The sequence below is a fragment of the Paractinoplanes polyasparticus genome, assembly GCF_019710575.1.
Lineage (GTDB): Bacteria > Actinomycetota > Actinomycetes > Mycobacteriales > Micromonosporaceae > Actinoplanes > Actinoplanes polyasparticus.
This window is the reverse complement of record NZ_JAHWFK010000035.1, coordinates 1-56533: the sequence shown is the minus strand read 5'-3', so window position 1 is coordinate 56533 and position 56533 is coordinate 1. Positions and strand designations below refer to the sequence as shown.

Sequence of the window (56533 nt, the reverse complement as noted above, 5' to 3'; positions counted from 1 at the left end):
CCCTCCAGCTCGTCCCACGCGCTGTTCGGCGGGCTGGTCGGCGCGACCGTCGCGGGCCTGGGCTGGGCCGGCGTGAACTGGAACGGCGACGGCTCCAAGCTCGACGGTGTGATCGGCAAGGTGATCCTGCCCGCGCTGATGTCCCCGGTCATCGCCGGTCTGGTGGCCGCGGTCGGCACCTGGCTGATCTACCGGATCACCGTCGGCGTGGCCGCGCGCTTCACCGACAACGGGTTCCGCTGGGGTCAGATCGGCAGCGCCTCACTGGTGTCGCTGGCCCACGGCACCAACGACGCGCAGAAGACCATGGGTGTCATCACCCTGGCGCTGATCGCGTCCGGCGAGTGGACCGACACGACGAACATCCCGTTCTGGGTGAAGGCCTCGTGCGCGCTCGCCATCGCCCTGGGCACCTACCTGGGCGGGTGGCGGATCATCCGTACGCTCGGCAAGGGTCTGGTCGAGATCGCGCCCCCGCAGGGCATGGCGGCGGAGTCGTCGTCGGCCGCGGTCATCCTGGTCTCCAGCCACCTCGGGTTCGCGCTCAGCACGACGCACGTCGCGACCGGTTCGATCCTCGGCTCGGGTGTGGGCAAGTCGGGCGCGCAGGTGCGCTGGCGGGTGGCCGGGCGCATGGTGGCGGCCTGGCTGATCACGCTGCCGTCCGCGGCGGTCGTCGGCGCGCTGATGTGGTTCATCGGCGACCTCATCGGTGGCCTCGGCGGCGCGCTCGTGATCTTCCTGATCCTGCTGGCGGCGGCCGGCTACATGTACTGGCGCTCGCGCAGGACGCCGGTCGACCACAGCAACGTCAACGACGAGTGGGACGAGCCGGCCGAGCGCCGCGAGCCCGCGGGAACGGCGGTCTGAGTGAGCAACCTGGGATTCGCTCTCGAAGGCGCGTGGAAGGTGCTGCTCGCCGGCCTGATCCTCGGCGCCGGTCTGCCCGCCGTGTTCGCGCTCGGCATCCGCTCGATGGCGTTCGGCGCCGGCGGTGACGCCGAGGTCGACCACGCCGCGCCGCACCCGGTGGGCCGGCTGGTGGCGTACGTTCTCTTCGCGGTCGTTGTGCTCGTCGCTCTGCTGGGTATCACTTACATCGTGGCCAGCGGCTTCGGCAAGACGATCAGCTTCGAGCACGTCTACCCGGCGATCGTCGACAAGTAGGAGAGGAACCGTGACCGACAACCGCTCGAACTTCCTCGTCCGCGCCGTCGACTGGTTGCGCGCCGGCTACCCGACCGGCGTGCCCCGGCAGGACTACGTGGCCCTGCTGGGCGTGCTGCGTCGCAAGCTCACCGAGGAGGAAGTCCGCAAGATCGCCAACGATCTGGCCGAGCAGTCCCTGGGCAGCCCCGACCCGATCAACGCGCAGGACATCGAAGCCATGATCAACGATGCCGTGCTGCAGCAGGCCGACGCCGAGGACGTGGTGCGCGTGTCGGCCCGCCTGGCCGCCGGTGGCTGGCCGCTGGCCGATCCGCCCAGCGACTGAGAGTGCGGACAGCAGCATGGGAACGTAGCCGTCAACTGAACATCTGGTGAACGGATCATGAGTACCTGGGTAACGGGCGCGAAATATCAAGTTCACGGAGTCTGAACTCTTCTTGTCCGATCTTCCACCAGCGACCCTGAGGTGTGACTGAAACATCGGTGATCCTGGCGCTCGTGGTGGTGACGGCCCTCGGGTTCGACTTCACCAACGGGTTCCACGACACGGCGAACGCGATGGCCACCTCCATCGCCACCCGCGCCCTGCGGCCCAAGACAGCCGTTGCGCTCTCCGGCATCCTCAACCTCATCGGCGCCTTCCTCTCGGTCGAGGTCGCCCTGACCGTCAGCAACGCCGTCGTGCGCATCCAGAACGCCGACGGCACGCCCAAGGAATCGCTCACCACCGACGGCGGCACGGCGCTGTTGCTGATCGTGCTGGCCGGCCTGATCGGCGGCATCGTCTGGAACCTGTTCACCTGGCTGCTGGGCCTGCCCTCCAGCTCGTCGCACGCGCTGTTCGGCGGGCTGGTCGGCGCCACCATCGCGGGCCTGGGCTGGGCCGGCGTGAACTGGAACGGCAACGGCACGAAGCTCGACGGGGTGGTCGGCAAGGTGATCCTGCCGGCCCTCATCTCACCCGTCATCGCGGGCGTGGTGGCGGCCGTGGGCACCTGGCTCATCTACAAGGCGACGGTCGGCGTGGCCGCGCGCTTCACCGAGAACGGGTTCCGCTGGGGTCAGATCGGCAGCGCCTCGCTGGTGTCGCTGGCCCACGGCACCAACGACGCGCAGAAGACCATGGGCGTGATCACGCTGGCGCTGATCGCGGCCGGCGACTGGACGGACACGAAGAACATCCCGTTCTGGGTGAAAGCGGCCTGCGCGGTGGCGATCGCGCTGGGCACCTACCTGGGCGGGTGGCGGATCATCCGTACGCTCGGCAAGGGTCTGGTCGAGATCGCGCCCCCGCAAGGCATGGCGGCGGAGTCGTCGTCGGCCGCGGTCATCCTGGCCTCCAGCCACCTCGGGTTCGCGTTGTCGACCACCCACGTGGCGACCGGTTCGATCCTCGGCTCCGGTGTGGGCAAGCCCGGCGCGCAGGTGCGCTGGCGCGTGGCCGGGCGCATGGTCGCCACCTGGCTGATCACGCTGCCCGCGGCCGCGGTCGTCGGCGCCCTGACGTGGTACCTGGGCAACTTCGTCGGCGGCGTCGCCGGCGCGATCGTCATCTTCGTTCTGCTGCTCGCCGCGGCGACCGGCATGTGGCTGCGGTCCCGGCACGCGCCGGTCGACCACAACAACGTCAACGACGAGTGGGAGCCGGTCCCGGCGTCCGCTCCGGCCCCGTCCGAGAAGGTGGCCCTGTGAGCAACTTCGGATTCGCGCTCGAGGGCGCCTGGAAGGTGCTGGCCGCCGGTCTCGTCCTCGGCGCCGGGCTGCCTGTGCTGTTCGCGCTGGGCATCCGGTCACTGGCCTGGGGCGCCGACGCTGCGGCGCCCCGCCCGGCCGGCAAGGCCTTGGCGTACGGGCTGTTCGCGGTCGTCATCCTCGGCGTGCTGCTCGGCCTGACCTACATCGTGGCGAGCGGCTTCGGCAAGACGATCAGCTTCGACCACTTCTGGCCGGCGATCGTCGACAAGTAGCCGGATCGGGCGGCTCGCCCGGGATTCTGTCCCGTGGAGTGTGCGGCCCGCATCGGCCAGGATGGGCGCATGACCAGTCTGACCGGACAGCAGATCGCCGGCGAGGGCCTCACCGGCTGGGCCTACTTCTACGACAGCCTGGAGACCCGGATCGCCACGCCGGACTTCGCGGCCGGGCTGGCGCTCGTCGCCGCCATCGGCGCCGCCGCCGAGCAGGCCGGCCACCACCCGGACGTCAACCTGCGTCATAGGCACGTCCACGTCCGGCTGACCAGCCACGACGAGCAGGGCGTGACCACCCGCGACGTGCAGCTGGCCCGCGCCATCAGCGGCCTGGCCGCGGACGCCGGCCTGCGCCCGGCGAGCGGACCGGTCTCGCGGCTCGACATCGCCCTGGACACGCCGGACCGCAAACAGGTGTTGCCGTTCTGGGAAGCGGTGTTCGGCCTGGTCCGGGACGGCAACGCCGACCCCGGCATCGACCTGACCGACCCAGCCGACAGGCTGCCGACCCTGTGGTTCCAGCAGTCCGGCGACGAGGAGCCCCGCCAGCGCTGGCACCACGACTTGTGGCTCGATCCGGCCGAGGTGCAGCCCCGCATCGACGCCGCGATCGCGGCGGGTGGCCGCCTGGTCAGCGACGAGCGGGCCCCGGCGTACTGGATCCTGGCCGACCCGGAGGGCAACAAGATCTGCCTGTGCACGTGGCAGACCCGCGACCAGGCGATCTGACCCATGATCCGCGGGGCGGAACCTAGGGCGCCCTAGGGTCTGTTTCGATCGAGCAGCGGGAAACGGACGCCGGTCAGTTCCTCCGAGACGGTCCAGAGGCGGCGGCCCAGCGCCGGGTCGGTGGCGTGCGGCGCCAGCGGCACCGGGCCCGGTGCGCCGCGCATCTGGGCCACGCCGGTCGGGCCGATGAACTGGCCGCCCTCGACGTCGGGGGCGGTCGCGGCGTGCACGACGGGGCGGGCGCCCTGGTCGGCGCTCACGGCGAGCAAAGGATTGCCGAGCCTGGTCAGCAACGTGCGATAGAGGCCCGGCTGCACGCCCGCCTGCAGGCCCGTCACGGCATACCCGGGGTGGGCCAGCAGGCTCCGGACGGGTGAGCCGGCCGCAGTCAGGCGGCGGTGCAACTCCAGGCCGAAGACGGCATTGGCCAGCTTCGAGTTGTTGTAGGCGGCGGTCGCGCTGTAGCCGCGCCCGGCCTGCAGGTCGTCGAAGTCGAGCCGGCCCTTCTTGTGCAGCACCGAGCTGACGGTCACGACGCGGGGGTCGGCCCCCGCCGACAGCCGGTCGAGCAGCAGCGCGGTCAGCGCGAAGTGAGCGAGGTGGTTGACCGCCAGCTGCACCTCGAAGCCCTGCTTGCTGAGCGTGCGCGGTGGCGCCATCACGCCGGCGTTGTTGATCAGCACGTCGACCCGGTCGAGGCCGGCGGCGAAGGCCCGTACCGCATCGAGGTCGGCCAGATCGACGCGGCGCACCTCGCTGGTGCCGCCGGTGAGGGCGGCCTGCGCCTCGCGGCCCTTCCGTTCGTCCCGTACGGCGAGGATCACGTGCGCCCCGGGCCGTGCGAGCGCCTTGGCGGCGGCCAGACCGAGCCCGCTGTTCGCCCCCGTGATCACAAAGGTGCGTTTCGTCATGCGCCTCATCGTGCCTCTCGTGGCACAGTGTGTCAACGGCGTCATGACGTACCATCGGGGCATGACGAACGACCGGCCGCCCAGCCTGGCCGAGCGCAAACGACGGCTGGTCAGCGAGGAGTTGCGCGAAACCGCGCTGCAGTTGCTGGCGGCCCGCGGCTACGACGAGACGACGGTCGACGACATCGTCGCCGCGGCCGGCATGTCCCGGCGCACGTTCCACCGCTACTACGCGTCCAAGGAGGACGTGGTCATCCAGCTCCTGGCCGACCTGGGCGACGAGATGCGCACCGAGCTCGAGTCCCGTCCCCCGGCCGAGCCACCCGCCGAGTCGCTGCGGCACGCGGTGACCGTCGCGATCAACTTCTGCGCCGGCCACCACGACGCGGCCAAGACGCTGGCGGTGGTGCGCCTGATCCACCGCACGCCGGTGCTGCACGCGCGTTCGCTGGAGCGGCAGGCGCGCTGGCAGGCCGAGCTCGCGCAGGTGCTGGCGCAGCGACTCGGCCAGGAACCCGACGCCCTCTATCCGCAGATGGCCACCCGGATGGCCTTCGCCGCGCTCGACGCGGCCCTGGAGCGCTGGGCCACCACCGACGGCGAGGCCGACCCGCTCGAGCTGACCGGCCGCGCGTTCGCCATGCTCGCGCCGGCCCTGTCGGCCGCCCAGGGCTGAACGGTGGCCGCGCCCAGGGACGCGGCCACCTCGGGAAGAATCAGTCCGCGAGCGTGCGGCTGAGCACGCCGATGTCGGGCTGGTCGGTGAACAGGCCGTCGATGCCGGTCCGCAGGTACGTGATCTGCTCGTCGATGGCCCGGCCGTAGGCGTTGGGGTCGGTCCCCACGCGGTAGTCGGCCGGCAGGAACTGGTTCTCGGCGCGGAACGTGTACGGAATGACCTTGAGCCCGGCCGTGTGGGCGTCCCGCACCAGCGCCGTCGGCGTGCCCAGCGTGGCGTCGGCGTTGCGCGGGATGACCTGGTTCTTGTCCGGTCCGATGCCGTCCACGTAGGACGAGAGCTCCTTCAGCCCGGCCGGGGTCAGATACTGCGCGTACGTCTTCGGGTCGTTGAACGGACCACCGGCGGCGCCGGTCAGGAAGACCAGGTTCACCTGCACCCGGTACTGCTGGTGCAGCACCTTCAGGTTGGCCGCCTCGAACGACTGGATCCACACCTTGGCGCCGCGCCGGTCGAGCCGGTGCTTCCGCAGGGTCCGTACGAGCGGGGTCTCGAGGTCGAGGCCGAGCCGCCGGAAGTACGTGGGGTGCTTGGTCTCCGGGATGACGCCGACGTCGCGGCCCAGTTCCTTCGACAGGCGGCCCCGCAGCTCGAGCACCTCCTCGAACGTGGGCACCGGGAACAGGCCGTCGTAGAGGGTGTTCTCCTGGCGGACGGCGGGGAGACGCTCGATCGCCCGCAGCGTCCTCAGCTCGGCCAGGGTGAAGTCCTCGGTGAACCATCCGGTGACGCTGACGCCGTCGAGCAGCACCGTCTTCCTGCGGCCGGCGAACTCGGGGTGCTGGGCCACGTCGGTGGTGCCGCCGATCTCGGGCTCGTGCCGGCACACCAGCACGTGGTCCTTGGTGGCGACCAGGTCGGGCTCGATGTAGTCGGCGCCCATGCGGGCCGCGAGCTCGTACGAGGCCAGCGTGTGCTCCGGCCGGTAGCCGGAGGCGCCGCGGTGCCCGAAGACTTCGGGCTCCTTGTGCTTGGGCCCGTGCGCGAGCGCCGGGGCGGCAACCGTTCCGGCGAGCGCGGGGGCGGCCGCGGCCACGGCTCCCATGCGCAGCACCTGACGTCGGTCGGCCACGTGATCCTCCACGGGATTCACCGCGGCGTCCGTCGCCGGGGTCCCGGCACGAGTCGAAGGGACAAACCCGACTACGAGGCATCGTCGGCGTAGCGATCACGGAAACGGATCGGGAAGGCTGCACGGGTTCACGCGCAGTTAACTCGATGTGCTTACAGTGACCCCCGAATCCCTGACCAGGAGTGACGCCATGCAGCCGAACGTCGTCCCGCGAAGCGACCTGACCCAGCTGCTCGGACAGAACCTGCTCGAAGGGCAGGCCCTGACCGTCAGCCGCGAGTACGGCCTGATGGCCACCCCGGGCGCCCGCACCTACGAGTCCCGCGAACACGGTGTGTCGGTCGGCGTCGACGAGTACGACCGCGTCACCCGGGTCGTGCTGCACTTCGACGACCGGACCGGCTTCCGTCCGTTCCGCGGCGTCATCCCCGGCCGCGGCGGCACGATCGGCCGCCGCACGAGCCTGTGGGCAGCGCTGGGCCGCCCCACCCAGAGCACCGACCCCGACCGCACCCAGCACGGCGGCGCCGCCGACGAGTGGGCCTTCCCCTGGTTCGTCATGCACGCCCAGTACGCCCCCGACGGCGAGCACCTGCTGCGCCTCGTCCTGGCCCGCTGACGCTCCGGGCCGTACTTAAGTACAGCCCCCAGCTCCGACTTCGGACCCGGTTCCTTCGGGCCTCCGGACCGACGACCCGACCCGTCCGACCGGCGACGATCAAGGAATGTCGAAGCTCGTCCCGGCCGGGTTGATCGCCCTGGCGCTGGTCCCCTCCATCGCCGGCGCGGCCCGTCTGGGCGCCCTGGCCTCCGGCGCCCCCGCGCCCGAACGTTTCACCGAGATGCCGGCCCCCGTGGTCGTGCACATCATCGCCGCGCTGATCTACAGCCTGGCCGGCGCCTTCCAGTTCGAGGACGCCTTCCGCCGCAACCACCGCGCCTGGCACCGCCGCGCCGGCCGGGTGCTGGTCGTGGCCGGTCTGGCAGTGGCCCTCAGCGGCGCCTGGCTCACCCTCTTCTCCGACCTGCCGCCCAACGACCACACCGTGGTCAACATCGCCCGCCTCCTGGTCTCGGCCGCGATGACGTACGGCCTGGTAACCGCCGTACACGCGATCCGCCGCCGCGACATCCGCCGTCACCGGGCCTGGATGATCCGGTCGTACGCGCTGGCCCTGGGAGCCGGAACCCAGGCCTTCACCCTCGCGCCCTACACCGTGGCAGCCGGCGAACCCGCGCCCAGCCCGCGAGCCGCCCTGATGATCCTCGGCTGGGCGATCAACCTCGCGGTCGCCGAATGGATCATCCGCCGCCCGGCCCGCCACCGCCGCGCCACCGCCGCACCGGTGACGCTCCGCGGCTGAACTCCCCGCCACAGAGTGCGGAGGGTGGGGGCTCGACGCCCGTATCGGGCGTGTCACTCGTGCCCACGGCGATGTCGAGTTCTGGGTTCCCCGCTCCGAGGAGTCCCGGTCGAAGACGATTCTGGTGGTTTCCCGACGCTGCCCAAACGGCCGGCCTTGGCGGGACAAGGACGTCGAAGACATCGCTGTCCTCCGGAGGCTTCTGGCCAATCCGGGTGAGGGCTGACCGGGCAGGGTCTAGAGGCGCAGCTCCGGCCAGTCGAGCAGGCCCTCGCCGAGGTCGCGGACGGTAGCCAGCAGGCCGAGGCGGGCGGCTCGCAACGCGGGCTCCTCGGCCATGACGAAGACCTCGTCGAAGAAGCGGGCCAGGGGCTCGACCAGCGGCTCGACTCCGGCGGTGAAGGCGACCAGGTCGGCGCCCCAGGTGGGCTTCACGCCGGCTACCGCCTCGTGCAGGGCCAGTTCGGCCGGCTCGGTGAGCACCGAGGGGTCGTAACCGGCCCTGGTGCCGGGGGGAAGGATGCGGCGGGCCCGCTGGATGGCGGCCGCGACCGCCACGAAGTCGGGGTTGCCGACGAGGGTGTCGAGCTGGGTCAGCAGTGTGTCGACGACCGATGGGCGGGCGTGGTGGGGGAGGGCGGCCCGGATGCGGTCGACCGGCTTGCCCTCCTCGGTCAGCGCCTGTTCGAGGCGGCGGGCCAGGAACTCGGCGGCGCTGTCGAGCACTGTGGCCGGGACGGGCACGGGCTGCTGGGCGGCGGCCGAGCGCAGTCCGTCGAGCAGGGACAGGCCGGAGAGGGCGGGGTGGGCGCGGTGCACGGCCAGCAGGCCCAGCACGGCCCGGCGTACGGCGAAGGGATCGCTGCTGCCGGTGGGCAGGCCGACCGTGGCGGCCAGGCCGGTTACCAGGTCGAGGCGGTCGGCCAGGGAGAGCAGGGCGCCCGGGATCGAGGCGGGCAGGTCGTCGCCGGTGTTGCGGGGCAGTTCGGCCTCGTAGACGGCCTGGGCCACGTCGCGCGGCTCGCCCGCGTGCAGGGCGTAGTCGCGGGCCATCACGCCGGCCAGGCTGGTCATCTCGGTGACCAGTTGCGAGCCGAGGTCGAACTTGACCAGGCGGGCCGCCCGGCCCAGCGTGGCCGACGACAGCCCGAGCGAGTCGGCCAGCGACGTGGCCAGGGCGGCGATCCGGCCCGAGCGGTCGGCCATCGAGCCCAGCTTGTCGGTGAAGGTCAGGCGGGACAGGCGCTCCCGCATGTCCGGCAGGGGCGTGTTGCGGTCGGCGCGGTAGAAGAACGCCGCGTCCTCGTAGCGGGCGCGCAGCACCGCCTCGTTGCCGGTGCGCACGAGCTCGACGTCGACCGGGCCGTTGGCGACGGTGACGAACATCGGCAGCAGCGCCCCCGAGGCGTCGCGGACCGGCAGGTAGCGCTGGTGCTTGCGCATCACGGTGGTCAGCACGGCGTCCGGCAGCGACAGGTAACTCTCGTCGAACGTGCCCAGCAGCGGGGTGGGCGCCTCGACCAGGTACGTGATCTGCTCGATCAGCGCGGACTCGCCGGCCACGTCGATGCGGCCCTCGGGGTAGACCTCGTCCTGCGCGCCGGTGACGATCAGGTCGTGCCTGTCCTCGGGGTCGGCGACGATGCCGGCCAGCGCCAGCGTCTCCATGAAGGTCTCGGCCGACGCGACCTGGACGATCGGTTCCGAGGCCGTACGCAGCAGCCGGGTCTGACGACCGGCGGCCAGGGTGCCCACCGCGACCGGCACCACGTCGTCGCCCCACAGCGCGGTCAGCCAGCGGATCGGCCGGCTGAACGAGAGCTGCGGGTCGTTCCAGCGCATGTTCTTGGCCCCGCGCAGACCGGTCACCACCTTCGCCAGCACGGGCGCGAGCACCTCGGCCGCGGCGCCGCCGGCCTCGTGCTTCCGGGCGACATGGTGCTCGGCCTCGGCGTAGAGCGCCGTCTCGAGTTGATCGACGGGAACGCCCTGGCCGCGCGCGAAACCCTCGACCGCCTTGGCCGGGGCGCCGACCTTCGGGCCCCGCACCTGGCGTAGGTGGTCGGGCTCCTGAGCCGCGACCGAGGCGACCAGCGCGACCAGCCGCCGGGGGGTGGCGAACACGCGTACCTCGTCGTGCTCGAGCCGGGTGCCGGACAGGCCCTCGGTCAGCGCGCGCTGCACGTAGTCGCGGGCCGATCTCGCCTCGGCCGGCGGCAGCTCCTCGGTGCCGATCTCGAAGATGAGCGCGCGGGGGCTGGTCTTCGCGGCCGGGGTGGCGGTCGCGGTGGCCGGCGGCAGCGCCTCGACCAGGCCCAGCGGGTGGCCCTGCTCGTCGCGGCGAGCCACCCACAGGCGGGCGACGTCGCCGGCGAGACGGCGCATGCGGGCGAACTCGGCGGCGCGGTCGGCGGTGGAGACGGCGCCGCGCGAATCGAGCACGTTGAACGCCTGGGAGCACTTCAGCACGTACGTGTGGGCCGGCACCGGCAGCCCGGCGTCGATCAGCCGTTGCGCCTCGGCCGCGTAGATCTCGAGCAACTGCCGGTTGGCGGCGACATCGGCATCGTCCAGGTAGTACCGCGACATCTCGTACTCGCCCTGGCCGAAGACCTCGCCGTACGAGATCCCCTTGGCTGCGACATTACCGATGCCTGGTCCTTCGGACGGCACGGAGATCCCGGGCGCGTAGATGATCTCTTTGAAGTGCGTCTTGTCCTGCAGCGCCATGATGATGCGCTCGATGCCGTACGTGATCTCGACCGAGACCGGCTCGAGGTTGAGGCCGCCGGCCTGCTGGAAGTACGTGAACTGGGTGATCTCGAGCCCGTCGAGCCAGACCTCCCAGCCCAGGCCCCACGCGCCCAGCGCCGGCGAGGCCCAGTTGTCCTCGACGAAGCGGACGTCGTGGGCCCGGATGTCGATGCCCAGCGCCTCGAGGCTGCCCAGGTAGAGCTCCTGCGGGTTGCCCGGGTCGGGCTTGAGGATCACCTGGAGCTGGGTGTGGGTCTGCAGCCGGTTCGGGTTCTCGCCGTAGCGCGAGTCGTCGGGCCGCACGGAGGGCTCGACGTAGACGACGCGCCACGGCTCCGGGCCCAGCACCCGCAGGAAGGTCGCCGGGTTCAGCGTCCCCGCACCGACCTCGGTGTTCATCGGCTGGACGGTCAGGCACCCCTGAGCCGTCCAGTACGCGGTCAACCGGGCCAGCGCGTCCTGCATGGTGAGCATGGGTTGGAAGTCTAGGGCGGGCCGCTCGCGGGTACGTAGGCAATATGCTCGCCGGAGACCTTTACGCCTTTCAGGACCTGCTTTCGGATGACGAGGCCGCCGTGGTGGAGCGGGTGCGCGCGTTCCTCGACGACGAGGTCGTGCCGATCGCCAACGACCACTGGCGGCGCGCCGACTTCCCGATGCACCTGATCAAGCGGTACGCCGGCCTCGGCATCGCCGGTCGCGAGGGCTCGTCGTCGCTGCTCAACGGGTGGCTCGCCCTCGAGATGGCCCGGGCCGACGCGTCGATGGCAACCTTCTACGGCGTGCACGCCGGGCTCGCCATGGGCAGCATCACCATGTGCGGCTCGCCCGAGCAGCAGGAGCGCTGGCTGCCCGCGATGACCGCCTTCGACCAGGTGGGCGCGTTCGCGTTGACCGAGCCGACGGGTGGCTCCGACGTCGCGGCCGGCCTGCGCACGACGGCCCGCCGCGAGGGCGACGAGTGGGTGCTCAACGGCGAGAAGCGCTGGATCGGCAACGCGACCTTCGCCGACCTGATCGTCGTCTGGGCCCGTGACGAGACCGACAACCAGGTCAAAGGCTTTGTTGTACGCGGTGACGCGCCGGGCTTCACGGCCACGAAGATCGAGAACAAGATCGCGCTGCGCACCGTGCAGAACGCGGACATCCGCCTGACCGACGTGCGCGTGCCCGAGGACGACCGGCTGGAGAACGCGAACTCCTTCAAGGACACGGCGAAGGTGCTGCGGCAGACCCGCAGCGGCGTGGCCTGGGAAGCCGTGGGCGTCATGCTGGCCGCGTACGAGATCGCCCTGAACTACTCGAAGGAGCGGGAGCAGTTCGGCCGGCCGATCGCCAAGTTCCAGCTCGTGCAGGATCTGCTGGTCCGCATGCTGGGCAACGTGACCGGCGCCCTCGGCATGTGTGTGCGGCTGGCCCAGTTGCAGGATGCGGGCCAATATCGCGACGAGCACTCGGCGCTGGCCAAGGCCTACTGCACCACCCGCATGCGCGAAGTTGTCGGCTGGGCCCGGGAACTGCTGGCCGGCAACGGCATCGTGCTCGAATACAACATCGGCCGGTTCGTGGCCGACGCCGAGGCGCTGTATTCGTACGAGGGCACCCGTGAGATCAACACCCTGATCGTGGGCCGCGCCATCACCGGAGAGAGCGCCTTCGTGTAAGACTGCGGCTTGTGTGGGGGTGGGTGCTCAAGCGGGATCCTCAGCTGCTCGTCGTGCGGCGGGCGGTCCGGGTCACGCTGGTCGCCTGCCTGGGCTTCTATCTCTGCCGCTATGTGATCGGCAGCGCCGACGCGGCGCCGTACGCGTTGTTCGGCACCATCGCGCTCGGGGCGCTGTCGCAGATCCCGGGGTCGCCCCGGCAGCGGGCGCGGACGCTCGTCGCGGTGCTGCCGGTGGTGTGGGGGCTGATCTCGCTCGGCACGCTGCTGTCGGTCAGCAACTGGGCGGCCGCGGCCGGCATGTTCGTGCTCGGCTTCACTGTCAGCTTCGTCGGGGTGGGCGGGCCCCGGCTCGTGGGGCTGGCCGCCGGCATGCAACTGCTCTACATCCTGCCGTGCTTCCCGCCGTACGACCCCGGGGCGTTGCCGGAGAGGCTGGCCGGCGTCACCCTCGCCGTGGCCCTGCTGGCCACCGCCGAGCTCTTCCTGTGGCCCGACCCGGCGCCGGTCCCGTACCGGCACCGCCTGGCCGACGCGGTCTCGGCCCTCGCCGCCTGCCTCGAGGCGCTGGCCGACGACTGGTCCGGCGACAGGACGGGCCGCGACCGGCTCGCCGCCCTGGTGCCCGAGGCGACCGAGGCCGCTGACGAGCTGCGCCCCTCGCGGCTGCCACCCATCGAGCGACCCGCTTCGGCCGGCCGCCACGACCGGGCGCTGTCGGCAGCGGCCGGCACGTCCCGGCTGCTGCTCGGCCGGGTCGTCGACCTGTACTTCTCGGCCGACCGTGAGGCGATCACCCGGTCGGCCGCCATCAAACTGCTCAGCGCCACGGCCGGCTGCGTCGGGGCCACCGGAGCCTGGCTGCGCGGCGACGGGCCGCTGCCCGACACCAACGTGGTCGCGGCGGCCGTCACCGATTTCCGGGCCGCGCGGATGAACACCGACCCGAACGGGTTGCCGCCGGAACGGCTGCGGCTCGGCGCGCTCGCCCTGTCGCTCGGGGAGTGGACCAAGAGCCTCGTCGTCGCCGTGCGGATCGCCGCCGGGGAGCCGCCCGGGCACCCCGACCCCACGCCGGAGACGGCTCGCCCGGGGCAGTTCTGGTATGCGTACCGTCGCACCCCGGCCCTCTACTGGCACCGCCTGCGGGAAAATCTGACCCCGCGCTCGGTCGCCTTCCAGGGCGCCCTGCGCCTGGCCGTGGCGCTGGCGGTGGCCCGGCTGATCGCCGGTGAGCTCGACCTGTCGCACGGCTTCTGGGTGCTGCTGACGATCCTGACCGTGCTGCGCGCGTCGGCCGCCGAGACCCGCTCGACGCTGCGGCCGGCGCTGGTCGGCACGGTTGCCGGCTCGGTCGTGGCCGCCCTGATCCTGCTGCCCGGCCTCGACCCGCTCGTGTTCGCCGTCGCCCTGCCGTTCGTGATGATCGCCGGTTTCGCGGCCGGCCCGCTGCTCGGCCTGGGCTGGTCGCAGGCGCTGTTCACGCTGGTCATCACGCTCGTCTTCGCGCAGGTCACCCCCGTCGACTGGCGGCTGGCCGAGCAGCGGGTGGCCGACGTGCTGATCGGCGCGGCCATCGGCGTGCTCATCGGCCTGTTCGCCTGGCCGCGGGGCGGGGCCGGGGAACTGCACCGCGCGACCGGCACGTTCCTGGCGTCGGCGGCCGAGGTCGTCCGCGAGACGATCGCCGTCATGGCCAACGGCGCCACGCCCGGCAACGCGCTGCCCAAGGCCCGTTTCGCGGGGCAGCTGGCCGAGGCGTCGTTCGCCCTGTACCAGAGCGAGCGGCACGCACCGGCCCGGCTCGACTGGCAGGCCACGCTGGTCGCGGGCCACCACGCCGTGCGCGGGGCGGAGGCCCTGGTCCGCTCGTGCCCGGCCGGCGGACTGCTGCCGTTCGTGAACCAGCTGACCGCGCTGGCCGACGACGTCGCCGCCTGTTACGACGCCGCGGCCGAGCGCCTGCTGCGCAACGAGACCCCGGGCCGCCCACCGGATCGCCCGGCGCCGCCACGGTGGCCCGACGACCTGGGCCAGGACCTCTACATCGTGGCCGACCTGCGGGCGTGGCTCGACGGGCTGCGCGAGGACCTGACGAACATGACCGGCCGCCCCGAGCCCGGCGACGAGATCCGGGTCCGCGTCTCCCGGGTAGCCGACGGCGCCACCTGATTTCGCGATAGTCCGGCATCGCGACGGAGTGTGAGCGAGGCTGTGACGGGTGAGCCAGAGCAGCCGGGCCGAGCTGACCCGCGGCGTCGAGCAGCGGCTGGAGGCGACGCTGCACGCCTTCCCGGGGCTGCGCCTCGACCCGATCCCGGCCGCCCTGCTCAAGTCGCCTCCGCCGGCCACCCGCATCCTGCGCGGCGGCCGCCTGCCCGGCCTGGGTGAGCACACCCCCGAGGTGTACGAGTCGACGCGTGACCTCTGGCAGCAGTCCGGCTGCCGCGTCGACGAGAGCGGCCCGGCCGACGGCCGTGTGCTGATCGTCCACGACCCGGCCGGCTATGTGCTCACCCTGACCCAGCACCCGGGCGACGACCCGGTCCTCACCGTGGCGTCGCCGCCGCAGCAGGCCCGCCTGGTCGACCCGCCGCTGCTGGCGGGCCTGCTGAGCGGTCTGGCGCTGGGCTGCGCCGGTCCGTGCGCCGCCGTGGGCCCGATGACGCTGTTCCCCTCGATGGCCGGGCTGGCCGCCCCGTTCTGGGCCTGGGTGCCGCTCTACCTGTTGATCGGCGTCGGGTCGGTCTGGCGGCCGGAGACCCGGCGTTTCGGCGCCGGCCTGCTGGTCAGCGGCGGCCTGGTCGGCGTCGTGGTGGCGTGGATCTTCTCATGAGGGCGGCGTGAACAGGTTGACCAGCGTGCCGTCGGGGTCGCGGAACAGCAGCGACCGGTTGCCCCAGGGCATGGTGGTGGGTTCCTGGACGAGGTCGCCGATGACCGTACGCAGGCGGGCGAATTCGGCGTCCACGTCGTCGACCCGGAACTCGACGATGGCGGTCCGGTTGGCCGCGGGCTCGGCCGAGCCTTCGCCGAACAGCTTGACGGTGGCGGTGCTGCCGATGGCCAGGGTCGCGCCGGGCAGCGCGATCTCGGCGAAGTCGGGCGTGTGCCGCCGCGCGGGCTGCCCGGTGACCTGCTCGTAGAAGTCGGTGAGCGGGCCGACGTGGTCGGTGATGAGACGTACCGAAGCGAAGTTCATGACGGCGACGCTAGGCCGGATACCGGACAGGTTCCGCCCGGTATCCCGGACCAAGATTCAGAAGGTGTCCCGCGCCCGCCGGTAACCGCCGCCGTGGCCTTTGGTGGCCCGCTTGGCCTCGTACATCGCGGCGTCCGCGCCCCGCATCAGGGCCTCGTAGTCGGTGGCGTCGTCGGGATAGAGCGCGATGCCCACGCTGCCGCCGATCGAGACCTCGGCGCCGTCGATGGCGAAGGGGCGGCGCAACCGGTCGCAGATGCGCCCGGCCACCACGCTGGCCACCTCCTCGTCGGCCTGCCGGGTGAGCATGATGGCGAACTCGTCGCCGCCCAGCCGCGAGACCACGTCGCCGTCGCGGACCGCGCCGAGCAGGCGCTTGGCCACCTGCTGCAGCAGCGCGTCGCCGGCCTGGTGACCCGCGGTGTCGTTGACCTGCTTGAAGCCGTTGAGGTCGAGCAGCATCAGGGCCACCCGGTCGCGAGTCTCCCCGGCCTCGCGGACGGCCCGCTCGGCCCGGTCGATCAGGTGGGTGCGGTTGGGCAGGCCGGTGAGCGAGTCGTGGAAAGCCTGGCGGCTGAGCTCGGCGACATGCGCCTGCGCGGCCTGCCGCATGCCGGCGCTGTCGATGATCAGGCCGCCCTCGACCGACAGCTGATCGGCGAGGATGCGGTCCCGCGCGGTCCACTCGCGGGGCGCGCGCGAGTCGCCGCACATGATCATGCCGACCGGGCCCTGGGCGGACATCAGCGGCATGGCGGCGAACGACTTGAGCTTCATGAGCAGGGCGAGGTCACAGGGGCGTACGACCGAGGTCACCGAGTCGTTGGCCAGCGCGACCTTTCCGTCCCGCACCGTCTGCCACACCGGCGACTCCTCGGCGGACCGGCCCAGCAGCTCGGCGATCGTCGCGTCGCCCTCGGGCAGTCCGACGCTGTGCGCCGAGAGGACCGTGCCGTCCGGGTCGACGAGGATGACGGCGGCGTGCTCGGTGCGGAACCCCTCGGCGGCCGAGGCGGCCAGCAGGCCGGCGGCGTCCTCGACGCCGTCGGCGGCCATGCCCTGCTCGAAGAGGCGGCGGATGGTGCTGGTGGTGTGCGAGACGAACTGGCGCTGCTTCTCGGCCGCCAGGCCCTGCAGCGTGGTCGCGAAGTGCAGGGCGAGCGGAGCCAGCACCTCGGGGCGCAGGGCGTCGAGGCCGGCTCCGGTGAGCAGCAGGACGCCGACGGTCTGCCCGCCGATGCGCAGCCGCACGGCCATCTGCTCGCCGCTGACCAACGGCTTGGCCCCGGCCGCCAGGCGGAAGACCTTGCCCGCGGTCAGCACATCGCGGCGGCCGGGCTCGCCGACGCGGGCGGTGACGGTCAGCAGGCCGGTCTCGGAGTCGAGCTCGAACACGGTGGCCGCGGTGAGACCGGCCGCCTCGCGCAGGTGCGGCACGCAGAGGTCCAGCACGTGCTGGACCGAGGGCGTGTCCTTGGTCATGAACGAGACGAGGTCGCCGAGCAGGGCGTCCTGGGGGTCGCCCCCGAGGACGGCGCCCGCCGTTCCCATGCCGCTGCTCATGCTCATGCCAGAAAGGTCGGCACCGGGGCGACGGGCTTGACGAGCAGGCGGTCGCAGTTCGGGTGCAGGTGGGACCGCCGCAGCCTGCCTGCCCGGGCCGCCCCCACCGGCAACCCGGTGATCGGCCGCGGCAAGTACAACGGCAATCCGGTCGACTGTCGGGACGGCACGGTCGACCGGGTGCACCTCTACGACCGCGCGCTGTCGGCCACGGAGATCAAGGACCTGTACGCCCCCCGGCCGCCGGCTCCTGCGCCGGCCGCCGGCTCCTGCGCCGGCCGCCGGCTCCTGCGCCGGCCGCCGGCTCCTGCGCCGGCCGCCGGCGGAAGCCGTGCCTACGAGATGGTCGATTCCGAGGTGGCCGTCCGGCGACGGGCCTCGGCGACGTCGGCCATCAGGTCGTCCCAGTCGGGGTCGGAGCGCAGCGGAGCGACGCCTGACGGGCCGCCGACGCGCGCGTTGGCGTACTCCCACCACGCGGCCACCCGGACGGGCCAGAGGCCGACCCGCATCGCGCCGGCGAGGAAGCAGCGGTGGGCCAGCAGGGTCGCGGCCAGGGTTTCGGGTTCCAGGTCGAGCGCCGGGTCGTCGATCGCCTTGCCGAGGGCGCGCACGTCGCGGTGCATCTCGGAGTATGAGATCAAGTTGGGCATGGCCGGCAGCTGCCGGTGGGCGCCGGGCTCGACGAGGTCGTCGGCGTAGGCGGGGTTGAACACCATGTCGTCGACGGTCACGATGAGCGGCAGCACGGCGCGGCCGTCGCGCACGTCGAGTTGCACCGCGGCCGCGCGGGTGGGCACGAAGACCGGCTCAGCAGCCAGGATCTCGTCCGGGTCCAGCCGCGCCGTGTCGCCCAGCGCGGGCACGTGGATCGCCAGGAGCCCCCGGCGCACGCTGACCTCGACCCCCGGAACCTCGGCCAGCGCCTCGGTGACCTCCCATACCTGCACGCGTCCGTTATACGCGATGCGCGCAAGATGAGCCCGTTGTTAACAGACGATTGCGGTGGGAGCGCTCCCATGTCATGCTGTCGAAACAGCCGGGGAGCGATGCCCCTCGATGTATCCCCGGCCTATCCCCGGGCGCTACGGGCGCCGCCGCATGTCTCGAGGAGCCACCACATGAGACCTGTCCTCATCCGCGGTCTGACCGCGGCTGCCGCTGTATCGCTCGTCTCTGGCCTCGGCGTCTTCGCCGCGACCAGCGCGAGCGCCGCGGCCGGCTGCCGGGTGGACTACACGGCCAACAGCTGGAGCAACGGCTTCACCGGGTCGGTCAGCGTGACCAACCTCGGTGACCCGATCTCCGGTGGCTGGCGCCTGACCTGGGCCTTCCCCGGCAACCAGCAGGTCACCCAGGGCTGGAGCGCCACCATCACCCAGTCCGGCCAGAACGTGACGGCGGCGAGCCCGTCCTGGGCGGGGTCGCTCCCGACCAACGGCAACGCCACCTTCGGCTTCAACGCCAGCTACTCGGGTACGAACACCGCGCCCGCCACGTTCTCGCTGAACGGCACGGCGTGCACCGGCGCCACCGGCCCGTCGACCCCGCCGACGACGCCGCCCACGACGCCTCCCACCACCCCGCCGACCACCCCGCCGACGACGCCGCCGCCGACCGGCAGCAAGGTCGACAACCCGTACGCCGGGGCGCGCGGCTACGTGAACCCGGAGTGGAAGGCCAAGGCGGAGGCCGAGCCCGGCGGCAACCGGGTCTCGAGCAACCCGACCGCGGTCTGGCTCGACCGGATCGCCGCGATCGAGGGCACCGACGACAGCAGCTCGAACGGCTCGATGGGCGTTCGTGACCACCTGGACGCGGCCCTCGCGCAGAACGCCGGCTACATCCAGTTCGTGATCTACAACCTGCCCGGCCGGGACTGCTCCGCGCTCGCCTCCAACGGTGAGCTCGGCCCGGACGAGCTGCCGCGCTACAAGGCCGAGTACATCGACCCGATCGCCGCGATCCAGTCCGACCCGAAGTACGCGGCCCTGCGGATCATCAACATCATCGAGATCGACTCGCTGCCGAACCTGGTCACGAACACCTCCGGCCAGGCCGGCGGCACGGCGACCTGCGACACGATGAAGGCCAACGGCGGTTACGTGCAGGGTGTCGGCTACGCCCTGAACAAGCTGGGCGCCCTGTCCAACGGCTACAACTACGTCGACGCGGCGCACCACGGCTGGATCGGCTGGGACTCGAACATGGGCCCGTCCGCCGACATCATGCTGGAGGCCGCCCGAGCCTCGGGCAGCGTCAACAACGTGCACGGCTTCATCACCAACACGGCGAACTACTCCGCGCTGCGTGAGCCCTTCGTCCAGCCGACCACCACGGTCGGGGGCCAGAGCGTGCGGCAGTCGAAGTGGATCGACTGGAACCAGTACACCGATGAGCTGACCTTCGCCCAGGCATTCCGCCAGAAGCTGGTCTCGATCGGCTTCAACGCCAACATCGGCATGCTGATCGACACCAGCCGCAACGGCTGGGGTGGCTCGGCCCGCCCGACCGCGGCCAGCACCTCCACGGTCATCGACACCTTCGTCAACGAGTCGCGCATCGACCGCCGGATCCACGCCGGCAACTGGTGCAACCAGTCCGGCGCCGGCCTCGGCGAGCGCCCGACCGCGGCCCCGGCCAGCGGCATCGACGCCTACGTCTGGGTCAAGCCCCCGGGTGAGTCGGACGGCTCCTCCAAGCTGATCCCGAACGACGAGGGCAAGGGCTTCGACCGGATGTGCGACCCGACCTACACCGGCAACGCCCGCAACGGCAACAGCCTGAGTGGCGCCCTGCCGGACGCGCCGATCTCCGGCGCCTGGTTCTCGGCTCAGTTCCGCCAGCTGATGGCCAACGCTTACCCGCCGCTCTCCTGACGGGTAATTAGGACCGCCGGGCCCCGCTCTAACCCACGAGGAGCGGGGCCCGGTGTTATAAAACCAGGTAAAAAGGACAGGTGGACATCAGCAAGGTCGCCTGGACAACTGCCGGTCGTCGCCTCACCGCGGCGGCCGGCAGCGTCGTGGGGGAGCGGTACCAGGACAACTACGACGTCGTGCACCTGGAGCCGGGCGGTCCGCTGGCGGTGGTGGCCGACGGCCTCGGCTCGGGGCCGGGCAGCACGGTCGCCGGGGCCACGGCGGTCGAGGTCTTCGTGCGCGAGGTGCTGGTGGGCGACTCGCCGGGCGCGCTGCGCGGCGCCGTCTCGCAGGCCCAGGATGCCGTACGCCGGGCCGGCAGCAACCTGGACGAGCTGACCGGCAGCACGCTGACCGCCTTCGTGGCCGCCGGCGACGACCCGGCGGCCTGGATCGTCCACCTCGGCGACTCCCGCGTCTACCGCCTGCGCGACGGCCTGCTCGACCTGCTGACCGTCGACCACACGATCAACTGGCTCGGCGTGCTGCACGGCTGGTTCGCGGCCGACTCGGACGAGGCCAAGGCGGCCCGCTACCGGCTGACCCGCTACGTCGGCCACCCCGACGCCTCCGAGCCCGACCTGCTCAACGTCACTCTGCGGCCCGGCGACGTCTACCTGCTCTGCACCGACGGCGTCTCCGACCAGCTCACGTACGAGCGCCTGACCCGCATCCTGGCCACCGACGACCCCGCCGCGGCCGCACACACCCTGCTCGACGACACGCTGACCGCCGGCGGCGCCGACAACGCCACCGCCGTGGTCATCCGCGTCGAGCGCTCGGTGGACTGACGCCGGCGCCGGCCAGCGCTACCGGCGGCGCCGGTCCGGCATGTTGTAGAAGCCGGTGGGCATGGCGGGCGCCTCGGCTTGCAACACCTGACGGCGATTACGCGTACGCAGGCGCAGCAGCATGCCGACGCCGAGGAACACCATCAGCGCGCCGACGATCAGGCCGATGCCGAGCACGTTCGAGCTGCTCGAGGCCGGGTTGAGCGCGGCTGCCCCGGCCGAGGTCGCTTCCGCTGCCGGCTCGTCGGCCGCAGCCTGCTCCTCCCGCTCCTCGGGGGCCGGCTCGGTCTCTTCCGGAGTGGGGGAGGGAGTCGGGCTCTTGGTCGGCCTGGCCGCGACCGGGCTGACCACCTGGGCCTGGGAGCCGGTCGAGCTGAGCAGCCGGCCGACGCCGTCGAAGGCCTGCGCCAGGAAGGTCACCTCGCCGTTGTCGGGGCCGGTGAAGGCGACGCTCCACTGGGCGGTGACCGTGCGGTCGCGGCACAGCTGGCCGGGGTCGAGGCGCTCGTCGACCACGGTGGCCGCCTCGTCCTGGACTTCGGCCCGTACGGGGAAAGCCTGGCCGTTCTCGACCCGGGTGACCCGCACCTGGTCGAGGCTGACGCCCTCGGTCTCGACGGTCAGCGCCCAGCGCACCTTGAGGCAGCGGCGGCCGCGGTCGGTGGAGGCGACCGCGGTGTAGGTCTTGGCGTCCTTGCCGATCGTGAATGTCGACGGGGCCTGGCCGACCTTCACCTCGAAGCCGGGCACGTCGGCTGACGCCGGTGCCCCCCATGCCGCCAGCGTCACCACAAGGACCAGGACGAAGACAGCGCTGATCCGGCCCGTGCTCATCCGAGTAGACGCCCGGGTCAGGTGTCGCATGCCGATCATCTCCTTCTCGCCCGGCAGTCGATACGCCTGCACAGCAGATGGTTCGCAGATGCGGGCCGAAAGGTTCACCGGGTGCGATGAGTCACTGAGCGGTGACGGCCCGGTTGTCACTCGGCCAATAGTTTCTTTGACGTGTCTTCCCAGCTCAGCGACGGTTTGACGGGTCCCGCTGGAAAGAAGCCGACAAAAGTCGACCCCGGCGTTCATCCGATCCCGCTCGCGGCACGTAGTTGGGGGATGGGCAGAGACCGGCCGAACGCCGACCGCTGCCCGGCAACAACCTGAAGCAGGGGGCATTCCCCACGGATGCCGGCGTCCCACCGCCCACGGGACGTCACCGCTGCGGAGAACGAGGAGTCAATGGCCAGGACGAAGAACAACGAGCGATCCGCCAATCGTGTGGCCGTCGATGTCGGAGCTACCGGGAAAGGCGCGCCCTCCCGGGGCGCAGTGGCGGTTCTTGCCGTGAGCGTGATCGCGGCCCTCTGGGCGGTCGCGATGCTGACCAGGCCGGGCCGGGTCGGCTACGTCTACGTTTTCTATTACGCCGAGTACTACATGGGCGTGATCACGCTCGTGTCGCTCTCCACCACGATCATGATCGGCCTGATCTCCACCGACCGGCTGGTCCTCTCGATCCGGCAGCGGGTGCTCCTGCAGTCGGCGCACCGCACCACCGGTGTGATCGCCGTGACCGCCCTGTTCCTGCACGTCTGGATGAAGGTCGTCGAGAAGCACGCCTCGGTCATCGACGTGTTCATCCCGTTCCTCCACGAGGGCCAGAACAAGGTGTGGGTCGGCTTCGGCACGATCTCGGGCTGGGTCATGGTGCTGGTCATGTGGACCGGCATCGCGCGCTCCCGGTTCGTCGGCCGCGGCAGCCCCTGGATGTGGCGTGGCATCCACGCCATCTCGTACCTGATCTGGCCGATCGCCCTGATGCACGGCCTCAGCGCCGGCCGGCCCGCCGCGACCTGGGTCGTCGTCAGCTACATCGTCTGCGTGCTCGGTGTGCTCGTCGGTCTGGCCGTGCGCCTGTCGGTCTCGCTCAACCGCCGCAAGGACTTCTCCTCGACCGCCGCGTCGGGTGGCCTGAAGCCGGTCGGCTCGCTGGTGCCCACCACCTCGCCGGCGTTGAAGCGCCCGAGCCGCCGCGACCGGCCGGCCCCGGTCGAGCCCCAGACGCTCGGCCCGGTCGCCGTCGTCGACAGCTTCCGCCCGGCCGTCAACCCGGTCACGGCCCCGCCCCTGGCCCCGCCGCCGATGGACGAGGACCTGGTCGCGCCCCGCCAGCGCCGAGCCCGCGCCGACGAGATGTACGACGAGCCCACCGGCATGATGCCGCAGTACGACGAGGACCGTCCGCGCCGCGGCCGCCGGGTCGAGGAAGAGATCGAGTACGACGAGCCGCGCGGCCGCCGCTACCCGGGCGAGGACACGAGCGCCCGCATGCGCCGCCTCGAGCTGGAAGACACCGGCGCCCGCCTGCGCCGCCCCGAGCTGGAGGACACCGGCGCCCGCCTGCGCCGCCCCGAGCTGGAGGACACCGGCGCCCGGATGCGCCGCCCCGGTCCCGACGAGACGGGTACGCGCATGCGCCTCGACGACACCGGCACGCGCATGCGCGTGGACGACACCGGCACGCGCATGCGCCGCCCCGGCCCCGACGAGACCGGCACCCGGATGCGTCGCGACGAGCTCGAGAACACCGGAACCCGGATGCGCCGTGACGACTACGAGGAGCCGGCCCCGCGCCGCCGCCGCTACGCCGAGGAGGAGGAACCCGCGCCGCGCTCGCGCCGCCGGGGCGACATGCCGCTCTCCGAGGAGCCGCCCCGCAGCGGCCGTGACGAGTACGACGAGGTGCCCCGCCAGCGCGGCGGCCGGTACGCCGACGCCCGCTACTCCGACGACTACGAGGTCGCCCCGCCCGGCCGCCGGGGTGACGACTCGGGACGGCACAGCCGGGCCGGATTCGTCGACGGCGACGGTTACGTCGAGGCCGACGATTCGCCGACCCTGGTCGACATGGCCCCGCGCCGGCGCGGCCGGGACGAGCCCTCCCGCGTCGACGCCGGCCGGGCGGGCCGCCGCGGTGGACGCGGGCGGGACGACGACGCGACCGAGGACGGTTACTGGTCGCAGCTGCGAGGGGAAGCGAATTGAGCGCGTCGCAGGTTCCCCCGGTCACCTCGATCGGCACTCCGCGGATCACGGCGGGCTTCGACGAGTACGGCCGTCTCGACCTGATCGCCCACCAGGAGGTGCACGGCGGCTTCGCGGCCCTGTCCTCCGGCGAGCTGATCGGCCTGGCCGACCGCATCGAACTGCGCGGCCGCGGCGGCGCGGGCTTCCCGTTCGCCCGCAAGGTGCGCGCCGTGCTCGACTCGTGTCGCCGGCAGGAGCTCCCGCCGGTCATCGTGGTCAACGCGACCGAGGGTGAGCCCCCGTCCTGGAAGGACAAGGCGGTGCTCACCCGGGCCCCCCACCTGATCCTCGACGGCGCCGCGCTGGCCGCGGCCGCGCTCGACGCCGAGGAGATCGTCATCGGCATCGCCGACGACGGCATCGGTCAGAGCTCGATCACCGCGGCCCTGGCCGAGCGGCGCATGCCGTGCCCGACCCGGATCGTCACCGTGCCCCACCGGTTCATCAGCGGCGAGGGCGGTGCCCTGGTCCGGGGCATCAACGGCGAGGCGCACATCCCGCCCGGCCGCAAGGTGCGTTCCAGCGACAACGGCGTGATGGGGCTGCCCACCCTGCTCTCCAACGCCGAGACGTACTCGCAGCTGGCGATCGCGGCCCGGCTCGGCCCGTGGGAGTACAACGCGGTCGGCATCCCCGAGGAGCCGGGCACGGTCATGCTGACCGTGGGCGGCTCGGCCAGCAACCCGGCCGTGGTCGAGGCGCCGACCGGCACCCCGCTCATGGATGTGCTGAACATGTGCGGCGCCGACATCGGCCCCGGCCTGCTGGTCGGCGGCTACCACGGCAAGTGGATCACCGCTGAGGCCGCGCAGACCGTCACCATCTCGCGCAAGGGCTTCGCCGCGGTCGGCGGCACGCTCGGCGCCGGCATGCTGATCCCGATCGGCTCGAAGACCTGCGCGCTGGGCGAGGTCTCCCAGGTCGTGCAGTACCTGGCGGGCGAGTCGGCCGGCCAGTGCGGCCCGTGCCGGCTCGGCCTGCCCGACCTGGCCCGGGCGGTCACCCTGGTCTCGCTCGGCGGCAACGCGGTCGAGAACGTGCGCCAGGCGGCCGGTGTGGTCAAGGGCCGTGGCGCGTGCAGCCACCCCGACGGCACGGCCCGGTTCGCCCTGTCGGCGCTCGAGGTCTTCGCCCGGGAGGTCGAGGCCCACACCAACGGCGAGGGCTGCGGCAAGAGCGTCAAGGGCATCCTCCCGCTGCCGTACACGGCCGAACAGGGCGCGCGGCGGCTCGCGGTCGACTGGTCGCGCTGCGACGGGCACGGCCTGTGCTCGGCGGTCGCCCCCGAAATCATCCGGCTCGACGCGAACGGCTTCCCGGCGTTCCCGCAGACGCCGCTGCCGCCGTGGCTCGAGAACGGCGCCCGCAAGGCCGTCAACGTCTGCCCGGCGCTGGCCCTGCGACTGACCGAAGAGGTCACCAAGTGAGGCGGCGGGCGCTGCTGGCCGCGACGGCGGGTGTGCTGCTCACCGCCGCCTGCGGCAGTGAACCGGAGGAGGCGGCCTTCGTCGAGCCGCCTCCCTCGACCGCGGCCGCGCCCGCTCCATCCGTCTCTGCTTCGTCCGGCGCTACGCAGGCGCCGCCCGTCACCGTCCCCGCCACGCTGAAGTTCAGCGGCAAGACGCTGGACGGCAAGCCCTTCGACGCCACGACCCTGGCCGGCAAGCCCACCATCCTGTGGTTCTGGGCTCCCTGGTGCGCCACCTGCGCCAGTGAGGCGCAGAGCGTCCGCGACCTGCAGGACGAGTTCGGCAGCCGGCTCAACTTCCTGGGCATCGCCGGCATGGGCGGCAACCGGGACATGCACCAGTTCGTCAAGGATCTCGAGGTCGGCAACGTGACGCACCTCGACGACCAGGCCGGCCGGATCTGGAAGAAATTCAAGATCACCGAGCAGAGCCTGTACGTCGTTCTGGACCGCGCCGGCACGGTCGTGACCACGGGCTACCTCGACGACCTGCAGCTCACCTCGCAGGTGAAGTCGCTGGTCGCCTGACGTGGGTGGCGAGCTGCTGCTGGCGCTGACCGCCGGCATGCTCGGCGCGGTCAACCCGTGCGGCTTCGCCCTGCTCCCGGCCTACCTGTCGGTGCTGGTCGCGGCGGAACCGGGCCGCACGGGCGCCGCCGTCCGGCGCGCGCTCCGGGCCGGTGTGCTCCTGGCTTTCGGGTACGCCCTGGTCTTCGGTGCATTCGGACTCGTGCTCACCCCGATAGCCGGCGCGTTGCAGCCCCGTCTGCCCTGGCTGACCGTCGTGCTCGGGGTGGGACTGGCCGCGCTGGGTGTCTGGCTCCTCGCCGGGCGGTCGCTGCCGTCTCCGACCGTACGGGCGCCTGTTCTGACCGGGTCCACCGGTTCGACGGTGCTCTTCGGGATGGCCTACGCCGTGGCGTCGCTCGGCTGCGCGGTCGGCCCGTTCCTCGCCCTCGTGGTGTCGAGCCTGCGGGCCGGGTCGATCGGCTCGGGGGTCGCGCTCTTCCTCGCGTACGCCGGGGGAATGGCCCTGGTCGTCAGCGCGACCGCCGTGGCCGTGGCCCTCGTGCGCGTGTCGGTGATCGGCCGGATGCGCCGGCTGATCACCGTGGTGCCGCGCCTCGGTGGAGCCGTGCTCGTGGTCAGCGGCCTCTACGTGGCCTACTACGGCTGGTACGAGCTGCGCCTGGCCGGCAACCTGCGCCTGGCCGGCACCGACCCGGTGATCAACGCGGCCGCCGAGGTGCAACGCCGGCTGAGCTCCACGGTCTCGGCCGCAGGCGCCTGGCCGTTCCTGGCTGTCGTGGCCGCAGCGGTGTTGCTGGTCCTGCTCACGAAGAGGCGGCCGCTCGCCACCGAACAAGTTGAGGTCCCGACCGGCGCGAAACGATGAAGCACCTGCGAGTAGGCCCATTTGCAAATGTGCCGCCCGGCGCTCAGGCACAAGCGATCAGCTGCCCGCGGAGTGGGCGTCGGCAAGGGCCTCGCCGAAGAGCCGTCCGGCGAGTTCCACGCAGCGCATCCGGGCAGGCGAGAAATCGTAAGGCATCTTGGTGATCGCTGTGGCGGCGCTCATCTCTCTGCCCTCCTCCCTCAGGCCGGCGTCGTAGATCTCGAAGATCCTCTCCTCGGCCGCGTCGAGACCAGCCGCCTCGATGGCCTGATTCAGGGCCATCTGGTGAGCGCATCGCTGTACGGCGAGCTCTTCGACGCGCGGGTCGTCGGGTTCGACGCCGTCGTCGAGGGCGGCCTCGGCCGCCTCGAGACGGTCCTCCTCGGCCCGCAGGTCGGGGTGGGTGGCCAGCACGATGAACGTGCCGGCCTGGATGGCGGCGCCCAGCGGCCCGAAGATCCGTTCCGTGACCAGCAGGGCGTCCAGATCGGAGGGGCGCAACGCGCCCGGGGGCAGGTGGCTGAGCCGGTCCGTGACCAGTTCGGAGAGCAGCCCCAGCGGGCTGCCCACCGCCTGCAGGCGCTGGACAGCGGCGCGCCGACGTTTGATGGCGGCCTCCTGCACGGCCAAGGTTTCCTCCAGCCTGCTCAGGACCGACTCGATGTCCGGGGCTTGGTCCAGGGCTTCGTCTCCAGCTTCGTCCCGGTCCTCGCCGAAGGCGGCCCGCATGTCGTCCAGGCTGATACCGGCATCAGCCATCTTGCGGATCCACAGGAGGCGGGTCATGTCGTCATAGCCGTAGCGGCGGCGGCCGTCCCCGCCGCGCTCGGGCTCCGGCAGCAGACCGATCTCGTGGTAGTGGCGGATGGCGCGTGGGGTGATCCCGGCGAACGCAGCGGCATCACCGATCTTGACCTGCCGGGGAGGTCTGAGGGAGGGGTACATCGCAGACTGAGCCTTTCGTGCTGTGGTGCCTCGACCCCACCACATGCCGCTACGGCATGTGCAACAAACCCATCCAGGCGCCACCGCAGCCAGGTTCGGTGGTGTCTGCAGGGGATCCTGTTCGTGCTGCACACCGGGACTTCAAGCCACCGGAACACGAAGAAGCGGCCCGCGTCATGCGGGCCGCTTCCTCTGCGAAAGGGTCAGGTTCTCGGGCTCCGAGCCGGCGGTGGGCGACCTGCCGGCTCGGAACGACCGGGCGTCAGACGGCCGGCGGGTACGGGGAAGTGGCGAAGGCGTGCTTCTCCGAGGGCATCAGGATCCAGAGGATCGGGTAGACGAGGATCTGGCTGCCCGGGATGGCCAGCAGGACCACGACGAAGAGCAGGCGGGCCAGCCACGGGTCGATCCCGAAGCGGCGGGCCAGTCCTGCGACGACACCGGCGATGAGCCGGCCCTCGCGCGGCCGGGTGAGGCCCTGGCGGGACATGCTGTCGTGCACGGTGTTCATGGCGTCTCTCTCATTCCTTCTGGCTCGTTCGGCCTGATGTATCCATGGTCGTCCGCGCGGCCGCCTCGCGGCATCGGGATCTGCCCTGGCCCGACCCTGATCCGCCGACCCTGAGAAAAAACTTGCTAGAGAGTTCTTTCTAAAGCATTCTCTAGGAATGACCGACCCGCAGAAGTTGAAGGTCACCGACCCCCGCACCTTGCGGGCGTACGCGCACCCGCTGCGCGTCCGGCTGATCGGGCTGTTGCGCTCCGAGGGTCCGATGACAGCCACCCAGGCGGCGGCCGCCCTCGACGACAACGTGCCCAACTGCTCGTTCCACCTGCGCCAGCTGGCCAAGTACGGCTTCGTCGAGCGGGTGCCGGGCGCCGACGCCCGCGAGCGGCCCTGGTCGGCGACGGCTCGCACCACCGCGTGGGACGACGACAGCGACGACCCAGCCATGCGCGCCGCCGCCGACCAGCTCAACAGCGTGCTGCTCGGACTGTTCACCCAGCGCGCCCAGGATTACCTCGCGGTGCGGGCCGACGAGCCCACCGAGTGGCGGGCGGTGGCGGGGTTCGGTGACGCGCTGGTCCACGTGACCCCGGCCGAGCTGCTCGAGCTCCTCGAGCACATGGACGCGCTGACCGCCCGGTTCAGCGAGCGGGCCACCGACCCCACCACCCGGCCCCCGGGCTCGCGCCCGGTCGAGCTCATCCAGATGGCGATTCCGCGCGGCCCGGCGCCGGCCACCGACACCGCCGTCCCACCGGGCTCAGCGTCGCCCGAGGGTGGTGCGCAGCGATGAGCGCGCCGGTGACGGCGGACCCGGCGGCGGGCCGGTCCGGGCCGGTTCGGCTGCTGCGCGAGGTGGCGTTCCGGCGGTACTGGTCGGCGCAGACGGTGTCGCTGCTCGGCGATCAGATCACGCTCATCGCCCTGCCGCTGCTCGCCGTGGTCGCCCTCGGCGCCGGACCGGCCCAGATGGGCTACCTGACCGCCGCGGCTCTGCTGCCGAACCTGTTCCTGTCGTTGCCGGCCGGGGGCTGGGCCGACCGGCAGCCCGAGAAGCGCCGGATCATGATCGGCGCGGATCTGAGCCGGGCCGTGCTGCTGCTGGCCGTCCCCGCGCTCTGGTGGGCCGATGTGCTCACCCTGCCGGTGCTCTACCTGATCGCGTTCCTGGTCGGCACGTTTTCGCTGCTGTTCGAGGTGGCGCACGCCAGCCTGTTCGCCTCGCTGGTCCGGTGGGCCGACTACGTCGACGCCAACACCCTGCTCAACGGCAGCCGCGCCGCCTCGTTCGTGGCCGGGCCGAGCCTCGGCGGCCTGCTCGTGCAGTGGCTGTCGGCGGCGTTCGCACTGGTCGCCGACGCTTTCACCTATCTGGCGTCGGCACTGTTCCTGGCCCGGGTGCGCGTCCCGGAGGCCCCGGTCGAGACCGGCGACGAGCTCAGAGGCATGACGGCGGGCATACGGTACGTCGCCGGTTCCGCCGTCCTGCGGGCCGTGCTGCTCGGCGCCACCACGCTCAACCTGTTCAACTACATCTTCGCCGCGCTGTTCGTGCTCTATGCCACCACCGGCCTGCACCTCTCGGCCGGCACCCTCGGCCTGATCATCGGCCTGGGCTCGATCGGCGGCCTGCTCGGGGCGGCGCTGGCGGGCCCGCTGAGCCGCCGCATCGGGATCGGTCCCTCGGTGATCCTGGGCTTCCTGCTCTTCCCGGCCCCGTTGATCCTGATCCCGTGGGTGTCCGGCCCGCACTGGCTGATCTTCCTGGCCCTGGTGACCGCGGAATTCCTGGCCGCCATGGGCGTGATGATCCTCGACATCACCGTCGGCTCCGCCCAGACCGCTGCCACGCCGCCCTCGATGCTGGCCGTGGTGTCCGGCCTCCAACGCACCGTCAACTACGGCATCCGCCCGATCGGCGCCCTGCTCGGCGGCGCGCTGGGCGCCACCATCGGCGTACGCCCCTCGCTGTGGATCGCGACCGTCGGCGCCTTGCTCGGCGCGCTCTGGATCTGGTTCTCGCCGTTGCGCACCATGCACGACCTGCCCGAGATCAGCCCTCGGTGATGTCGGCGACGATGACCGTCACGTTGTCGGGGGCGCCGTTCTCGAGCGTGCGGTGCACCAGTTCGGCCGCGGCCGTCTTGCGGTCGGCGTTGGTCAGCAGGGTCTCGGCGATCACGCTGTCTTCCACGTAGTCGGAGAGGCCGTCGCTGCACAACAGGAAGCGGTCGCCGGGGCGGACCGGGATCATGCGGCCCGCGGGGCGGAACGGGCCGCCCTGCACGGCCTGGGTGACCAGGGCGCGTTGCGGGTGCCGGCGGGCGTCGGCCGCGCTCAGGACGCCCTGGTCGACCAGCGCCTGCACGTAGGTGTCGTCCCGGGTCAGCTGGGTCAGCTCGCCGTCGCGTACGAGATAGCAGCGCGAGTCGCCCACGTTGAGCGCCGCCACCCGGTCGTCGGCGAGCAGGATCGCCGTGACCGTCGTGCCCATGCCGTCACGGGCGTCGTCGTCGGCCACCGCCGCCTCGATCCGGCCGTTCGCGGTCTCGAGCGCGGCGATCAGGTCTTGCAGGGGCTCGCCGGTGTCGGGCATCGAGTCGACGACGCTCAGCGACTGCACGAGGATGTCGCTGGCCAGCTCGCCGGCGGGCAGGCCGCCCATGCCGTCCGCCACCACCAGCAGCCTGTTTCCGACGAAGACCGCGTCCTCGTTGTTGGACCGCACGAGGCCCTGATCGGTGGCGGCGACCGCCCGGACAACAAGCGTCATGTGACAAGACTGCCAAAGCCTCGATCAGATGTCTCTAGTACCTCCTGCGTAGTGCGTACGGGAGTTTGTGTTAGTGCGGCGCCCGGCGCTGTGAACTGGGCAAACGCGAAGGGCCGAAAAACCGGTCGCCACACCTGCGAGCTACAGAAGGGGCCCGTCGGGACACGGAGTGCCGCCGTCGGTGACAATCGTCGTCGTGACGACAGCCATTCATCAGCGCATCGCGTCCGAACTCGGCGTCCGGGACGGCCAGGTCACCGCCGCGGTCGATCTGCTCGACGGCGGGGCCACGGTGCCGTTCATCGCTCGTTACCGCAAGGAGGTGACCGGCGCCCTCGACGACACCCAGTTGCGCACGCTCGAGGAGCGGCTGGGTTACCTGCGGGAGCTCGAGGACAGACGCGCCGCCGTGCTGGAGTCGATCCGCTCGCAGGGCAAGCTCGACGACGCGCTGGAACAGGCGATCCTGGCCGCCGACTCCAAGGCCCGCCTGGAGGACATCTACCTTCCGTACAAGCCCAAGCGGCGTACGCGGGCCCAGATCGCCCGTGAGGCCGGCCTCGAGCCCCTGGCCGACCAGTTGCTCAACGACCCCACGCTCGACCCGAAGGCGACGGCCGCCGCGTTCACCACCGAAGAGGTGGCCGACGTGCAGGCTGCCCTCGACGGCGCCCGGGCGATCCTGATCGAGCGCTTCGCCGAGGACGCCGACCTGATCGGCGAGCTGCGCGAACGCATGTGGACCAGGGGCCGGCTGGTGGCCAAGGTGCGCGAGGGGAAGGAGACCGAGGGCGCGAAGTTCGCCGACTACTTCGACTTCGCCGAGCCGTACGCAAAGCTGCCCTCGCACCGCATCCTGGCCATGTTCAGGGGCGAGAAGGAGGACGTGCTCGACCTGACGATGGAGCCCGAGCCCGAGGACGAGTCCACCTTCGAGCCGCGCATCGCCGCCCGCAACAACATCGCCGACCACGGCCGGGCGGGCGACCGCTGGCTGCTCGACACGGTGCGCTGGGCCTGGCGGACCAGGGTCCTCATCCACCTCGGGGCCGACCTTCGCGTACGGCTGTGGCAGGCGGCCGAGGACGAAGCGGTCCGGGTCTTCGCGGCCAACCTGCGCGACCTTCTGCTCGCCGCGCCCGCGGGAACCCGGGCCACCATGGGCCTCGACCCCGGATTCCGTACGGGCGTGAAGGTGGCCGTGGTCGACGCGACCGGCAAGGTCGTCGCGACCGACGTGATCTACCCGCATGTCCCGCAGAACAAGTGGGACGAATCGATCCACCGGCTCGCGGCCCTGGCCAGCAAGCACAACGTCGACCTGATCGCGATCGGCAACGGCACCGCCTCGCGCGAGACCGACAAGCTCGCCGGCGACCTGATCAAGCGCCACCCCGAGGCCAAGCTGACCAAGGTGATGGTCTCGGAGGCCGGGGCGTCGGTGTACTCCGCTTCCGCGTACGCGGCCCAGGAGCTGCCCGGCATGGACGTGTCGCTGCGCGGGGCCGTCTCGATCGCCCGCCGCCTGCAGGACCCCCTCGCGGAGCTGGTGAAGATCGACCCGCGCTCGATCGGCGTCGGCCAGTACCAGCACGACCTGTCCGAGTCCAAGCTGTCCAAGTCGCTCGACGCCGTCGTGGAAGACTGTGTGAACGCGGTCGGCGTGGACGTCAACACCGCGTCGGCGCCGCTGCTCTCCCGGGTCTCCGGCATCGGCGCGGGCCTGGCCGAGAACATCGTGCTGCACCGCGACTCGAACGGGCCGTTCAAGAACCGCAGCGAGATCAAGAAGGTCGCCCGGCTCGGCCCCAAGGCGTTCGAGCAGTGCGCCGGCTTCCTCCGCATCCCGGACGGCGACGACCCGCTCGACTCGTCCGCGGTGCACCCGGAGTCGTATCCGGTGGTCCGCACGATCCTGGCTTCGGCGGGAACCGACATCAAGTCGCTGATCGGCAACAGCCCGCTGCTGAAGGCGCTGCGGCCCGAGCAGTTCGTCAGCGACACGGTCGGCGTCCTCACCGTCACCGACATCCTGCGTGAGCTGGACAAGCCGGGCCGCGACCCGCGCCCCGGCTTCACCACGGCCACCTTCGCCGAGGGAGTCGAGAAGATCGGCCACCTCAAGCCGGGCATGGTGCTCGAGGGCGTGGTCACCAACGTGGCCGCGTTCGGCGCGTTCGTCGACATCGGCGTCCACCAGGACGGGCTCGTGCACGTGTCGGCGCTGTCGAACACCTTCGTCAAGGACCCGCGCGAGGTCGTGAAGTCGGGCGACGTGGTCAAGGTGCGCGTGGTCGAGGTCGACGAGGCGCGCAAGCGGATCTCGCTGACCATGCGGCTGACCGACGAGCCGTCCCGCAAGCCGCGCGACGACCGCCCCAAGCAGGGCGGCGGCCAGGGCGGCCAGGGTCAGGGGCGCCCCCGGCAGCAGGGCGGCCAGCCGCGTCAGGGCGGGCAACCCCGTCAGGGCGGCGGTCAGCGGCAGCAGAAGCAGCAGTCGCCGGCCAGCTTCAACGGCGGGGCGATGGCCGACGCGCTGCGCCGCGCGGGCCTGTCGAAGGACTGATCGGGATCAGCGGGGGCCGGGCCGGCCCGGTTCCCGCACCTCGATGTGGTCGAAGGCGACCTCGGCCGACCCGGAGTCGGGTGTGTCGCGGTCGAGGAAGACGCCCAGCAGCACCCGGTTGCCGGTGATCTCGGCGTCGCCCAGCGGCGCCTCGCCCAGCGCCACCCCGTCGCGGGACACAGTCACCACGTCGCCGGCCACGTGCAGGCCGATGCGCACCGGCGGGCCACCCACCTGGATCGGGTTGTCGAGCGGCAGCGTACGGGTCACGCTGACCTCGGCGCTCTGGTGCGTGCCGACGAAGATGTTGTCCTGGCAGATGCGGACGAGGTGACCGCCGCGGGGCAGCTTGAAGTGGTACCAGATCGCCGCGCACGCCCCGTCGCTGACCAGCCGGACGCCGACGTCGATGCTGAGGTCGTCGGGCAGCGTGTCCTGCGGGCCGCGGCACTTGTAGAGCGGCTTCCCGTCGATCCGGACGTGCAGCTCGCCGCCGGTGAACACGCACGACGACTTGCCGTCGGGCTCGGTCTTGGCGAGCCACAACCGGTTCCGGTCGAGATCGTCGGCGAGCAGCAACGGGCCCGCGGGCGGCGCCGACGGCAGCGGCGACGCGGTCGACGGGACGGGCTCGCCCGGGCCGGCCACCTGGTCGGCGGGCGAGCCGAAGACCAGCATCATCGTGCCCGCGATCACGGCCATCACCAGCAGCGCGATCGCGGCCGGCAGGAACCAGCGGCGGCCACGGCTCTCCTGATCCGGCTCGACCATGCCCGGCACGGCCGACACCGGCACGGTCGGCCCCTCGGGCGTGGGCGGCTCGCCGGAGGCGGGCGGCTCGCCGGGCGCAGGCGCCGTCAGCAGGCCGGTCACCGACTGGGCCTGATTGGCGGCGGCGCGCAGGTCGGGCTGACCGGCCAGGGCGGCGGCGGTGGCAGCGGGCCGGGACGGGCCGGCCACCAGCATGTCGAGCAGTTCGCGGGCGGAGGGCCGGTCGGCCGGGTCCTTGCTCAGGGCGGACGAGACCAGCTCGCGCAACGGACCACCCAGGCCGGACAGATCCGGCTGCTGCGTGAGGATGCGCCCGGCCGTGGCCAGCGGCGAGTCGCCCCCGAACGGGGTGCGCCCGGTGCCGGCGTACATGACCACGCCGCCCCACGCGAAGATGTCGGCCGCGGCGGTCAGCGGCACGTCGGCGTCCCCGAACCGCTCGGGCGCCATGTAGGCCACGGTGCCCATCATGAACTCGGGCGCGGTGTTGCCGGTGGCGGTGCCCCCGACGGCCCGCGCAATGCCGAAATCGATCACCTTGGGCGTGCCCGGCGCGAGCAACACGTTGCGCGGCTTGAGATCGCGGTGGATCACACCGGCGCCGTGGATCGCGGTGAGCGCGGTCGCCACGCCGATCGCGACACTGTGGAGGTTGGCCGCGGTGAGCGGGCCGCGCTCGTCGACCACCTGCGCCAGCGTCGGCCCGTCGACGTACTCGACGACGAGGTAGGGGTGTTCCGCGTCGGGGTCGGCGTCCAGCACCTCGGCCGTGCAGAACGGGGGCACCTGCCGGGCGCGCGCCACCTCGCTGCGGAACCGCCGGCGGAACTCGTCGTCCGGCGACAGGTCGGCCCGCACCACCTTGACCGCGACCTGCGCCCCCGCAGCCGTCCTCGCCAGGTAGACGGTGCCCATGCCGCCCTCGCCGAGCCGGCCGACAAGCTCGTACGAGCCCAGCCGGGCCGGATCGTGCGGACGCAGTGGCTCCGGACGCATGACCGCCCCCAGTCCCGGAGAAATCAGAAGCCGTCACTGTATCGGGTGGTGTCTCGGCTCCTGCCTGCACTGTCGGGGTTTATCCTCGGCGAATGTTGATCGCGACCGAGAGGCTGGTGCTGCGGCGCTTCCGCCCGGCGGACGCCGCCGTCCTCGCCGCCTACCGGTCGGAGCCGGAGGTCGCGCGTTACCAGTCGTGGGACGCGCCGTTCCCGTTGTTGCGGGCCGAGACGGCGGTGGCCAACTTCATCGCCTCCGACCCCGACAAGCCGGGCTGGTTCCAGTACGCGATCGAGCGCACCGCCGACCACGTGCTCGTCGGCGACGTGGCGGTCCACCTGCACGACAACCTGAAGCAGGCCGAGATCGGCTTCACCCTGGCCAAGCAGCACCAGAAGCAGGGGCACGCCTTCGAGGCGGTCACGGCCGTGCTCGACCGGCTCTTCCGGGTGCAGGGCCTGCACAAGGTGGCCGGCGAGTGCGACGCCCGCAACCTGGCCTCGGCCGGGCTGCTGGAACGGCTCGGCTTCACCCTCGAGGGCAAGCTGCGCCAGCAGACCTACATCAAGGGCGAGTGGACCGACGACCTGATCTACGGCCTCCTGTCGAACGAGTGGCTGATCCCCTCGCCCTGAGAAGCTCGCCCGGAAACTGTCGTACCCCTGTGGTTGGGTGCTCGCATGGCCCATCGCAGTCGTCTGTCCACGATCCTGATCGACGTGCCGAAAGAGGAAACCGGCAGCGCCGCCGCGTTCTGGTCGGCCGCGCTGGGGGTGACGCCCACGTCGCCGCCGGGCGAGCCGCAGTTCCTGTCGTTGCCCGGCGTGCTGCCGGGGCTGACGCTGGCGATCCAGTCGATCGACGGCACCGCTCGCTACCATCTCGACTTCGAGACCGACGACGTCGAGGCCGAGACGGCCCGCCTGATCGCGCTGGGCGCCGAGCAGATCGACCAGTGGCTCGACTGTCACATCCTGCGGATACCCGGCGGCCAGCTGGCCTGCGTGATTCCCCGGCACAGCGACGACGCGACGTTCGACCGTCTCGCGACGCGCTGGACCTGAGACGTGCGGTCGTCTCGTGACGCGCTGGACCTGAGACGTGCGGTCGTCTCGTGACGCGCTGGGGTTGGGACGTGCGGTCGTCTCGTGACGCGCTGGGGTTGGGACGTGCGGTCGGCGAGCTTCGCCGGCTGCTCATCAGCCGGTTGGCGTGCGGCGCAGCAGGTGGTAGACGATGCCCTCGTGGTCCGGCTCAGGATCGTCGGGGCGGAAGCCCACGGCGGCGAGGCAGCGGGCGCTCGCCACGTTCTCGGGCTCGATGCCGGCGGTGAAGAACGCGACGTCGGCCACGTCCGGGTGGGCGACCATGGCCCGCAGCGTCGCCGCGCCGTAGCCCTGCCGCCACCGCGCCGGATCGACGACGTAGGCGAATCCCAGTTCAGGGCCGGGGTCGTAGACGTCCCCGCCGGTCAGGGCGACGGGAACCTCGTGGTCGTCGAGCGCCACCCACGTGTGATCGCGCAGCACCCGCCGCCCCCGGAAGATCTCACCGACGCCATGTCCGCGTAGCCGCAGGGACCGCGCCGGCCAGTCCGGCCCGCCCAGCCACCGTTGCACCTCGGCGTCGGTGAACCACACCTGCACGACGGGCAGAAACGCCTCGGTGAACGGCACGAGCGTGACGCTTGGCAGTCGGCTCATCCCCCCATGGTCGCCCACCGCGCCCGGTGGGCGCGGCCCCTTCGCTCGGCGGCAGGCGGATCGAGCCCAGTTGCGCGGCCGTGTGCTTGTCGTCGCCTGATGGCAACCGGCGCCCCGCAGCGGCCGCCCCGCACCGCGCTCGTAGCGGTCGCCTTGGCACGGCGCTCGTAGCGGTCGCCTTGGCACGGCGCTCGTAGCGGTCGCTTGGCACGGCGCTCGCAGCGGTCGCCCCGCACGGCGCCCGCGCTGGAGTTCCCCTGGCAGCGGCCTGCTCCGACCGCACTTCGACACCGACGTCAAGAACTGTCGGGCGCGAGCCGCGATTGCTGGTCCGCGGTCAGGCGCAGACGGCCGGCGGCCAGGTTCTCCTCCAGGTGGGCGACGGACGACGTGCCCGGAATGGGAAGCATGACGGGGGAGCGGGTCAACAGCCAGGCGAGGACGACCTGGGCGGCGGTCGCGGACAGCTCGGCGGCCACCGCATCGACTTCGCCGCCCTCGTGCGCGAGCGGCCGCCACGGCAGGAACGTGATGCCCAGGCGGGTGCACGCCCGCAGGACCGGTTCGTGGGTGCGGTCGGCGAAGTTGTAGCGATTCTGGACGGTGGCTATCTCCGTGATCCTGCGGGCCTGCTCCAGCTCGTCGACCGAGACCTCGGAGAGGCCGATCCGGGCCGCCTTGCCCTCGGCGGCCAGCTCGGCCAGAGTGCCGACCTGGTCGGCCAGCGGCACCGACGGGTCGACGCGGTGCAGTTGCAACAGCTCGATCCGTTCCAGCCGCAACCGTTGCAGGCAGCCGTCCACCTGGCGGCGCAGTGAATCGGGGCGGCCGTCGAGCCGCCAGTCGCTGAGCGGACCCGAACCGGAGACGCCCACCTTCGTCGTGATGAGGACATCGGCGGGGTACGGGTGCAGGGCCTCGGCGATGAGCTCTTCGTTGGCTCCGCCGCCGTAGAGGTACGCCGTGTCGATGAGCGGGACGCCCAGTTCGACGGCCCTCCGCAGCAGCAACACCGACGATTCACGCGCTTCCGGCGACGTGGGTAGTTGCATGGCCCCGAAACCGATCCGTCCACCGCTCAGATACGGCATGCCGTCGCCTCCTCGAGTCGGGAACGGACGCTACCGGCCGGGCGGCGACCTGGGGAGCCTGTGCCGCACGTGAGCTAGCGACGCTAGAAATCCGAGCGTTCGAATGCTAGCGTTGCCCCGGACGCTATCAATGCTAGAAATCAGGAGGAGCATCATGCTCGACTCACTTCAGGTGATCACCACGGTGGTCGTCGGCGTCATGGTGGGGGTGGAGTTCGCTGTCGCCTTCGTGCTCAACCGGATTCTCGATGCCCTCCCGGGCGACAGCGGTCAGAGCGGCCGTGCCCACGGCGGCCGGATGCTCGGCGCCGTGATGCCGGTCTGGTACATCGCCTCGCTCGTCCTCGTCGCCGTCTGGGCCGTCGCCGGATGGGATCACGACGGCATCGGTCTCGTCATCACCGCCGGCGCGCTGCTGATCCTCAGCGTGGTCATGTCGGTCCTCCTGCTCGTCCCGATCAACAACCGGAGCAAGACGTGGACCCCCGACAACCGGCCCGCGGACTGGAAGCAGCAGATGAACCGCTGGGACCGTTTCCACTACGTCCGCGTCGCCGTCATCATCGCCGCGTTCGCCCTGCTGGTCGCCGCCCTCACCTGATCCCGCGGCCGAGCGGTCCTCGTACGTGTTACCGCGCCTCCGGTCTTTGGCCTTTCTTTGGCGGTGGCCTCCACGCTGTTCGCACAGGCCAGACAAGGAGTGACACCATGCTCAGCGCTCGACGGACCGCCTCGACCCTGACGACCATCATCGTGCTCTCGACCCTCGCCGCGTGTGGCATCGCTGAGGCGGACCCCGGCCCGGTCCTGGACACCGGCCCTCCCGGCAGCGAGATCTCCGACGAGGTGGAAGCCGCCCTCGGCCCCGAGGTCACCGTCAGGGTCGACATCACCGGCGCCGTCACCGTCAAGGGCGTGACGACCGCGACCGCACCGTCCGGCGGCCTGCATTCCCTGAAGACCTGCGCGGAGTACGCGAAGGGCACCGCCGCGAAGCAGTACCTGGCGCCCGGCGAGCTCGACGGCCCGACGGGCGATCACTCCGTCAGCCTGGAGGTGCGGATCGCCGACTATGCCGGGCCCGGCACGTACCCGAAGGATCAGCTTGTCGCGACCGACGCGCGCCCGTTCATCGCGATCGACAGCTCCATCTACAGCGTCTGGTCGGACAGCACCATGAGCGAGGCGACCACCGACGGCAAGGGCGGCGGCTCGTGGACGTTCACGGCCGTGGCGAACAGGCGTGAGGGCAGCCGGCCCGACGACACCATCAGCGGACTTGTGTCCTGGACATGCCGGAAGCGGTAGAGCGGCTCGCAGGTCAGGACAGAGTTGCCGGCTGGGGAGCGGGTCGCAGGAACCGGGTGCACAGGAGGGCGGCGGCGAGCATGGCGATCAGCAGGATCTGGGCGGTCGTCCCGGGGCTGGTGGCGGCCAGCAGATAGCCGCCGGCGAGGGCGCCGATCGGGACGGCGCCGTCGGTGATGACGGCGGCGGCGCTGACGATGCGTCCCAGCATGCCGTCGGGGACAGCGCGGGCCCGGGTGACGGTCAGTGTGATGGCGACGACCGTGCCGACCGCGCCCACGCCGCCCCAGGCGATCGCCAGCGCCAGGGGATGGGTGCTCAGCGCGATCATCGCCAGCAGCAGCGTCCACACCCAGACGCAGGCCAGGAAGAGGGTGCGGGCCGGGAAGGCGCGTTCCAGGCGCGGGGTGACCAGCGACGCCAGCAGGCCACCGACCCCGGCTGCGGCCAGGATGACGCCCACCGTCCAGGCCGGACGGTCGTCGCGGGTGGCGACCACCAGCACGAGCATGATGACGCACTGGAAGACCATGTTGGTGAAGCCGGTGACCAGGCTGGTGACGCGCAGGAACGGGATGCGCCACAGCCAGACGAGGCCCTCCGCCAGGCTCGGCCAGAAGCGGGCTCGGGAACCGGAAGCGCGGGGTGCGAACAGGCGCTTGGGCATGGCCGCCAGGGTGAGCAGGCAGAAGACGTACGAGAAGGCGTTGAGACCGAACGGCGCCCAGCGGGAGAGGTCGAAGAGGGCGCCGCCGACCGCGCGGCCGGCGAGGTTGCCGATGGGCTGCTCGGCCTCGAGCCACGAGAAGGCGACCGTACGCTGCTGCTCGTCGACGACGTCGCGCACCGCGCCCACCTCGGCGATGGTGAAGAAGACGAACGCCGAGCCTTCGATCACGGCCGCCACCACCAGCACGATTGCCGTCGCGCGCAGGTCGGCTGCCGCCGCCAGCAGCACCGCGGCCGTGGCGACCAGCCCGGCTGCCTGGGTCACCAGCATGAGCGTGCGCCGGTTGACCGTGTCGGCGAGCAGGCCCGCCGGCACCTGGAGCAGCAGGTTGGGCACGGTGGCGGCGAAGGCGACCCAGCCGGCCAGCGCCGGCGAGTCGAACAGGGCCAGCGCCAGCAATGGATAGGCGATGCGGACGCCGGCCGTGCCGATCAGCGACAGGGCGTTGCCGCTCCACAGGGCCAGGAAGCGCCGGTTGCGCAGGATCAAGAGGAGAGCCACATGGTCAGCTGGACGACGTCGGCCCGCGTGGCTCGCCACAGGGCGGCCACCACCTCGGGCCGCTGGAACAGCGCCGATACCGACTGCTCGTCGGAGAGTTGCCGTAGGCAGAGTGCCAGTCCCGCCCACGACTCCGGCGTGTCGGGGGTCTCGGCCTGATAGAGCGCCAGCGCCCGTTCGTAGTCGCCGTCGGTGTAGGCGAGGTCGGCGGGCGGGGTGTCCGGGCCCGGTTCGACGCCCGCGGCCCGGTTCATCTTGACGTACCCGACCGGCAGCCGGCTGCGCAGCGGGACGTCGCCCGGGACCACCCGCGCCTCGGGCAGGTCGCCCGCGTCGAGCCCTCGCGTCCAGCGATCGCGCAGGTCGTCGACGTTCACGGTCATGTTGCGGATCCGCCACGCCACCAGGTGGCCGGCCGACGACTCCCGCGCCAGCGTCTCGAGCCGGGCGGGCACGGTCTCGTGCGACCAGTGCCGGATCGCCGCGCCCATGGCCTCGACGAAGGCTGTGCCGGCCTCGGTCAGCAGCGGCGACGCGGCCGCGACGAGCAGCGCCTGCCGCACCTGGGTGCGCCAGCGGGCGAACTCGACGTCGGCCATCGTGGACTTCGGGCCGGCCTCGCGCCGGTAGACCCGCCAGAAGTCGGTGACGCCGATGTGCGCGTAGATGCCCTGCAGCAGGCCGGTCAGCGGACGCGGGTCGTCCCGCCACGGCGCGTACAAATCCCTGACCGTCGAGGGCTTCTGCAGTTCGGCCTGGTCGCTGAGCGCGGTGAGCTTGGCGTGCTGGCATTCGTGGATGAGCGTCAGCGCGAACTGCTGCGGACCGCCCGCGGCGCTCATGTTCACCCCGCCGTACGCGTGCAGTGAGGTGTTGCTGACCCCGTTGGCCACCGGTTCCGCGGTCAGCGGCACCACCGTGCGCAGCACCTCGTCGATGCCGGTCGAGTAGCCCTCGTGCTGCCGCCGGAGGATCTCGAGCGCGCCCGCGAAGGCTCGTGACCACTGTGCCGCCTGGGCCGCGGTCAGGCGCGGCGGCGGGGCCGTCAATTGCGCTTCTGTGTACGGATCGGAGAAGTCCCGGAACGGGTCGAGATCATCCAGGTGGACCGTCCGCAAGGTCGAGTACGTCGAGCCCAGCTTGCGCAGCGGCAGCCACCGCTCGTCGCCCTCGCCACCGGCGTCGCGCACCACCAGCCGGGTGTCGCCCATCGTGAACTCGAACGACCCGGTCAGCGTCGCGTGGCCGTACGTCCCGGGCGGTCCGAGCCGGGCCAGCCCCAGACCGGGCAGCATGACCACGCCGTCCCGCACGACGACCTCGACGCTGCCGGCCTGACGTGCGGTGACGAACGCAGCCGCCCGCAGCCAGCCCAGATAGCCGAGGTCGGCCCAGAGCGGCACGTCCTCGCGGCTGTCGGGGTGGGCGATCCGCCGGATGCAGCGCACGAGCCAGACGCCGACGTTCGGGTAGTCGAGCATCTCGCCGGTGATGTGCGGCGCCGCCTCGGCCAGGCCGGAGCCCTCGACGCCGGCGGCGTCGCTGAGCAGCATGCGCAGCAGCACCTGGCGCTTCTGACGCTGACCGGCGGCCAGCAGGGCCAGGTTCCCGGGCGTTCCGAATCCCGTGCCGAGGTCGCGCACCAGCGTGCCGGCCCTAGTCTCCACCCGTCGGCCTCCTTGTGCGGATCTTCGCGAGCTCGCCGGACACGCGGGCCCGGATGTGGCCGATGAGGAACGTCAGGTCGGAGCAGTAGACCGACGGGTTGAGGAAGCCGTTCCCGGCGTGGAAGCGGTGGGTGTAGTTGCCGCCGCCGCAGATCTCGTGGATCTCGCAGTCGCGGCAGGTCCGGCACAGCGCCTCCGCTCCCAGCTGCCGCGCGACGATCTGCGGTTGCCGCAGAGCCTGATCGAGCGGGTTGCCACCGGCCGCGGCGTGCACCCGGGTGGCGCCGGCGAAGGCGGTCTTCAGCGTGTCGACCTGCTCGACCGCGCCGTCGGTCTCGATCACTGCGACCCGGATCGGTTGCAGGCCCACCGATTCCGACGTGCCCGTGCCGCCGAGCGTCAGGGCCAGGATGTCGTCGAAGAGCCGCACGCCGGACTCCCGGACCGGCGCGTCGAACCAGCGGTCGAAGATCTGGGACAACCATTGCCCGTACGCGGCCCGCGCGCCGACCGGGGGAGTGGTCCAGTTCGCGTGCGGCAGCAGGAAGTCCACCGTCGGCGGCTCGAACTCCAGCAGCGCCTCGTAGGTCGTCACCGGGTCGTTGGCCAGGTCAACCGTGCACAGCAGGCCGGCGTACAGGTGCCGGTGCTGCTGCAGCAGTCGCAGACCCCGGGCGACCCCGGCGTGGCTGCCGCTGCCGTCGCGAAACTTGCGGTGGCGGTCGTGGCCGGCCTCGTCGCCGTCCAGGCTCACCGCCACCCGGATGCCCCAGCGGTCGCAGACCTCGATCATCCGGGGATCCAGGAGCAACCCGTTGGTCTGCAGTCCGAGCCGCAACCGCCGGCCCGGGCTCAGAATCGAGGTCGCGGCTGCGGCCAGCCGGTCAAGATGCGCGGCCCCGGCCAGCAGCGGCTCGCCGCCGTGGAAGACCAGGCTCACCGTCGCCCCGGCGTGCTCGTCGATCTGCCGGCAGGCCTCGGTGAGGACCGCCTCGGTCATGATCTTGGGCTGGTCGCGCCAGCTCTGGTCGGCCGACTCGTAGACGTAGCAGTATCCGCAGGCCAGGTTGCAGCGGCTGTGGATCTTGACGACGAACTGGTTGAAGCGTTTCGGCCGCCACCCCTGCGCCGTCAGCGCGGTCACGTCGAGGTCGTCGGGCCAGCGGCCGTCCATCGGCGGGCGAACTAGAGATCGGCGTCCACGAACGAGTTGAAGCCGCCGGCGCCGCCGTGGTCGTCGGGGGCGTAGACCCGCTCCACGGCCGCGCGCAGGGCGGGGCTGAGCTCGGCCAGCAGGTCGTCGTCGGCCGTCTCGAGGTCGGTGGTGTCCAGCGCCTGACTTTCCATGTCGCACCCTCCGTCAGGTTGTGGCCCGCCGGGGAGCACCCCGGCGGGCTTTGCTCGAACCTATTGACGAACGTCGAAGGGTTGAAGGCGCCTGTCAACTTCGTGACAGAGGACCGTGGTGAATCTACGGGCGGACGATAATGCGCGCCCGGTCGGTGGCCGGGCGCGACTCCGTCGTCACGGCTCCAGGCGAAGCCAGACCGCGCCCAGCGGGGGCACCCGCAGCGACACCGAGTGGTCGAAGCCGTGCCACGGCATGTCGTCGGTCTGCACTTCGCCCAGGTTGCCGACGCCGGAACCGCCGTACAGGTCGCTGTCGGTGTTGATCACCTCGGCCCACCGGCCGGGCCGGGGCAGGCCGATGCGGTAGCCCTCGTGCGGGACTGCCGCGAAGTTGACGACGCAGGCCACCGGGTCGCCGTTGGGCGGGAACCGGACGAACGAGAACGTGTTGTGTTGCGAGTCCTCGCTGGTGATCCAGCGGAAGCCGCTGGCCGACGTGTCCTGGGTCCACAGCGCGGGCGACTCCTTGTAGACCCGGTTCAGGTCTTTCACCAGAGCCTGCACACCGCCGAACTGCGGGTCGTCCGGCAACTCCCAGTCGAGCCCCCGCTCCTCGCTCCACTCGCGCAGGTCGCCCATCTCGCTGCCCATGAACAGCAGCTGCTTGCCGGTGAAGGCCCACATGAAGCCCAGCAGCGCGCGCGTGTTGGCCAGCTTCTGCCACAGGTCGCCGGGCATCTTGCCGGCCAGCGAGCCCTTCCCGTGCACGACCTCGTCGTGGCTGATCGGCAGGATGTAGTTCTCGCTCCAGGCGTACACCGTCGCGAAGGTCATCTGGTGGTGGTGCCACTGGCGGTAGATGGGCTCCTTCTCGATGTACGACAGGGTGTCGTTCATCCAGCCCATGTTCCACTTGAAACCGAACCCGAGGCCGCCCAGGTGGGTGGGGCGGGTGACGCCCGGCCACGCCGTCGACTCCTCGGCGATGGTGATCGCGCCCGGGTAGTTCTTGTAGACGGTCGCGTTCATCTCCTGCAGGAAGCTGATCGCGTCCAGGTTCTCGCGGCCGCCGTACTGGTTGGGGGTCCACTCGCCGTCCTTGCGCGAGTAGTCGAGGTAGAGCATCGAAGCCACGGCGTCGACCCGCAGGCCGTCGGCGTGGAACTCCTCGCACCAGTAGAGCGCGTTGGCCACCAGGAAGTTACGGACCTCCTTGCGGCCGAAGTCGAAGACGTACGTGCCCCAGTCGGGGTGCTCGCCGCGACGCCAGTCACCGTGCTCGTACAGGGGAGTACCGTCGAAGCGGGCCAGCGCCCACTCGTCCTTCGGGAAGTGCGCGGGCACCCAGTCCAGGATCACGCCGATGCCGGCCTGGTGCAGCTTGTCGACCAGGTGGCGGAACTCGTCGGGGGTGCCGAAGCGCGACGTCGGCGCGTAGTAGCCGGTGACCTGGTAGCCCCACGAGCCGCCGAACGGGTGCTCCATCACGGGCATCAGCTCGACGTGCGTGAAGCCGGTCTCGAGGACGTACTCGACCAGCTGGTCGGCCAGCTCGGTGTAGGTCAGGCCGGGACGCCACGAGCCCAGGTGCACCTCGTAGGCGCTCATCGGCTCCTGGTGCCACTGCTTGGTGGCGCGCTCGGCCATCCACGTCTCGTCCGACCACTCGTACGACGAGTCGTAGACGACCGACGCGGTGGCCGGCGGCACCTCGGTGTGCTGGGCGAGCGGGTCGGCGTGCTCGCGCCACACCCCGTCCCGTCCGAGGATCTTGAACTTGTACTTGCTGCCGACCTTGGCGTCGGGCAGGTAGATCTCCCAGACGCCGCTGGAGCCGAGCGAGCGCATCGGCCAGCCGTCGTACGGGCCCCAGCCCGTGAAGTCGCCGATCACCTGCACGCCGCGGGCGCCCGGGGCCCAGACGGCGAACCCGACGCCGCTCTCGCGGGGTTGCGCGCCGAGCACCTTCCACAGCTTCTCGTGCCGGCCCTCGCCGATCAGGTGCAGGTCGAGCTCGCCCAGCGTCGGCAGGTGCCGGTACGGGTCGTCGACGACCTCGCCGTCGACGTCGAGGCGGTAGTCGAGCACCAGACCCGGCACCTCGGCGGCGAACACGCCGTCGGCGTGCACCCGGGTCATCTCGGTGCGTTCGCCCTCGTGCACGAGGATCACCGCCTTGGCCCCCTTGCGCAGGGTGCGGATCACCGTGTTGCCGCCGCCGGGATGGGCGCCGAGGATGCCGTGCGGATCGTGGGTGTCGCCGGCCACCACGCTGTTCATGGCGCGCTGGTCGGCGGCGAGCGAGTTGGCGGAGTGGCCGATCACGAGGGGAATCTCCTTTTACCTGGGCGTCAGCCGACGAGGCGCGCGATGGAGCGCAAGGGGATGCGCAGCCAACCGGGCCGGTGCCGGGCTTCGTACGCGGCCTCGTAGACCGCCTTGTCGAGTTCGTAGGCCGCCAGCAGCGGGCCCTGCTCACGAGGGTCCGCCCCGGCCACGTTCGCGTAGCCGTCGCAGAACGCGGCCCGGTTCCGGTCGACCCACTCGCGGGCGCGCGCCGCGAGGTGCTCGTCGTCGGACTGGTCGACGAGCAGCTGGTAAGCCGCGTATTCGTAGGAGCGCAGCACCCCGGCCACGTCGCGCAGCGGCGAGTCGGGCATGCGGCGCTGGTCGAGCGGCTGGCCGGGCTCACCCTCGAAGTCGATGAGCAACCAGCCCTCGGGCACCCGCAGCACCTGGCCCAGGTGCAGGTCGCCGTGGACGCGCTGCACCTCGACGGGCCGGGTGTCGAGCTCGCGGAACTGTGCCTCGATCGACGGCACGTACTGCTGGATCTCGGCCACCGCCTGGGCCGCGATGCGCAGCCGGGCCAGCATGGCGTCGACCGGGAAGACCGACGGGCCCGAGCCGAGCGCCGCGGCCAGGTCGGCGTGCACCGCCGCGACGGCCTCGCCCAGCCGGTAGGACTCGCCCTGGAAGTCGCCGCCCACCTCGTCGGCGCCCATCTCGGCGTCGGCGAACAGGTCGCGCGCCGACGCTGTGGCCATGGCCCAGCCCTCGGCCGAGTTGCCCGCGTACGCCGTGACCATGCCCAAGGGGCACGGCTCGCCGCCCTCGGTGGTCTGGAACGAGCCGAGCAGCCGGGCCACGTGCGGGTTGCCCCGGCGGCCGAGCACGCGGTTGAGCTCCACGTCGGGGTTGATGCCGGGCGACACCCGGCGGAACACCTTCAGGATCGCGTCCTGTTCGAAGATGACGCTGGTGTTGCTCTGCTCGGCGTCGAAGACGCGCGGCCAGGCCTCGATCGGGAACGTCGCCTCCGGCTCGGGCTCGAAGATGACGTCACCGCGGGTGCCGCCCGCCGCGACCAGGGCCAGCAGCTTGCGGGCGGCGCCGGTGTCGTAGAGCGCGTCGTAGCCCGTCCGGTCGCCGTCGGTGCCGATCGTCGCCACTTCGCTGTACTCGACGATCGGGCCGGACTCCCAGGCCACCACCACCTGGTACCGCTCGGAACTGCCGTCGGTGTACTCGACGTCGATCAGCACCAGGTCGAGGGCGTCGTCGAGCGCCGTGCTCGACGCCTCCTTGACCGACGACAGGGTGCGGGATCGGCCTGCGTACCACCGTTGGAGGGGCAGCCATTCGGCGAAAGGCAACGTCATTGCTTCTCCTCGGACCCGCACAGCTGGAACCAGTAGAAGCCGTGCCCGGGGAGCGTGAGCAGGTAGGGCAGCTGGCCGATACGCGGGAAGTTCACATGACCGGTCAGCTCGACCGGGGTGTACCCGTTCCAGTGCTGCAGGTTCAGCTCGATCGGTTGCGGGAAGCGCGACAGGTTGTTCACGCAGAGCACGACGTCGTCGCCGTCCTCGCGCAGGTACGCCAGCACCGACGGGTTGGATCCGCCCAGTTCGCGGAAGGTCCCGACGGCGAACGCTTCGTGGCGGCGTCGCACCGCCAGCATCGTACGCGTCCAGTTCAGCAGCGACGTGGAACTGTCGCGCTGGGCCTCGACGTTCACCGCTTGGTAGCCGTACACCGGGTCTTGATTAGCCGGCAGGTAGAGCCGCCCGGGGTGGGCCGTGGAGAAGCCGGCGTTGCGGTCCGGCGTCCACTGCATCGGGGTGCGCACGCCGTCGCGGTCACCGAGCCAGATGTTGTCGCCCATGCCGATCTCGTCGCCGTAGTAGAGCACCGGCGAACCCGGCAGCGACAGCAGCAGGGCGGTGAACAGCTCCATCTGGTTGCGGTCGTTCTCGAGCAGCGGGGCCAGCCGCCGGCGGATGCCCACGTTGGCCTTCATCCGCGGGTCCTTGGCGTACTCGCCGTACATGTAGTCGCGCTCTTCGTCGGTCACCATCTCGAGCGTCAGCTCGTCGTGGTTGCGCAGGAAGATGCCCCACTGGCAGTTGTCCGGGATCGCCGGCGTCTGGGCCAGGATCTCGGAGATGGGAAAGCGCGACTCGCGCCGGACCGCCATGAAGATGCGCGGCATCAGCGGGAAGTGGAACGCCATGTGGCACTCGTCGCCGCCGGCCTTCGAGTCGCCGAAGTATTCGACCACGTCGGCCGGCCACTGGTTGGCCTCCGCCAGCAGCACCCGTCCCGGGAACTCGTCGTCGATCACCTTGCGGCAGTGCTTGAGGAAGGCGTGCGTCTCGGGCAGGTTCTCGCCGTTGGTGCCCTCCCGCTCGAACAGGTACGGCACGGCGTCGAGCCGGAAGCCGTCGATGCCCAGGTCGAGCCAGAAGCGCAGCACGTCGAGCATGGCGTTCTGCACGGCCGGGTTGTCGTAATTGAGGTCGGGCTGGTGCGAGAAGAACCGGTGCCAGAAGAACTGCCGCCGCACCGGGTCGAACGTCCAGTTCGACTCCTCGGTGTCGACGAAGATGACCCGTGCGTCCTGGTACTTCTCGGAGGTGTCGCTCCAGACGTAGTAGTCGCCGTACGGGCCGTCCGGGTCGCGCCGCGACTCCTGGAACCACAGGTGCTGGTCCGAGGTGTGGTTCATGACCAGGTCGGTGATGACCCGGATGCCGCGCTTGTGGGCGGCGTCGAGCAGGGCCACGAAGTCGTCGACCGTGCCGAACTCCGGCAGCACCTGGTAGAAGTCGCTGATGTCGTAGCCGCCGTCGCGCAGCGGCGACTGGTAGAACGGCGGCAGCCACAGGCAGTCGACGCCGAGCCACTGCAGATAGTCGAGCCGCTCGATCAGGCCGCGCAGGTCGCCCGAGCCGTCCGTGCCGGAGTCGTAGAACGCCCGGACCAGAACCTCGTAGAAGACGGCGCGCTGGAACCACGTCCGGTCGGCCGGCAGGGTCCGGGCGTGTTCGAAGTCCTCCGCGTTCGGGTGCTCCACCACGCCCTGTTCGACGTGGCTGCCCTCGGCCGGATCCACGCTGAGCTCGTTCTGGTCCATCAGGTTCCCCACCTACCCACCCGCAGGTACTTGTTAACTAGCCGGCTGGATCACGAACACGTGCGCCGGCTCGACGTACGGATCGATCCGCACGGCGTTGTGCTGCCCCCACTCGTACGTGGCCCCGGTGATCTGGTCGACCACCGTGAACCGGTCGTGCCAGTCCAGGCCGAGTTCCGGCATGTTCAGCACGGTGTTCCCCCACTGCACGCTCGTCGAGTCGAACGTGACCACCACAAGAACCGTGTTGCCGGTGTCGGGGTCACGCTTCGAGAAGCACAGCAGCGAGTCGTTGTCGATGTCGTGGAATCTCAGGTTTCGCAGCCAGTGCAACGCCGGATTCTCGTCACGGATCTGGTTGAGCCGGGTGATGTACGGGGCCAGCGACCGTCCGGTCCGCTCGGCCGCCGCCCAGTCCCGCGGCTTGAGCTCGAACTTCTCGTTGTCGATGTACTCCTCGGCGCCCGGCCGCGGGACGTGCTCGAACAGCTCGTAACCGGAGTACATGCCCCAGGACGGCGTGAGCATGCTGGCCAGCACCGCGCGAATTCGGAACATCGGCGGGCCGCCGTGCTGCAGCGACTCGTGCAGGATGTCGGGCGTGTTGGGCCAGAAGTTGGGTCGCATCCAGTCGATCGTGGTGAGCAACTGCTCCATGTACTGCCGCATCTCCCAGGCCGTGGTGCGCCAGGTGAAGTACGTGTACGACTGGGTGAAGCCGACCTTGCCGAGCCCGTTCATGATCGCCGGCCGGGTGAACGCCTCGGCCAGGAACAGCACCTCGGGGTTGGTCTCCTTCACCTTGGCGATCAGCCACTGCCAGAAGTTCATCGCCTTGGTGTGCGGGTTGTCGACCCGGAAGATCTTGACGCCGTTGCCGACCCAGTGCATGACGACGCGATAGACCTCCTCGCGCAGCGTCTTGTAGTCGTTGTCCCAGTTGATGGGGTAGATGTCCTGGTACTTCTTGGGTGGGTTCTCGGCGTACGCGATGGTGCCGTCGGCCCGCCGGGTGAAGAACTCGGGGTTCGACTTGACCCACGGGTGGTCGGGCGCGGCCTGCAGGGCCAGGTCCATGGCGACCTCGAGGCCGTGCTCCTCGGCGGTGGCGATGAAGGCCCGGAAGTCCTCCAGCGTGCCCAGCTGCGGGTGGATCGCGTCGTGGCCGCCCTCTTCGGAGCCGATCGCCCACGGCGAGCCCACGTCTTCGGGCCGGGCCACCAGCGTGTTGTTCCGGCCCTTGCGATTGATCTTGCCGATCGGGTGGATCGGGGGCAGGTAGAGAACGTTGAAGCCCATGCCGGCGACCGCGGGGATGCGCTCGGCGGCGGTGGCGAACGTGCCGTGCTTGATCGGGGTCGCCTCGGGGCCGATCTCGGCGCCCTCGGAGCGGGGGAAGAACTCGTACCACGCGGAGTAGAGCGCGCGCTTGCGGTCGACCCAGATCGCGTACGACCGGGTGGTCGTCACGAGCTGGCGCACCGGGTTGTGCCAGAGCAGCTCTTCCAGGTCGAGCGCGGGGGAGACCCGGGCGAACAGTGACCGCTGCTCGTCGCGCAGGGCCGCCGCGGCGTCGCGCACCCGCTCCTCGTCGCCGTGCGGAACGATCTTGGTGGCCAGGTCGAGGACCTCGGCCCCCTCGGCCAGGTCGTTCGCCAGGTCCTCGAGGCCCTGGCCGGCGCCGATCTTCTTCACCACCGCGTTGCGCCAGGTGCGGTACGGGTCGTCGAACGCCTCCACGGTGAACGTCCACCGGCCGACCCGGTCGGGCCGGATCACCCCGTGCCACTGGTCGAGGCCGGGCTCACCGGGACGCATGCGGGTGAACGGCTCGGATTCGCCGTCGGGGCCGCGCCATACCACATTGACGCCGAGAGCGTCGTGACCTTCGCGATAGGACACCGCGGAAACCGGCACCAATTCGCCGACGACCGCCTTTGCGGGATAACGGCCACACGACACCGAGGGCGTCACGTCTTCGATGGGAAAGCGACCGGTCATGATCTCCACCGTAATCTTCAGGGCGCGGGCGGGTTCGGCGAAACCAGACCGCCGTCAGGGCATACTTCTCCGCTGTGGAGGCGCCGCAAACGGTGGCGTGCCGATGCGCTCAACCTACCGGAGTCCGCTCAGGCCGGCTCATCCAGGCGAGGCCTCGCGCCCCCGATGAATTCCGCCAATTCGACTACGGTGATCACCCGTTCATGGTTACCGAGTCTGATCATCGGAACGTTACCGGCCGGCAAAATAATGTTTCCCGCCCGCCCGCCCGCCTTGCCCGCCGGCCGCGCGGCAGCGCCGTCAAGATCACGAGCGGGGCGCCTCGCCCGCACCACGCGTCCCAGTTCGGTCATCCCCAGGTCGACGGCAGCGGGCACAGGAGCGTGTCGGTTGCCGTGCGGTCCCACTCCGGTGCCCCTGCTCAGATACCCCTGTTCCGCCGCCGAGTCATCCGGTGTGACGCGGGCCGACCTGGTGCCGCGCCCGAGCGGAGGAGTACCCACGTGGCCGGACCGTCTGTCGAGCTGTCGCCCGTCATCGCGGCGAGCACGCACTGGCTGTCGCGTGCTTACCCTTCGGGGAGCGCGGACACGATCGCGCACACCCTGTCGGAGCTGCAGGCCCGTCAGGCCGTCACGGTCGCGGCGTGGCTGCGCTACCCGACCGAGGTCGACGCGGCGCTGGTCGCCATCGCCGGCCCCGGCGGCTCGGCGGTGCTCGACTGGCGTGTCGGCAGCGAGCCCGAGGACGAGGAGGCCGAGGAGGAGGGCTGGCGCACCTGGGTCGACGAGACCGTGGTCAGCTGGGCCGCCTGCCTGCTGGCCGACCCGCAGCTGGCCCGGCGCGGCGTCGACGCCGTGATCGCGGCCGTGCCGCTGGCCCAGGACCGGCCGTTGCCCTACGCCCGCAGCGGCAAGGCGCCGGCCGAGTTCCGCCGCCTGCTCGAGCCCGACCGCCGCGACATGGACGCGGCCGTGCTGCTGCGCCACCCCGACCTGCTCGAGCCCGTCGCCTCGATCCACCGCGACACGCTGCTCTACGTCCTGGACGCTGAGCAGGCTGAGCTTGCCGGCCTTGCCTCCGGCTCGGCGGGGACTGCGCCCTCCGGGGCCGATGCCGCGGACACCGAAAACGGCTAGGCGGAGCCGAGGCCGTTTTCGGCGCCCGCGACATCGGCGGGCGCCATCGCGACTGACCTTGCGCTGAAGGCCGGCGCCCCACCCGGGGCGCCGGCCTTTCGGCTGTGTGGCGTGAATCGGGGAAGAAAGTTTTCGGCTGATGCAGCATTCTTGCCACGCCGGGCGTTACCGGTGCACGAACCAGGACGAGCGGGGAGTTCGCGGATGCGGGATGCGGACAGCTTCGACGAGTTCTACCGGGACACGTCCGCGCGGATGCTCCGCTACGGATACGCGCTGACCGGGGATCTCGCCGAAGCTCAGGACGTGGTGCAGGAGGCGTACACCAGGGCGTGGCGCCACTGGCGGAAGCTGGTCGCCCACCCGGCGCCCGAGGGCTGGCTGCGGCTGACCGTCGGCCGGCTGGCCACCGACCGGTGGCGCCGGCTCAGCGGGTGGCGAGTTGCCGTACGCCGGGCCGGGCCGCCCGAGCCGGCCGGCCCACCCAGCGAGGAAGCGGTCTGGCTGAGCACCGCGCTGCGGCGGCTGCCGGCACCCGTCCGACGGGCGGTCGCGCTGCACTATCTCTTCGATCTGCCGGTGGCGGCCATCGCGGCCGAGACCGGCACGCCGATCGGCACCGTGACCTCACGACTGCACCGCGGCCGCACCGAGCTCGCCGCCATGCTCGCCCCGCCGCGCACCCCGGAGGTGACCGATGCCGAACACTGAGCCCTCGCCGGACGTCGAACGCGCGTTCGCCGCGCTCTCCTCGGACACCGAACGTGGCCTGCTGCTCTCCGGACCGGAACTGCGCCGCCAGGCCGTCCGCCGCCGGTCCCGCCGCCTCGCGGTGACGGCCACCGCCGCTGCGGTGCTCGTGGCCGGTGGCGTCGGCGCCGGCTGGGCGATGTCGGACGACGGCGGACCCGACACCGGGCTGCCTCCGGCGATCAGCGGCACCGGCGCCGCCTCAGCGCCGGCCACCACGACGCCCAGCCTGCTGCCCAGCCCGGCGCCCTCGTCGGCGCCGAGCTCGTCCATGCCACCCCCGCCAACGTCCACGCGTCCCACCACCCGCCCGCCGGCCCTCCCGAAGTCGATTCCCGGCCGCGCGCTGCTGTCGGACTCCGATGCCGGCCTCTCGGACGTCGCCCGCGTCGAGGATCCCTTCGAACAGCTCGATTTCTGCTCGAAGGCCAAGTTCCCGAGCGAGGCCCAGGTGGGGGTGCGAGCCACGGTGCGCATGTTCTACCGTGGGCCGAAGTCGGGAGCGGGCTCGGTGCCCGACGACACGGTCTACAACACTGTCACCGTCTATCGCGGGGACGGGGCCGTGAACTACCTGTCCGAGCTTCGGCGAGCGGTCGAGGCCTGCCCGAGCGGCAAGGTCGGCGACGCCGAGGCGCAGTTCGACTCGCTGGGCTCGCTGGGCGTGGGCGTGGGCGAGGAGTCGGTTCTCATCGACCGTTCCTACGAGTCGAGGGACGGCGAGGGGGAGCCTCTCGACAACGGGTCGCGCAACCACACGTACATCGCCGCGATCCGGATCGGCGACGCGGTCACCCTGGTCGACGGGCAGGGCTACGAGGGCTGGGGCGCCGCCCGGCCCGACTTCGAGAAGCAACTGGCCGGCCGGGCCGCCGCCCGGCTCGAGGACTGGCGAGGCTGACCGGTGCCGGATGACGTGAGCCGTGCCTTCGCGGCCCTCTCGTCGGACAGCGAACGGGGTCTGTTGCTGTCCGGGTCCGAGCTGCGCCGCCAGGCCGCCCGCCGCCGAGCGGCCTGGCGGACCCGGGCGGCCGCCGCGGCCACCGCGGTGCTCGTCGTGGGAGCGGTCGGCAGCGGGTGGGCGTTGACGAGCGACAGCGGCAGCGGCGGGAATACGGTGCTCCCGCCGGCGGGCAGCGGCCTCGGAGCCGGCCCGGCCGTCAGGTGGACGCCGCAGTCCTCGGCGCCCCCGTCACTGCCCACGTCGCTCCCGCCGGCCTCGCCGTCCTCGTCCCCACCGGCCGCGCCGTCGTCCCGGCCGCCCACGACCGAGCCGACGGTCACCGAGGAGCCGATGCCGGCGGAGATCCCGTACCAGGTGACTCTGCGGCAGGAGGACACCAACGCGACCGTCACGCAGTTCCGGCCGCTCGGCGTGCCCGAGTTCTGCCCGGCGGCGACGTTCCCGAGCCAGCAGCAGCTGGGCGTCAGCGCGTCGATCGTGTCGCGCTATCGCAAGCCGGACAACCCACCCCCGAAGGGCATCCCCGACGACGGGGTCTACAACACCGTCGGCGTCTATCGCGGCGACGGGGCGAAGGACTACCTGACCGACCTGCGCCGGGCCGTCGAGGCGTGCTCGACCAGCCAGGTGCGGGGGCTCGACGCGCAGTTCGGCCTCATGCTGCCGCTGGGCGTGGGCGACGAGTCGGTGCTGATCGAGCGGTCGTACGAGGAAGTGGACGCCGACGGCAGGCCGATGAACAACGGCCGGTGGCGGAACACCTACATCGCGGCGGTGCGGATCGGCGACGCCGTGACCGTGATCGACTGCCGCGGCTACGAGAACGCCGCGTCGGAGGCGGCGACGGCCCGGACGCTCGGCAAGGCCCTGGCGAAGCGCCTGAAGGCCTGGCGGGGCTGACGCCGGGCCGCCGTCTAGGCCAGGCGGGCCGGGAAGCCGCCGGTGGCGATCGGGCCCCACCGCTCGATGGTGATGCGGATCAGGGACTTGCCCTGGTCGCGCATGGCCTGGCGGTATTCCGCCCAGTCCGGGTGCTCGCCCGAGATGACCCGGAAGTATTCGACCAGGGGCTCGATCGACTCGGGGAGGTCGAGCACCTCGGCCGTGCCGTCGACCTGAACCCAGGCGCCGCCGAAGTCGTCGGAGAGCACGCACACCGACACCTGCGGGTTGCGCCGGAGGTTGTAGACCTTGGCCCGGTCGGGATAGGTCGAGATGACGATGCGGCCCTCGGTGTCGACGCCGCAGGTGTTGGGCGAGGCCTGGGGACGTCCGTCGCGCCGGGTGGTCATCAGGATGGCCTGGTGCCGGGGGCGCAGGAACTCGAGCAGTTCCTCGCGGGAGGCCTCGGTGTTGGTGGCGATCGTGCGTGGCATCGTCTCTACTCCGTCACTCGGGCGCCGGCCTCGTGCGGCGTCACTCCGTCGTCGGCACTCCTGGCGCCGTCGATCTCGGCGATGCGGGCCGCGCCGATGATGCCCGCGTTGTTGAGCAGCGTGGCCGGGACCATGGGCGTACGGATGTCGATCAGCGGCAGGAAGCGGTCGGACTTCTTGCTGACGCCGCCGCCGATGATGAACAGCCGGGGGGAGAGCAGCATCTCGACGTGGGCCAGGTAGCGGCGGACCCGGCCGGCCCACTTCTCCCAGCTCATGTCCTCGGTCTCGCGGGCGCGGTCGGAGGCCTTGAGCTCGGCGTCGTGCCCGTCGAGCTCGAGGTGGCCGAACTCGGTGTTGGGGATGAGGGTGCCGTCGAGGAACAGCGCGCTGCCGATGCCGGTGCCGAACGTGAGCATCATGATCAGGCCGGTCTGGTCGCGGCCCGCGCCGAAGGCCACCTCGGCCACCCCGGCCGCGTCGGCGTCGTTGAGCACGGACACGGGCGTGCCGAGCCGGTTGGTGAACAGCTGCGCGGCCGGCGCGTCGAGCCACGACTTGTCGACGTTCGCCGCCGTGCGGGTGACCCCGTCGACCACCACGCCCGGGAAGGTGATGCCGACCCGGTCGTACTGCCCCTCGAACTGCGCCGCCACCTCGGCGACGGCCTCGACGACGCTGGTGACGTCGGACGGCTGCGGGGTGGGCACCCGGTACCGCTCGGCGAGCAACTCGCCGCGGGCGGTGTCGACCGGAGCCCCCTTGACGCCGGAGCCGCCGATGTCGATGCCGAGAATGGCCATGGTGTTTCCCGTCTTGAGGTGCCTGGTTGTGCCCCCGCTGTTTACCACGGAGCCCCGACATTAAATCCCGTCGCGGTCCCGCAACCTCCAGGGGGTTGCGGGGTGACCCTCGTACTTTCAGCTAGGCAAGCCTCCCCTTCTCGGTTAGCGTGGAAACACAGAACGGTCGCCGCGTGCGGGCACGGCTCTCTGCCCGCTCTCTGGAGGACCTCCGATGACCGTGTCCGTCGCCGAGCAAACCGCTTCCGACCTCCTGGCCACGCTCGCTGATCTGCCCCATGATCACCCACGCCGCCACCGCCTGCGCGACCGGGCGATCGAGGCGTGGCTGCCGCTGGCCCGCCACCTCGCCCACCGCTACTCCGGCCGCGGCGAGCC

52 protein-coding genes and 1 pseudogene (1 of these 53 cut by a window edge) are annotated in these 56533 nt (G+C 71.4%); 30 read left to right on the top strand and 23 right to left on the bottom strand.

Going from position 1 to position 56533, the window contains the following annotated elements:
- From KXC43_RS32320 to KXC43_RS32295, 6 genes are all read left to right on the top strand, one after another.
- On the top strand, positions 1–870 hold the 3' portion of the coding sequence (locus KXC43_RS32320; RefSeq protein ID WP_221379993.1) for an inorganic phosphate transporter. The gene continues 348 nt to the left of window position 1, outside the view; 870 of the gene's 1218 nt are visible here — the last part of the coding sequence; its start codon lies off the left edge, out of view; the stop codon is at positions 868–870.
- Complete coding sequence (locus tag KXC43_RS32315) at positions 871–1167, top strand: hypothetical protein (RefSeq protein WP_221379992.1); 297 nt, start codon at positions 871–873, stop codon at positions 1165–1167.
- A 10-nt stretch (positions 1168–1177) separates the two neighbouring features.
- Positions 1178–1495 (top strand): DUF3349 domain-containing protein, encoded by a 318-nt coding sequence (locus KXC43_RS32310; RefSeq protein ID WP_221379991.1) that lies wholly within the window; start codon positions 1178–1180, stop codon positions 1493–1495.
- Between the two features lie 143 nt (positions 1496–1638).
- Entirely contained in the window at positions 1639–2862 is a 1224-nt protein-coding gene (locus KXC43_RS32305; protein ID WP_221379990.1) for an inorganic phosphate transporter, read from the top strand.
- The gene (locus KXC43_RS32300) at positions 2859–3137 is read left to right on the top strand and encodes a hypothetical protein (protein ID WP_221379989.1); all 279 of its coding nucleotides are present in this window, start codon (positions 2859–2861) and stop codon (positions 3135–3137) included. Before KXC43_RS32305 ends, KXC43_RS32300 begins: the two co-directional genes overlap by 4 nt.
- A 69-nt stretch (positions 3138–3206) precedes the next feature.
- Complete coding sequence (locus KXC43_RS32295) at positions 3207–3869, top strand: 4a-hydroxytetrahydrobiopterin dehydratase (RefSeq protein ID WP_221379988.1); 663 nt, start codon at positions 3207–3209, stop codon at positions 3867–3869.
- Positions 3870–3901: 32 nt separating this feature from the next.
- On the opposite strand, the gene KXC43_RS32290 is transcribed toward KXC43_RS32295, so the two are convergent.
- Positions 3902–4780, bottom strand: coding sequence for an oxidoreductase (locus KXC43_RS32290; protein ID WP_221379987.1), 879 nt, complete (start codon positions 4778–4780; stop codon positions 3902–3904).
- A gap of 61 nt (positions 4781–4841) precedes the next feature.
- Here KXC43_RS32290 and KXC43_RS32285 point away from each other — a divergent pair, with 61 nt between their 5' ends.
- Complete coding sequence (locus KXC43_RS32285) at positions 4842–5456, top strand: acyl-CoA-like ligand-binding transcription factor (protein ID WP_221379986.1); 615 nt, start codon at positions 4842–4844, stop codon at positions 5454–5456.
- Between the two features lie 40 nt (positions 5457–5496).
- Here the strand turns inward: KXC43_RS32285 and KXC43_RS32280 are convergent, their stop codons facing one another.
- Positions 5497–6591: a glycerophosphodiester phosphodiesterase gene (locus tag KXC43_RS32280; protein WP_221379985.1), complete on the bottom strand. Its 1095-nt coding sequence runs from the start codon at positions 6589–6591 to the stop codon at positions 5497–5499.
- A 157-nt stretch (positions 6592–6748) separates the two neighbouring features.
- Here KXC43_RS32280 and KXC43_RS32275 point away from each other — a divergent pair, with 157 nt between their 5' ends.
- Entirely contained in the window at positions 6749–7210 is a 462-nt protein-coding gene (locus KXC43_RS32275) for a DUF6392 family protein (RefSeq protein ID WP_221379984.1), read from the top strand.
- Between the two features lie 106 nt (positions 7211–7316).
- Positions 7317–7955, top strand: coding sequence for a DUF2306 domain-containing protein (locus KXC43_RS32270; RefSeq protein ID WP_221379983.1), 639 nt, complete (start codon positions 7317–7319; stop codon positions 7953–7955).
- Between the two features lie 237 nt (positions 7956–8192).
- Here KXC43_RS32270 and KXC43_RS32260 read toward each other — a convergent pair whose 3' ends face one another.
- Positions 8193–11183 (bottom strand): glycine--tRNA ligase, encoded by a 2991-nt coding sequence (locus KXC43_RS32260; RefSeq protein WP_221379982.1) that lies wholly within the window; start codon positions 11181–11183, stop codon positions 8193–8195.
- Between the two features lie 44 nt (positions 11184–11227).
- Here KXC43_RS32260 and KXC43_RS32255 point away from each other — a divergent pair, with 44 nt between their 5' ends.
- From KXC43_RS32255 to KXC43_RS32245, 3 genes are read left to right on the top strand one after another with little or no spacing between them, the layout of a single operon-like run.
- Entirely contained in the window at positions 11228–12373 is a 1146-nt protein-coding gene (locus KXC43_RS32255) for an acyl-CoA dehydrogenase family protein (protein WP_221379981.1), read from the top strand.
- Positions 12374–12384: 11 nt separating this feature from the next.
- Positions 12385–14544 carry an FUSC family protein gene (locus KXC43_RS52880; protein ID WP_221379980.1) on the top strand — a complete coding sequence of 720 codons (2160 nt, stop codon included), beginning with the start codon at positions 12385–12387 and terminating at the stop codon, positions 14542–14544.
- 49 nt (positions 14545–14593) lie between these two features.
- Positions 14594–15208: a hypothetical protein gene (locus KXC43_RS32245; protein WP_221379979.1), complete on the top strand. Its 615-nt coding sequence runs from the start codon at positions 14594–14596 to the stop codon at positions 15206–15208.
- Here KXC43_RS32245 and KXC43_RS32240 read toward each other — a convergent pair.
- The 3 genes from KXC43_RS32240 to KXC43_RS32230 form a co-directional block, all read right to left on the bottom strand.
- Positions 15203–15574 (bottom strand): VOC family protein, encoded by a 372-nt coding sequence (locus KXC43_RS32240; protein ID WP_221379978.1) that lies wholly within the window; start codon positions 15572–15574, stop codon positions 15203–15205. The two genes, KXC43_RS32245 and KXC43_RS32240, sit on opposite strands and share 6 nt — an antisense overlap.
- A gap of 57 nt (positions 15575–15631) precedes the next feature.
- Entirely contained in the window at positions 15632–17143 is a 1512-nt protein-coding gene (locus KXC43_RS32235) for a sensor domain-containing diguanylate cyclase (RefSeq protein WP_221379977.1), read from the bottom strand.
- Positions 17144–17472: 329 nt separating this feature from the next.
- Positions 17473–18087, bottom strand: coding sequence for a hypothetical protein (locus KXC43_RS32230; protein ID WP_221379976.1), 615 nt, complete (start codon positions 18085–18087; stop codon positions 17473–17475).
- Between the two features lie 171 nt (positions 18088–18258).
- On the opposite strand from KXC43_RS32230, the gene KXC43_RS32225 reads away from it, so the two are divergent.
- Positions 18259–20016 carry a glycoside hydrolase family 6 protein gene (locus tag KXC43_RS32225; protein ID WP_221379975.1) on the top strand — a complete coding sequence of 586 codons (1758 nt, stop codon included), beginning with the start codon at positions 18259–18261 and terminating at the stop codon, positions 20014–20016.
- Between the two features lie 80 nt (positions 20017–20096).
- On the top strand, positions 20097–20849 hold the full coding sequence (locus tag KXC43_RS32220) for a PP2C family protein-serine/threonine phosphatase (RefSeq protein ID WP_221379974.1): 753 nt from the start codon (positions 20097–20099) through the stop codon (positions 20847–20849).
- A gap of 18 nt (positions 20850–20867) precedes the next feature.
- Here the strand turns inward: KXC43_RS32220 and KXC43_RS32215 are convergent, their stop codons facing one another.
- The gene (locus KXC43_RS32215; protein WP_221379973.1) at positions 20868–21713 is read right to left on the bottom strand and encodes a hypothetical protein; all 846 of its coding nucleotides are present in this window, start codon (positions 21711–21713) and stop codon (positions 20868–20870) included.
- Between the two features lie 474 nt (positions 21714–22187).
- Here KXC43_RS32215 and KXC43_RS32210 point away from each other — a divergent pair, with 474 nt between their 5' ends.
- The 4 genes from KXC43_RS32210 to KXC43_RS32195 are packed head-to-tail and all read left to right on the top strand — an operon-like array spanning position 22188 to position 26794.
- Positions 22188–23888, top strand: a complete 1701-nt coding sequence (locus KXC43_RS32210) for a translation initiation factor III (protein WP_308129353.1) — start codon at positions 22188–22190, stop codon at positions 23886–23888.
- Positions 23885–25357 carry an NADH-quinone oxidoreductase subunit NuoF family protein gene (locus tag KXC43_RS32205; RefSeq protein ID WP_221379971.1) on the top strand — a complete coding sequence of 491 codons (1473 nt, stop codon included), beginning with the start codon at positions 23885–23887 and terminating at the stop codon, positions 25355–25357. The genes KXC43_RS32210 and KXC43_RS32205 overlap by 4 nt, the downstream gene beginning before the upstream one ends.
- A complete protein-coding gene (locus KXC43_RS32200; RefSeq protein WP_308129352.1) occupies positions 25354–25926 on the top strand; it encodes a TlpA family protein disulfide reductase in 573 nt (190 codons plus the stop codon). Before KXC43_RS32205 ends, KXC43_RS32200 begins: the two co-directional genes overlap by 4 nt.
- A gap of 37 nt (positions 25927–25963) precedes the next feature.
- On the top strand, positions 25964–26794 hold the full coding sequence (locus KXC43_RS32195; RefSeq protein WP_255645227.1) for a cytochrome c biogenesis CcdA family protein: 831 nt from the start codon (positions 25964–25966) through the stop codon (positions 26792–26794).
- 57 nt (positions 26795–26851) lie between these two features.
- On the opposite strand, the gene KXC43_RS32190 is transcribed toward KXC43_RS32195, so the two are convergent.
- Both KXC43_RS32190 and KXC43_RS32185 read right to left on the bottom strand, forming a co-directional pair.
- Positions 26852–27739, bottom strand: coding sequence for a MerR family transcriptional regulator (locus KXC43_RS32190; protein WP_221379969.1), 888 nt, complete (start codon positions 27737–27739; stop codon positions 26852–26854).
- A 262-nt stretch (positions 27740–28001) separates the two neighbouring features.
- Entirely contained in the window at positions 28002–28250 is a 249-nt protein-coding gene (locus tag KXC43_RS32185; RefSeq protein WP_221379968.1) for a PspC domain-containing protein, read from the bottom strand.
- A gap of 157 nt (positions 28251–28407) precedes the next feature.
- Between KXC43_RS32185 and KXC43_RS32180 the strand changes: the two genes are divergently transcribed.
- Together KXC43_RS32180 and KXC43_RS32175 are read left to right on the top strand one after the other, a co-directional pair.
- Positions 28408–29040: a winged helix-turn-helix domain-containing protein gene (locus KXC43_RS32180; RefSeq protein WP_221379967.1), complete on the top strand. Its 633-nt coding sequence runs from the start codon at positions 28408–28410 to the stop codon at positions 29038–29040.
- Positions 29037–30314, top strand: coding sequence for an MFS transporter (locus KXC43_RS32175; RefSeq protein ID WP_221379966.1), 1278 nt, complete (start codon positions 29037–29039; stop codon positions 30312–30314). Before KXC43_RS32180 ends, KXC43_RS32175 begins: the two co-directional genes overlap by 4 nt.
- On the opposite strand, the gene KXC43_RS32170 is transcribed toward KXC43_RS32175, so the two are convergent.
- Positions 30301–31020: a PP2C family protein-serine/threonine phosphatase gene (locus KXC43_RS32170; RefSeq protein WP_221379965.1), complete on the bottom strand. Its 720-nt coding sequence runs from the start codon at positions 31018–31020 to the stop codon at positions 30301–30303. The genes KXC43_RS32175 and KXC43_RS32170 overlap by 14 nt on opposite strands.
- A gap of 196 nt (positions 31021–31216) precedes the next feature.
- Here KXC43_RS32170 and KXC43_RS32165 point away from each other — a divergent pair, with 196 nt between their 5' ends.
- Positions 31217–33586 (top strand): Tex family protein, encoded by a 2370-nt coding sequence (locus tag KXC43_RS32165; RefSeq protein WP_221379964.1) that lies wholly within the window; start codon positions 31217–31219, stop codon positions 33584–33586.
- Between the two features lie 6 nt (positions 33587–33592).
- On the opposite strand, the gene KXC43_RS32160 is transcribed toward KXC43_RS32165, so the two are convergent.
- The gene (locus KXC43_RS32160) at positions 33593–35353 is read right to left on the bottom strand and encodes a serine/threonine protein kinase (RefSeq protein ID WP_221379963.1); all 1761 of its coding nucleotides are present in this window, start codon (positions 35351–35353) and stop codon (positions 33593–33595) included.
- Between the two features lie 92 nt (positions 35354–35445).
- On the opposite strand from KXC43_RS32160, the gene KXC43_RS32155 reads away from it, so the two are divergent.
- Both KXC43_RS32155 and KXC43_RS32150 read left to right on the top strand, forming a co-directional pair.
- Positions 35446–35988, top strand: coding sequence for a GNAT family N-acetyltransferase (locus KXC43_RS32155; RefSeq protein WP_221379962.1), 543 nt, complete (start codon positions 35446–35448; stop codon positions 35986–35988).
- A 45-nt stretch (positions 35989–36033) separates the two neighbouring features.
- Entirely contained in the window at positions 36034–36417 is a 384-nt protein-coding gene (locus KXC43_RS32150) for a VOC family protein (protein WP_221379961.1), read from the top strand.
- A gap of 135 nt (positions 36418–36552) precedes the next feature.
- On the opposite strand, the gene KXC43_RS32145 is transcribed toward KXC43_RS32150, so the two are convergent.
- Together KXC43_RS32145 and KXC43_RS32140 are read right to left on the bottom strand one after the other, a co-directional pair.
- Complete coding sequence (locus KXC43_RS32145) at positions 36553–37056, bottom strand: GNAT family N-acetyltransferase (RefSeq protein ID WP_221379960.1); 504 nt, start codon at positions 37054–37056, stop codon at positions 36553–36555.
- Between the two features lie 296 nt (positions 37057–37352).
- Positions 37353–38147: an aldo/keto reductase gene (locus tag KXC43_RS32140; protein WP_221379959.1), complete on the bottom strand. Its 795-nt coding sequence runs from the start codon at positions 38145–38147 to the stop codon at positions 37353–37355.
- A gap of 154 nt (positions 38148–38301) precedes the next feature.
- On the opposite strand from KXC43_RS32140, the gene KXC43_RS32135 reads away from it, so the two are divergent.
- On the top strand, positions 38302–38748 hold the full coding sequence (locus KXC43_RS32135; protein WP_221379958.1) for an anthrone oxygenase family protein: 447 nt from the start codon (positions 38302–38304) through the stop codon (positions 38746–38748).
- Between the two features lie 107 nt (positions 38749–38855).
- Positions 38856–39455, top strand: a complete 600-nt coding sequence (locus tag KXC43_RS32130; protein ID WP_221379957.1) for a hypothetical protein — start codon at positions 38856–38858, stop codon at positions 39453–39455.
- A 13-nt stretch (positions 39456–39468) separates the two neighbouring features.
- Here the strand turns inward: KXC43_RS32130 and KXC43_RS32125 are convergent, their stop codons facing one another.
- From KXC43_RS32125 to KXC43_RS32090, 8 genes are all read right to left on the bottom strand, one after another.
- Entirely contained in the window at positions 39469–40686 is a 1218-nt protein-coding gene (locus tag KXC43_RS32125; RefSeq protein ID WP_221379956.1) for an MFS transporter, read from the bottom strand.
- The gene (locus KXC43_RS32120) at positions 40671–42353 is read right to left on the bottom strand and encodes an HEXXH motif domain-containing protein (RefSeq protein ID WP_221379955.1); all 1683 of its coding nucleotides are present in this window, start codon (positions 42351–42353) and stop codon (positions 40671–40673) included. Before KXC43_RS32120 ends, KXC43_RS32125 begins: the two co-directional genes overlap by 16 nt.
- On the bottom strand, positions 42343–43527 hold the full coding sequence (locus KXC43_RS32115) for an FxsB family cyclophane-forming radical SAM/SPASM peptide maturase (RefSeq protein ID WP_221379954.1): 1185 nt from the start codon (positions 43525–43527) through the stop codon (positions 42343–42345). Before KXC43_RS32115 ends, KXC43_RS32120 begins: the two co-directional genes overlap by 11 nt.
- 11 nt (positions 43528–43538) lie before the next feature.
- Complete coding sequence (locus tag KXC43_RS32110) at positions 43539–43700, bottom strand: hypothetical protein (protein ID WP_221379953.1); 162 nt, start codon at positions 43698–43700, stop codon at positions 43539–43541.
- 177 nt (positions 43701–43877) lie between these two features.
- The gene (gene glgB / locus KXC43_RS32105) at positions 43878–45983 is read right to left on the bottom strand and encodes a 1,4-alpha-glucan branching protein GlgB (protein ID WP_221380023.1); all 2106 of its coding nucleotides are present in this window, start codon (positions 45981–45983) and stop codon (positions 43878–43880) included.
- A 71-nt stretch (positions 45984–46054) separates the two neighbouring features.
- Positions 46055–47365, bottom strand: coding sequence for a maltokinase N-terminal cap-like domain-containing protein (locus KXC43_RS32100; RefSeq protein WP_221379952.1), 1311 nt, complete (start codon positions 47363–47365; stop codon positions 46055–46057).
- Positions 47362–49122, bottom strand: coding sequence for a maltose alpha-D-glucosyltransferase (gene treS / locus KXC43_RS32095; RefSeq protein WP_221379951.1), 1761 nt, complete (start codon positions 49120–49122; stop codon positions 47362–47364). Before treS ends, KXC43_RS32100 begins: the two co-directional genes overlap by 4 nt.
- A 33-nt stretch (positions 49123–49155) precedes the next feature.
- Entirely contained in the window at positions 49156–51123 is a 1968-nt protein-coding gene (locus tag KXC43_RS32090; protein WP_221379950.1) for an alpha-1,4-glucan--maltose-1-phosphate maltosyltransferase, read from the bottom strand.
- Positions 51124–51626: 503 nt separating this feature from the next.
- Here KXC43_RS32090 and KXC43_RS32085 point away from each other — a divergent pair.
- From KXC43_RS32085 to KXC43_RS32070, 4 genes are all read left to right on the top strand, one after another.
- Positions 51627–52262, top strand: a complete 636-nt coding sequence (locus KXC43_RS32085; protein WP_308129351.1) for a hypothetical protein — start codon at positions 51627–51629, stop codon at positions 52260–52262.
- Between the two features lie 204 nt (positions 52263–52466).
- Complete coding sequence (locus KXC43_RS32080; RefSeq protein ID WP_221379949.1) at positions 52467–52973, top strand: sigma-70 family RNA polymerase sigma factor; 507 nt, start codon at positions 52467–52469, stop codon at positions 52971–52973.
- Positions 52960–53913, top strand: a complete 954-nt coding sequence (locus KXC43_RS32075; protein ID WP_221379948.1) for a hypothetical protein — start codon at positions 52960–52962, stop codon at positions 53911–53913. Before KXC43_RS32080 ends, KXC43_RS32075 begins: the two co-directional genes overlap by 14 nt.
- Positions 53914–53916: 3 nt before the next feature.
- Complete coding sequence (locus tag KXC43_RS32070; RefSeq protein ID WP_221379947.1) at positions 53917–54876, top strand: hypothetical protein; 960 nt, start codon at positions 53917–53919, stop codon at positions 54874–54876.
- Positions 54877–54890: 14 nt separating this feature from the next.
- On the opposite strand, the gene KXC43_RS32065 is transcribed toward KXC43_RS32070, so the two are convergent.
- Complete coding sequence (locus KXC43_RS32065) at positions 54891–55352, bottom strand: PPOX class F420-dependent oxidoreductase (RefSeq protein WP_221379946.1); 462 nt, start codon at positions 55350–55352, stop codon at positions 54891–54893.
- Positions 55353–55357: 5 nt separating this feature from the next.
- On the bottom strand, positions 55358–56155 hold the full coding sequence (ppgK, locus tag KXC43_RS32060; RefSeq protein ID WP_221379945.1) for a polyphosphate--glucose phosphotransferase: 798 nt from the start codon (positions 56153–56155) through the stop codon (positions 55358–55360).
- A 214-nt stretch (positions 56156–56369) separates the two neighbouring features.
- Between ppgK and KXC43_RS51490 the strand changes: the two are divergent.
- Positions 56370–56533: pseudogene (locus tag KXC43_RS51490) on the top strand (RNA polymerase sigma factor SigF); the annotation flags it as partial.

Excerpts from the sequence above, each read along its gene's own strand:
- KXC43_RS32295 (WP_221379988.1), top strand. The coding sequence starts at position 3,207 with ATGACCAGTCTGACCGGACAGCAGATCGCCGGCGAGGGCCTCACCGGC.
- KXC43_RS32290 (WP_221379987.1), bottom strand. The coding sequence starts at position 4,780 with ATGACGAAACGCACCTTTGTGATCACGGGGGCGAACAGCGGGCTCGGT.
- KXC43_RS32285 (WP_221379986.1), top strand. The coding sequence starts at position 4,842 with ATGACGAACGACCGGCCGCCCAGCCTGGCCGAGCGCAAACGACGGCTG.
- KXC43_RS32270 (WP_221379983.1), top strand. The coding sequence starts at position 7,317 with ATGTCGAAGCTCGTCCCGGCCGGGTTGATCGCCCTGGCGCTGGTCCCC.
- KXC43_RS32260 (WP_221379982.1), bottom strand. The coding sequence starts at position 11,183 with ATGCTCACCATGCAGGACGCGCTGGCCCGGTTGACCGCGTACTGGACG.
- KXC43_RS32255 (WP_221379981.1), top strand. The coding sequence starts at position 11,228 with ATGCTCGCCGGAGACCTTTACGCCTTTCAGGACCTGCTTTCGGATGAC.
- KXC43_RS32240 (WP_221379978.1), bottom strand. The coding sequence starts at position 15,574 with ATGAACTTCGCTTCGGTACGTCTCATCACCGACCACGTCGGCCCGCTC.
- KXC43_RS32235 (WP_221379977.1), bottom strand. The coding sequence starts at position 17,143 with ATGAGCATGAGCAGCGGCATGGGAACGGCGGGCGCCGTCCTCGGGGGC.
- KXC43_RS32225 (WP_221379975.1), top strand. The coding sequence starts at position 18,259 with ATGAGACCTGTCCTCATCCGCGGTCTGACCGCGGCTGCCGCTGTATCG.
- KXC43_RS32215 (WP_221379973.1), bottom strand. The coding sequence starts at position 21,713 with ATGCGACACCTGACCCGGGCGTCTACTCGGATGAGCACGGGCCGGATC.
- KXC43_RS32195 (WP_255645227.1), top strand. The coding sequence starts at position 25,964 with ATGCTCGGCGCGGTCAACCCGTGCGGCTTCGCCCTGCTCCCGGCCTAC.
- KXC43_RS32190 (WP_221379969.1), bottom strand. The coding sequence starts at position 27,739 with ATGTACCCCTCCCTCAGACCTCCCCGGCAGGTCAAGATCGGTGATGCC.
- KXC43_RS32185 (WP_221379968.1), bottom strand. The coding sequence starts at position 28,250 with ATGAACACCGTGCACGACAGCATGTCCCGCCAGGGCCTCACCCGGCCG.
- KXC43_RS32180 (WP_221379967.1), top strand. The coding sequence starts at position 28,408 with ATGACCGACCCGCAGAAGTTGAAGGTCACCGACCCCCGCACCTTGCGG.
- KXC43_RS32175 (WP_221379966.1), top strand. The coding sequence starts at position 29,037 with ATGAGCGCGCCGGTGACGGCGGACCCGGCGGCGGGCCGGTCCGGGCCG.
- KXC43_RS32170 (WP_221379965.1), bottom strand. The coding sequence starts at position 31,020 with ATGACGCTTGTTGTCCGGGCGGTCGCCGCCACCGATCAGGGCCTCGTG.
- KXC43_RS32160 (WP_221379963.1), bottom strand. The coding sequence starts at position 35,353 with ATGCGTCCGGAGCCACTGCGTCCGCACGATCCGGCCCGGCTGGGCTCG.
- KXC43_RS32155 (WP_221379962.1), top strand. The coding sequence starts at position 35,446 with ATGTTGATCGCGACCGAGAGGCTGGTGCTGCGGCGCTTCCGCCCGGCG.
- KXC43_RS32150 (WP_221379961.1), top strand. The coding sequence starts at position 36,034 with ATGGCCCATCGCAGTCGTCTGTCCACGATCCTGATCGACGTGCCGAAA.
- KXC43_RS32145 (WP_221379960.1), bottom strand. The coding sequence starts at position 37,056 with ATGAGCCGACTGCCAAGCGTCACGCTCGTGCCGTTCACCGAGGCGTTT.
- KXC43_RS32140 (WP_221379959.1), bottom strand. The coding sequence starts at position 38,147 with ATGCCGTATCTGAGCGGTGGACGGATCGGTTTCGGGGCCATGCAACTA.
- KXC43_RS32135 (WP_221379958.1), top strand. The coding sequence starts at position 38,302 with ATGCTCGACTCACTTCAGGTGATCACCACGGTGGTCGTCGGCGTCATG.
- KXC43_RS32130 (WP_221379957.1), top strand. The coding sequence starts at position 38,856 with ATGCTCAGCGCTCGACGGACCGCCTCGACCCTGACGACCATCATCGTG.
- KXC43_RS32115 (WP_221379954.1), bottom strand. The coding sequence starts at position 43,527 with ATGGACGGCCGCTGGCCCGACGACCTCGACGTGACCGCGCTGACGGCG.
- KXC43_RS32110 (WP_221379953.1), bottom strand. The coding sequence starts at position 43,700 with ATGGAAAGTCAGGCGCTGGACACCACCGACCTCGAGACGGCCGACGAC.
- glgB (WP_221380023.1), bottom strand. The coding sequence starts at position 45,983 with ATGAACAGCGTGGTGGCCGGCGACACCCACGATCCGCACGGCATCCTC.
- KXC43_RS32100 (WP_221379952.1), bottom strand. The coding sequence starts at position 47,365 with ATGACGTTGCCTTTCGCCGAATGGCTGCCCCTCCAACGGTGGTACGCA.
- treS (WP_221379951.1), bottom strand. The coding sequence starts at position 49,122 with ATGGACCAGAACGAGCTCAGCGTGGATCCGGCCGAGGGCAGCCACGTC.
- KXC43_RS32090 (WP_221379950.1), bottom strand. The coding sequence starts at position 51,123 with ATGACCGGTCGCTTTCCCATCGAAGACGTGACGCCCTCGGTGTCGTGT.
- KXC43_RS32080 (WP_221379949.1), top strand. The coding sequence starts at position 52,467 with ATGCGGGATGCGGACAGCTTCGACGAGTTCTACCGGGACACGTCCGCG.
- KXC43_RS32075 (WP_221379948.1), top strand. The coding sequence starts at position 52,960 with ATGCCGAACACTGAGCCCTCGCCGGACGTCGAACGCGCGTTCGCCGCG.
- KXC43_RS32065 (WP_221379946.1), bottom strand. The coding sequence starts at position 55,352 with ATGCCACGCACGATCGCCACCAACACCGAGGCCTCCCGCGAGGAACTG.
- ppgK (WP_221379945.1), bottom strand. The coding sequence starts at position 56,155 with ATGGCCATTCTCGGCATCGACATCGGCGGCTCCGGCGTCAAGGGGGCT.